This is a genomic window from Pseudoalteromonas sp. KG3, from assembly GCF_030436385.1.
GTDB lineage: Bacteria > Pseudomonadota > Gammaproteobacteria > Enterobacterales > Alteromonadaceae > Pseudoalteromonas > Pseudoalteromonas prydzensis.
Map to the genome: position 1 here is coordinate 1 of NZ_CP098525.1, position 57,671 is coordinate 57,671.

Genomic DNA, 57,671 nt, shown 5'->3' on the forward strand with positions numbered 1-57,671 from the left:
ATATAAAATAAATGTTTAGGTGTGGTTTAGCCGACGGTTACTTATTGTGCACGTTAAATAATGTTATAGAATGGATCGTGCATCTATTAATTGAATTAACAACACAAAAAATCGAACTAAGCTTTATGCTGTAAAGTAACAGGTAGAATCATACCTACCCATTACTATTGAAAACGAAGTTTATTTTTAAAAATGGTTGCTTACTTTATCTCTAAATGCTTTACCAAATTTAGAATGATCATTGAGCTCATGGCGAACTCTACCGGCAACAATACAAGGGGAGATACTAAGGCTACTCGCAAATTTACGTACTGAACTAGTATCTTGCATTTCTAAAGAGTTGAAATAACCTGATGGAATTAAGCTTGCCTGAGCCAATGCATCGGCTTCTTGTTCAACTTTATCTCCACCTTCTGCATCTAAATTATCCAAGTACCAAGTCTCGGTTCCATCTAAATGCAACGCGATATGAGCTAATTCATGCATCAAAGAAAACCAAAAGTTATCTAACTTATCGTGGCGTAGTGTAAGTGCAACAACAGGGTTCCCGCTTGCACAAATACATACAGCACCGTCCAAATACGTTTTTGGTAAATGACCCTCAATAACTAAATGAATACCATGGCGGTTTAAAAACTCTTTAGCTAATTTAGGACCCTGATCAGACCATGACAATTGCGCTAATTTTTTCATCCAATTAGCATCAACAGTCCCTTTTACATATTTTACTGGGAGCTGCTCTAATTGCGCTTTTTGTAAAACCCTAACTTGCCAAGCCCATAAAGCATAGCTATCAATCTCTTTGTCATTTGAGCGTAAATGAGCTGTGGTTCTTAATAATGCTGGTTTCAAATAAAATCCATTGGGTACAGACGTTAAAAACTGATTAAGCTTCTCAATTGAATACTCTTTCAATTCATTTATTGAGCCTTTAAATCCTTCAAAATATCCACGAGATCGCATTTCAGTTATAGGAAAGGCATCCCAATTAATCTCTTTTGAGATAGCACTTTTAGCGCAAGGCTCTTTAATCAACACATCAGCAGATATTCCTAAGCCCGCGCTTAACTTACGAATCATATTCAAGCTTAAGCTTCGTGTGCCATTTAGCACTTCAGTTACTTTTGAAGCAGAACCAAAATAAGGCACTAAATCTTTTTTAATCAAGCCCTGTTGCTCCATACGAAATTTTATTGCTTCAATTGGATCAGGGGAGTCAATAGGAAATGCTTCTTCCTCGTACTTTTCAATTAAAAATGCCAGTAAATCCAGCTCATCACTTTCTGCTGAATCTGGAGCGGGATCAAAATCCATTAATGTCATGACACGCGCTAAAGCTTGCTCATGATCTTGAGACGATTTAATTAACTTAATGTGGCCCATAATACCTCCTTAAAAGCGTTGCTTGTCATACTCCGAATGGGTTCCAACCCATTCAATCACAGCAATACCATTTTGATATCTCACTTTCACAACTAACCTATAATGGTTACCTTTTACATTAAAGATCACCCTATTATCAGCTAAGAAATCTGCGCTTCGATATCGGTTCTTTATATCTTGGGGTGTTTTCCAGTCAGCTTCATTGGCTTCTGAAAACCAAGCTTCAAGTGCTTTTTTTGCATTAGCATGCTTTTGACTAAACTCTGTAAGTTTGTCTCTTCCTAAGACCTTCATCCTGCCTCAAAGTTCCCACGAAGGGAATTATAGTTATTATTACCAAAAAGGGAAGTTAATTATCATAATGGATTCTAATCTGCTGACGCTACGGTCCAAATACGTTTAAGTGGTAGCTCAGCTTTAATGTCCTCTTCTAGCTTGTCGTAGAACATAAATAATTGTTCTAATAAATCATGCTGAGTCCATAATCGAACTCGAAAAAAGCTTGATGCTAACTCTTTTTGAACGTTACCTTTAAACCCGCCCCAAGCCACAAATAACCCTTGGGTAGCATTAAACTTTGTCATCGCCCCCATTAGTTTATCAACGGTTGGGCGATCAACTAAACCGTCTCCAGATTTAACTTCAACACAAATTCGCTGAGCTCCAAACCCCATAGGCCCGTCACCAGCTAAAATATCAGCACCACCATCCGCACCTTCAGGGCTCTGCCAGCAGGTATAACCTTGAGCTGTTAAAATAGCAGAAACCAAACGTGTTAAGTTATGACCTCTAAATTTAGCCTCAATCAATTTAATAATTTGGCTATGACCCAGCTCTTCTAAATCGATTTCAACCTCTTCATCATTAGCATCTTGGTTAGACGAATAATTAACAGTTTGATTTATAATTTGCCTTTGAGTTTCAGCCTTCCAACCATTCGCTTCCATAGCGTTAATACGTTCTTCAGCATTATTACGCTGAATTCGACATATAGTCATAAACGCACCAAAACTGTAAAGTAAATCTTGAGAAAAGTTTCCTCTGGGGATTGGATCCGGTAACCACTCAACGCTACGCCAGTGAAAGAAAGGGTCGGTACCATTTTTATCAAAATTATAGTTTGATGTTATTTTTCCAATATAAATAACAGGCTGAATTTTTGAGGGCAAAATAACCCTGTCACCCATATTTATCGCATGGGCAAATGGCCAAACTTGGCTAGCATGATTCATTAACTTTTTCGGCTTAGCATCAGGATCATTAATAGACAGCGCATCTATTAGCTCTTGGCGTTCTCTCATTTTAGTAAGATCGCTGTTTAATCCATCCCACGTCACATAAACACGGTTTTCATTAATAAACTTTTGTTCAAACTGTCCTTGAGAGCCAGCTCTTATTAACCAGATTGACATAATTTTCCTTAAGGCATTAAATCTAATTGCGGCAGTATACAGGCCAAATACGGTCTCTTTGTATGGGGTAAAACAGTGTGTACTATAGCTGCGCTAAAACCTGATTTTCGATTACAGCCTTCAATTATCAACTGCTTTGCGTCTTCTATCCCTTTCAAGTCCTCATCGTCTAAATCATCTAAACTTAATCTACTAGTATGTCTCAAAAAGTTTAAAGCCGTCCTAGCATTTTTAATTGCCTTCCTTCGCGCTGAAACAATAGATTTTTCATCGAGGTTCAATATTTGTTTTGAAAGTTTCACACGCTGATAAGCTGTAGAGTCCTGCTGCTCGGAATAAATTGATGCCGTTTTACCTGTTTCAACTTCAAATGTAATAAGTTGAACATCATCCAGCGAACACGGATCTAAAATAGTTCGATAATTATAATCACAAGCAGTATCACCCCATGCTCTTTGTGATTCATCAATTAAAGGAAAGTAGTCAACTTTTCCTCCATCTTCGCGGCTTCTATTAGCATAGATACAAGAATAACGATAATTATCAATATCAAATGCCTTCCACCAATACCCGGGGTGTTGACCTGTAGCCGAGCATAGAATAGTCCCATCCTCGAGCTTTACTCTTCCCTTTGGCCAATAATGGTCTACATCAAAATCGGTTCCTATTTGCGGAGTTTCGGTGTACCAACATTTAGCACCAAACTCTTGTACAAATGTTCTTTTTAAAGATGACCATTTATTGCCGATCCCCTCAATTGTTACTTTAGGATCCGCTGAAGCTGCTATTTTTCGTGACCATTGAATAGCTTTTTTGTCCCACGTTTTGGTTTTACATTTCGAAAAATTGCGTTTATCAATGTGTCTCATCGTCTGATACCTTTAAATCTTTTAATAAGTTTTTGATAAGTTTTTTTCTAGCCTCAACACTGGCGACTTCTTCTCCAAATTTTAAGTACTTACTTCTAGCGATTAAAAATTGCCGATAGTCTTCATCAGGATGAATGTAACCATAACCGAGCTCTTCTAACTCTTGGTTTAATTCTTCTAACCTATCAGAGTCCTTATCCTCAACTAATAACTCACGGCGCTCACGAATCAATTGCTGAGTACCGTGGTCTAAGGTCGTTAAAAGGCCAAACATATCACTAGTTAATATCCCATTCACGGTCATTCCTTTAGGTGATAACTTAGGCTGACTAACCGATATCTCTTGGGAATGCTCTGAGCGAGTAACAACCTGAATTTGCTCTTGGTCAAGCTCATAGATTGATAGGGGGTGATGTGTTGTCATTACAATGTGGCTGACAAATCCATCGGGTACAAACATCTCTAATATTTGATGATATTTTGCTGCCCAATATGGATTTAAGTGAGTATCAGGCTCATCTAAAAGAAACAAAGCATCTCGTTTAGCAGTAAACTGAAGTAACCCAAATACAGTTAAAAGTTGCTGTTCACCTTCACTAAGTTCTGTAAAACTAATATCTTCAGCACGGCCTTCCAATGTTACTCTAATTTCTAACCTATCTAACATGCCTGACAAGTAGGTGGCCTCTAGTACTTTGAAAAAATCTTCTGGCCGCATATTTCGTGCTAATGACTCCAAAGATTTTAAATCTGGCAGATGGTAGGCCACCACATCATGGTATTTTTTCTTTTGGGCATGTAAATCCAGCGTTTCTTCCTGCTGAGTAACAGGACCTATGCCATTGGTTTTTAATAATTCAACAAAATCACGAATACCGCCTTGAATACCCCAAAAATCATTCACATCATTTGACTCTGCATCCGTTGGCTTTTTCAAAAAGAAAGTGGCCGATTCAAATTTGGAAATTGATAGTTCGCGGCTTAAAAATTTCTTAGCTTTCGGAAAACCACGGGCAGAGAAAAAGGCTAACAATGAAAATTGGCTATGAAATCCCTTAGCATAAAAAAAGGGGCGAATGTTAGAACGAATACTTTCATCTTTATGACGCACACTTTGGTAGAACTCTTTGCGTTTGTTAAAGAGCAACTTTTCTAAACGATCACTGGGCCCTGAATAATAAGCAAAAATATTCCGTGGTAAATATTTCGAAATACCTTCTTTATTGCGCTTTACTTTAACAATATCGATACTTTGCTTTTTATCTAACTCTTTACCACTTGACGTAGTGCAATATTCAATCTGGTAAATAGACTGTCTGTCTGGGTTGGCATCCACTGACATCCAAGTTTCAAGACTTTCATCGCCTAATTTATAATCCAACTCATAGGAAAAAGGCGGCTTAGAGCCATCATCTAAATGCAAAAAAATTTTTACTAAAGCCTCAAGAATATTAGATTTCCCCGTGCCATTTTGCCCGATAATAACAGTGCGGCTAGTACCGGATGAAAATCTTATTTCAACGCCTTTTAGATTTTTAAAGTCCGAACGAATATTAAGGCGAAGTAACTTCATCGATTGATCTCCAAATACTGCTGACCATCTTTATCTATTTCTTTAATAACCTGCTGCTCTAGTAGCTGACTGATCTCTTTTAGCACCTCGCGTAAATCCATCAACTCTTTGAGTTCATCAAAGATTGCTTGTGGTTTTGCAATCCCTTTTTTATTGAGCACATCTACCACTGGATTTTCTAACAATATTTTCGGCTGGATCTCTTTTTTGGGTTTCGCTTTACGGGTACCTTTTTCCTTTTCTTTGTTCGCGTTTTTATTTGCCTCGCGCTCGGCTTTGATTTTTTCAAGCAAGGCCTCTGCGCTGTTGTCGCCAATGATTAAATCTGGATTTTGCGCGCGCCAGTCGGCAGTGAGTTCGCCGCGAAAGGCTTTGGCTAATATAGATTGGGTGAGATTGTTAACGCGCTCTAATGCCGCATTGGCTTTTTGTTCGATATTGTCAGCAAAAACGAATAGATCTTCGACGCGGCGGACTATTTCTGTTTGTTTATCATAACTTGGAACCCATATATCGAATTTTCGTAAATCTGATAAATTAATTCGTTTTTGTGCCGTTCCTATCTGTTTATCTACAAATGCAGTTTGAAAAAAAGGAGACAACAGCTGCAATTGAATATACTCAGGAACTATGCCTTTTTTTATCTTAATAACAGCCAAAGCGCGATTCACATTAGCCCCAGCAAGGTGCTCTGGAATTATTGCCGGTCGACCAATAGTTGCCATAACTGAAAGAACAATATCACCCTGTTGTACTTCAGTCCGATTATATTGTTTAGCGAGTGACTTTGATATTTTAAATATTTCAGAATCGTTAAACTTTCCCCACTCTCCAACATCCATTATTCGTATCATGGGTACTCCATCTGGATCCAAATCGCCAGGTTTTAATACACCATAAGATAATTGTTTTTTATCTTTCAATATTTCTTCAAATTTAATTATTCCGCTACCTACTGAGTCACCTTCAAATGACTCAGTCAACTTACCACTCACGGCCGCAGCGAGGACGGATTGGCGGAAGGTTTTTAGAATTTTCGGGATGTGATCAAGGCGGGCTTTGGTGGTTTCCACCTGTGCCAGCAAAGTGTCGAGTTTATCGGCGATGACTTTTTGTTCGGCTAAAGGGGGAAAAGGTATATTTAACTTTCTTAAGGTAGCAGCCTTTATTCCACTGACTGTTGTGCCAGTTGCATTTAATGTTAAAAGCTTCTGAAATATGGGGTTTCTTAGTGCGTAGTGCAAGAAACTACCTGTTTCAGGTTCATAGCATTGTAAGCAAATAGCGCGCTGTGCTAACGCAAATTTTTCATCTATATCTATAACTGCGACGTTTCCCATCGGCGCTTCTGTTGTTATTACTACATCACCGACGTTCGGGATACCTCTTGTCATCCAATCTTCGTAATCGGACTCTGCAATATACTCGCGAGGCTCTCTATTAATGTAACCATCACGAATATTTTTTGCAGTTATTAGAGGTATTCCATTTGGCGTTTTTTTAGGTGTACGGCCACGATAATCAATAAATTTTGCGAGCATTTCGACTGAGCATTCACCCCACCCCTCGGGAAAATTGGCTTCTTTCATCAGTTCGCCCCTTCCAACACCGCCAACAATTCATCCAGCTCACTTAACGCGGCAGTGAGTTCGTCTTTCGCTTCGCGTGCCAATACATCCGGTTCGGGTAAATCAGCCGCATCCACGCTGTCTTTGTCTTTTAGCCAGCTAATATCGAGCGAGTCGCCTTTAGTATTGGCTATCCAGTCGCGGCTAAAGCAGCGCCAGCGGCTGTGTAATAACTTATCGTCAATATTTTCATTTTCCACGGCGGCTTGTTTGTCTACCGCGATTTGTTCGGCACCAAAGCTGTATTCACCTTGGGTGCGGGCTGCGAGTATTGTGGCAATATCTTGTTGTCGCGATAAATCACGACCTACAGGATCAAATACTTTTTCAAAAGCCCCAAGGTGTGGGTCTAAGCCAAAATCTTGTTGTGTAAAACCAATATCTGAATTACCAAACGGGGTGCGTTTGCCAAAACTGGGCATGTTAGTGCGCAGGTCGTAAACCCACACGTTTTCGGTGCAATTTTCTTGCTGGTGTTTGTCGGTGGTGCTGCCTTTTGTAAAGAACAACACATTGGTTTTAACGCCTTGAGCGTAAAAAATACCCGTTGGTAAACGTAAAATAGTATGCAGGTTGCATTTATCCATTAAGTCACGGCGTACCTCGGTACCCACGCCCGCTTCAAACAAGACGTTGTCGGGCAATACCACCGCGGCGCGGCCACCGGGTTTTAAGTTACGGTAAATATGCTGTAAAAACGCCAGTTGCTTGTTGCCTGTTTTATAGGTTAAATCGTCACGGGTATTGCTGGCCTCGCCGCCTTTGCTGGTACCAAACGGCGGGTTAGCCAAAATTATATCGGCGCCTTCTAATGCTTTGCCTGCATCACCTAAAGCGTTACCTAAATGTATTACGCCCTCGTCGTCGCCTTCCATGCCGTGTAACAAGCAGTTCATTAATGCTAAACGGCGCGTGTTAGGCACCAGCTCTACACCCACAAATGCCTTATTTTTTTGAAATTCAGATTGCTTGCTGTTTAAGTCAAAGTAATCATCGCTTTGCTCACGCATATATTGATCAGCCGCCACCAAAAAGCCAGCGGTCCCCGCAGCAGGATCTTGTATTACTTCGCCAACTTGCGGCTTGATGCAACGTACCATGGAGTTAATTAACGCGCGCGGGGTAAAGTATTGCCCTGCACCCGATTTAGTCTCACTGGCATTTTTTTCTAATAAGCCTTCGTATAAATCGCCTAGGCCGTCTTTAGCGGCACTAAACCAATCAATTTGATCCAGCGTTTTAATCATTTGCTCTAAATGGCGCGGCTCACGTAAGCGCGTTTGCGCATCGGCATAAATGGCGCTGATTAATGGATCTTCGTGTACTTGTACTTCTTTTGTTTGGCCTGGATTTTCAGGGTCAGCCTCTAGGCGTTTACCGGTTGAGAGGGCAAATAAAATGGCCTTGTAATCATTTAATAAATTGATGCCTGATTTGTCGCTGATATCCTGCCAGCGACAGCCGATTGGCAACGGGTGTTTTTTTAACGTACCGGCTTCGGTGTTTTCGTGCACCATTTTAATAAACAACAGCAGTACCAGTTCGGTAACGTAGTCACTGTAGTTAATACCGTCGTCACGTAATACGTCACACAGGTTCCAAAGTTTTTGTACAATGTCGTTATTCGTCATGAAAGGTCTCGTTAAATAATCTGCCAAAACGGGTCTTGCTGCCAATCATTTGGCAAACCCATTCGGGCTAATGGTGTATTCGGGAATTCATTAAAAAGCTCGGCTAAGCGTTGCTTCCAACTCGCGTGTGGCGCGCAATAAATCATGAAGTGTTGCAATATTGGCAAAATAACGGCCGCACGAGTATGCAAATTTACATTGCCGTTTCGTAAGTAATCTGGCCATGCAACTCGTCTACTTTTAGGCACGGCTGGTTTTATGCCTAGCTCTCGATTCCATAATCGACTGTGGTGGGCACAAATATTTCTCACCGCAGTTAGGGTGTGTAACCAAGATTCCAGTAACGGCGCCTCTAGCCCTAGCCCTCTGGCAATAGCTTTTTTATCGCTGTCCTTACTTAAATTTTTGTATAAATGAGATAAAGTGCCTAAAGTAATTTCTTCCACCATGGCCCAATTAGGCATGAGTTGAGGTGTTGAATAAGTTAGCGCGTAGTGCCGCGCATAGCTTTCTTGTTGGCGCTTTTGTTTTAGTTTTGCTTTGCGCGTTGAGTCAGTTTTCAGTTTATCTATGCGCTGGCATTCTCTATGGTAATCGCGCAGTTCATTGTCTTGCTTGCGACGGATCTCGTCTAGTAGGCGGTTATGCTGATCATTATTTTTAAAATGCTTAGCATCTAAATACCAATGGCTTTCATAGGTAGTGCCCATATGATTGCTTATGTGGCCACGAACCGCAACTTCAGCTCGTTCAATGGCATCTATCACCAATAAACGCAAACGACGGTCAAAGTCATATAGCTCTGCTAACTGACGAAACCCCGTACCCGCGATAAAGTTATGCTGTGCATTGACCTGAAACGGCCGCATATAGGGTGTAAGGCGAAAGAAACTGACTGATTGTAAAAATGCCAAAGCTCGGGGTCGATCAAGGATGCTCAACCCACGCTGTTGCAACAGAGTAAGCTGTTGCTCTGGAGTAATTGCTGGTTTATTAAATGCCATCATTGCCTTATCTCATTTTCGTGCAGGCAGATTGCAGACATAAAAAACCCGCACGATTTGAGCGTGGCTACAAGAACCATAGGCTTGGCGGGTATATTGCGGGAGATTATAGGTAGTAAAGCTAACTTAATCAAGCAGAACATGTGCAGCGTATAAGTGTAATAACAGCTCATTTCTATACATATATGCTGATATATATATAGTTTTTCATCTTTTTTATACATATTACCGCTCACCTTTTGCTAACCTAGTTTAGGCCATATGGCTTCGCTAAGTTCTTCTAATACGCTATCAAGTTGATTATTCAATACTTTATCAAATTGCTTTGCGCCGCCATGCTCGCCAAAGCGGTTATTAACAAAGTTACGGTCAATAATTACTTCATGTACGAGTTGTTTAGCTAATCGGTCTAACCACTTTCGTTGGTTAGGGTTCCACTGGTGACTTTGGTAAATGCGCGCCATAGCCTGCGCAACTCTTTGCTCAAACGGAACCAGTGCTTCGCCGAGTGCCGCACGACGAATATGCCCAACAATGCTCGCTGCAATATCTTGATTAGTTTGGTTACGCACTGCACTTTGCAGTTTAGGCTCGGTGTAACCTGCACCATCAAGCAGCAACTTAATATCTTTGAGCTGCGCGCGATTTAAATCGCGTGGCTTGTTAACAACCGCTGCAAGCGCTGCATTTTGATTTAATTGCTCTTTGATAAACTGATTAAAACTATCAAGGTAATCTTCTGGTTTTTGATGCGAACCATAACTTTGATTACGATCGCGAATTTCATCAAAATGCTCTGAAATAACAGGTTGTTGTTCGCTGCCTAGCAAGCTATTTACCTCTGCTAATTGACTTAATAAACCACTATGCTGGTTTATAAACGCTGCCGCTTGTTTTGGCCCTAGCTGGTTTAAATGGGTGTGTAAGCTTTTTGGTTCTACGCCCCATGACTCTTGTAACTCATCTAACTTTTGCTTAAGGGCTGGTTTACTTTCTGATTTTTTCTGTGCTTTACGTAATACCCGCATTACCTTTTGGCTTAGTTGACTCAGCACGACGTCAGCATGGCTTTGTTCGGGTGTATCGCCTGGGGCATTAAGCGCTCGTTCGAGTAGATCTGGATTGGTAATTTCATCCACTAATTGATCAAGTGTGATGTTAGGGTCTTTTACCAGGGGCTTCATGGTATTAACGTCTTGCAACGCTGCGTAAATATCAACAGGGTCATAAATACGGAATACGGTTTTACCAATGTCGTCACAGCGGCGTGTTGCACGGCCAATCATTTGCTCATATAAAATGCGCGATTTTACTCGGCGCATAAACACTAAGTTACAAATTTTAGGCACATCAATACCGGTCGTTAATAAGTCGACGGTAATGGCAATATTGGGGTATCGCTCGTTTTTAAACTGGCGGATTTTTTGGTCCACTTTATCTGAGTCGCCTTTGATAACCTCAACAGCGGCTTGATTGTATTCTCCGTTGTAAAGGTCTTTGAAGGCCCCATCAAGTAAGCGTTTGACCATATCTGCATGTAATCCATTTTTAGATGGGGCACAAAAGATTAATGTTTTTTCATCTCCAAACGGGTCTAGTTCTTGAACAAGTTGCTCACAAATAACTCGGTTAAAGTTTTCACTAATGACCTTTCTGTTAAAGGCATCTATTTCAAAATTCAACTCATCCTCAAGATCAGCTGATTCTATTTCACCTGTTTGCATGTTGATGGATTGAATTGTTTCGCCTTTATCAAAATGGATTCCATTCTGTGTCAATAAGGTTTCATAACGAATAGGAGGTTCGTGATCGATTAACCAGTCGTCAGCTACTGCTTCTCTGTATGAATAGGTATAAACAGGTTTGCCAAAAATATCGCTAGTGTGTTTTGCCGGTGTCGCCGTAAGTGCAATTTTTACTGCATCGAAATAATCTAATACTCGGCGATAGCTAGATAAGTATTGGCTGGTATCGCGAGTAGCCAGTTCACCCTCTGTCATTTCTTGATCGAGCGTATAACCTCGGTGGGCTTCATCAATTATTATGCAATCAAATTGGTCTAGCGGTGGCGGGTTATCACTCATAAAAATACGCTTAACCATGGCTTGCACAGTTGCAACTTGTACGCGGGTTTCAGCCTCCGCTGCCATGTCTCCTAGCTCTGCCACGTTGTATATTTTTGATAATGTGTGGTTTTGTTCAAGCGGCGCCTCGTTAAAAGCATCTATTGCCTGTTGTCCCAAAGCGGTACGATCAACTAAAAATAAAATTCGTTTGAAACGTTCGGCTTTTAAAAAACGATACATTAAGCCAATGATTGTACGGGTCTTTCCGGTCCCCGTTGCCATTGCTAGCAGGGCATGACGAATATTTTGGGCTAAGGTGTTTTCAACAGCGGTAATTGCTTTTTGTTGATAATCACGAACTTTTAAGTAGCCGAAAGGCTCATCTTTTAGTTTCTGTTGTGCGGCGTCTTTGCTGCGCTTAAGTAGATCAAGCAACCCCTCAGGGGTATGAAACTTTGGCAAAGCGCGTTTAATATTCGCAGGCTCGCGTACATCACGAAACCACGTTCCCGATTGCTCAGCTAGTTGAGGTACATAAGGGCGACCGTTGCAAGAATAAACAAACGGTACTTTGTAGTGGCTATCCTCTTCATCTGGCCATGCTATGGTCAACCCTTGTAGCTCCCAAGCAGGTATTAAAGGGGGCTGAACATTCAAGCCTTTAGTGTATCGCTCTGCTTGTGAAATTTTACCGGCAACATTGGTGTTTTCTTTTTTAGCTTCAACCACAGCAATAGGTGAAAGGCCGACAAAAAGTACGTAGTCAGCACGCCCTTTTTTTCCTTGATATTCAGTTGGCCACTCGGCAATGGCGATGTTTTTTCCTTTTTCTGGGCGAGTACCATTTTTATAGGTAAGTACTTCAGTATCAACCTCCCAGCCAGCTTCTTGTAACTGTTGGTCAATTAAAATACGTGTTAACGCTTCATCCAGAACAATATGCTGAGTTGCAGCTTTTGAACTTGTGCTTAGCTTTTGCTTATATGAGGTGTTTGATTCGTCATCCAGGTTTGAAAGCTTAGTTTGTAACTCCGCTATCTTTTTTTCGTAGCTGTGTTTTTGATCGGCAAGCGCTCTTTCATGTTCTTTTGCTTGCTCAGCTAACTCTTTGGACTCTTGGTCCATCTCAAAAGCTAGCGATTCATATTCTGTTTTTTCTTTATTTATTAGTTCGTTGAGTTGCTGGCTGGAGTCAAGATCGAGGTTTGCTTTTTGCAGGTCGACTTTTAAGTTATCTATTTCGCTTTGTAGACTGCGTAATTGTTCACTGGGATCGTGAGGGGGAATAAAAGCACCCGGTTTAAATGACGTACCCTGCTTACCAAATGACTGATGAAACCAGATTGCTAACTTACGTGCGACAACTAAGCCATTGATGGCTTCTTTATGTTTTGTTCTAAATTTGTGAGTCGCTTTATTTCCTTCAACTCTTAGCGTATGAAAAAGGTCTTTAACAACTTGATCTAATTGCAACTCTCTGCTGATTCTGTGTATTAATTCAAGCTGCGTCGTATTGTCATCGAAGTTAACTCTCACTAATACAGCAATATGTTGCGCAATCGCCTCTCCTAGCTGTCTCAATTTAATTAACGTGGTATTAGGGTCACTGGCAAACGCTTTTTCAGCCGCACCTGCTAGTTCGACAAAAAGATCGTCGTGCTCACAAAGAAAGTAAAAATTACCCGTTTTATTATCCACAGCTAACTCCATTTAAGGCTTTGTTTTAACTTATTGAGTATCTATTTTTTCAACTTATATTTTTCTTGTTGAATACCCTTAAGTTTATTACTAGCAGCCATAATACCAATATAAGTTAAAAATTATACATTCTTAAGCAAAAAGATATACATACAAAAAACGGCCACTTCTTGTGACCGTTTTAGTTGCATACTTTAAAGCGAGTAGCATACTTTTTAGATTCGAAGTTTAGCGATAGCTGCGCATATTAAACGCGCATGCATATACATTGGTTAATGATTAAACATATTTCTTTCGTTATTTTGGACTTTTCAAGTTAGTGTTAAACACTAATCTGAGAATTTTTAGTTATTGAACTCTAGTCGTTTTATTGCGCTAATAATGACTTAACATAATTAATAATGTCATGATCTTGACCATTTTCAAATAAACATGTTTGGAAACGTTCACCTGATATAGCTGTTTTAACAAGCTCTTGATCCAGATTTTTTAATGAGTCGACGTAACTACGATTGACTAACGCAGATTTTACTTGAGTTAAAATCGATGCATTTTGTACTTGAGGTTCTCTGCGTTCAACAGGATAACCAGCACCACGTTCACCTGTAAGTGCTTTTTCAAAAATATAACGAGCGTTCAATTCAGCCCCCCAACCAAAACCTTTAGCAAAAGGTAATGCTAAAGCGTTACCGTTGTTAACTTGATTAAATAAAAATGCGTCAGAAGGATCAATACAATAACCACAGAACACGCCATCATGGGCATTTGATGACATCATTGCACCTTGGCCTGTACCACAACCAGTAAACACAAAATCAACTGCTTTTGCGTTAAGTAAAATACCAGCCATAATACCTAAATGAATGTAAGTTAAGTGGTGATCGTTTTCGCTATCCATACCAACGTTAAAAACACTGTGTTTTAACGGTAAAGCAACACTTTCAAGTTCATTCAAAATTATTGGGTTCTTAGCCGCTTGGCTGTTTTCCATCATTAATGCTATTTTCATGACTATTTTTAAACCTTTGTGATTGAATTTGATTTAAGTGTATCATTAGTTCTAGTAGAAATTAACATGTAATATGCTAAGAATAGCTTATTACTGTGTTGGTTTTGTTTTAATTGGTGTTTTGAAGATTTCTGTATTCTTTACATAATTGATCTTTTGTTTAAAGCAGGAGGTAGCTTTAAGTAACGTTTTGCTTATGGGCGAAATAGTTATTCGGGCTTTGTTTTCAATGAGAAGACCAGTTTACTATGCTTGTGTTATCTCTATAATTTTTTTCAGCTTTAGTAGAACGATAACCTTTTTTATTAGGTTTAAATAAAATGACTTTTCGTTGGTTTATAAATCTAGATTATCAGCAATCACAGCGATACATTAAAAGTTATCAACATATCCACATACACTATAAATTCTATTATTAATATAAAGAACTATAAATAGTATTAGATCTATAGGCCTTGTAACATACTGATTTAAAATAACTTAAAGGCCGCTTTAGATCACATTTATGGCGTTGTTGATCACAAAACTCGTGTTTTGGATCATTTTACTGGTCAAGTTGATCACAATATTGGTGTTATTGATCAGCAAATTGGTATTAAGGTAACACCTTTATGGTGTGCCTTAGTATTCGATATCTTTAGTTAATTGCATTATTGACGCTAATTCGTCTTTAACGCCCTGCTCTTCTTCATATTCTTCAAATTCGGGCTCTGATTTTTGAAATGCTTGTAGTGCTTTTTCAACTCTATCAGCTTCTTCATCTTGGCCTAAATACCTATATGCCAGCATTAACTGTGTTAACTCAGCTGGTGAAAGCTTTTGTTTGCTGGTCACTTGTTTAGAAATAAGCTCTTTGACTATTTTTAATGCATCATGAGTATTAAGCTCTTCTACGGTGCCTTTGTCTACCCAGCGAACTAAAAACTTAATTTCTGATATTTTTTTACCTTGAGTTCTTAATTCATACCCTACTTCGTTGTTTTCACTATTTAAAAATAAAAACTCTTTTCTGGCTATAGGGTGATTACTTAGCTTTTCAATACTGTCTCTAATACAACGTTTCATAAATACGCCGTTATTAGCGAACGAAGCTTTGTTTTTCTTTAATTTGCCTTTTTCATCTAGCAGTCCAAACAGCCCTTTAAGCTCTTCAATTTTAATGAAATGCATCTCGTAGCCATCTTTCTTAAAGCGGCTTAGAATCTCATACAGGCGCTTTGCATACTCTTGTTTAATATCAAGGTAGGTTTTTGTTGTGATCAACGCAAAGCCTTGTCGGTATTCGATATACTCACTTTCCAGCATATCGTTTGGAACCATGGTCAGTAGCCCTTTTTTATACCTAATACGTTTAAATAAGGGTTTGTAATCAAAGTCTTCATCGCCATCTTCATTCTCTACTTTAATACCTATCTTATAGCTAGAAAGGCGCTCAGCAGCCGGTGATAGAATCGAACCAACATGTTTTGAATCGATATTTAGCCATTCAGATAACTGGCTTGCGGTAAAAGTATATTGTGGTGTTGTATTTACCCAGTCGCCGCTTTTCATTTGAGCCATCATTAACGCAAACAAATCAGCTTCACGTTGTGATAGATCTTTACGACTAAACACGAGTTTATGGCCTTGTTTGATATGTTTAGGCAGGTTATTTCGTGAAATTGGCTTATTACTTAACTGTTTGGTCATCTGACTATCACCACAAATCTGTATTCATAATTATTGAGTGTACACAATACTGGTTTTTTTCACCAGAAATATGTAAACATAAAATCTATAAATACATTTTTATGGTGTTTTTTATGTTGTAAACACACAAAAGTGGTGAACTACACCATAAATATGTAATGAAAGAAACTTTTCACCATAAATGTGTTATTACATTGATCTCTGAAAGCCATGCTAGTGCTATCTTGCCTTAGCTTTTATACACCCAGGATAATAGGTTTTTGTTATTTTATTGATTTTAATATGTTTTTATTTCAAAGCCTACAGCGGCAATAATCTGATATTTATTTTTATGTTTACATAAAAATGGTGTTCTACACCAGTTTTGTGTAAACGTAATTTATCAGCATTACTCTATCCTGCTGTTTTTAGGTTTGAAAATGAAGTTATCTGTCATTTTTATATACCTATAAATACATATTTATGGTGTGGTAGACCAGAATAATGTCATCTTGAGGGTTGTGATTACATAATTGTGGTGTACTTGGACGCTTGAAGTGATGTATTACGCTCATCTCTCGCTAATTAGCAGTTAAAGCTGACATTAAATAACACTATTCTGGCTTCTAAGTGTTTTAGGCTACATAAATCTGGTGTTAAACCTTAAGTTATACTGGGCATATTAGCGTTTGATAACACCTTTCTGGTGATTTAACTTTTGAGATAACTGGATTCTGGTGTGAGAACCAGTTTTGTGTAATTCAAAAACCCATATTGAATAAACTTTAAGCTACAAGTAACATAATACTGGCTAAATACTTATTCAGATATCTTAAAAGTGGTGATTTTCATTGGGCCGAAGCGTAGAACAGAACATTAAGAGTTACTCTATTCTGGTGCTTGATAACATCATTCTGGTATTTTAACTCGTAAATAACTTTAAACTGGTGTTTAACACCAGCTTTGGGTATGTTCAAAAGTAAAAATACATAATTCTTGTGTATGTTTAAGGTAATTGAGATCTAAAACTCCAAATTAACTATTTTAGTGGGTTGCATGAGTTAGAGCTTATTTAAAGATAACAGTATTCTGGTGTATTACACCAGAATACTGTTATCTTTATGGTATGGAGAAGTCGTTATGTGGCATTTTTAGAATTACATGTAACGCAGTGCTACAGACAAGTATTTTTAATATAAAGATATTCAAAGTTATAATGAGTTAAGTTATTCCACAATGTGGAAAACTAACTTATAGAATGGCATGTTTGGTCGCCCTTCTCTATTTAAAAATCATTATTGATATTACGGCGTTTAAAATAAGATTAATGAATTATCAAATAGAATTGTGGAACTGCATGATTAAATGCAATTCCACAATGTGGAAAAAACAACTTCATAAAGAAATAAGGCTATAAAAGCTGTGATGAGTACTAATAATGGGAAGTTAATTAACTGGAAAAGTGGCTAGTCAGAGTAAGCTTTCCCATAAGGCTTATAAACCACCCTACTCTACCTTATCTAATAAGGTTTCTTCTGTTGGTGATGCATAAAACCAAGTATTTATATTTGGGGAGTAAATTTGTGAAAGTGTTGCTAAAAAAATTACTGCATTGAATCGTTTAGATGAAGGTCTTCTTTGAGCTAAAAGCGGAAACTGGCTAGCGCAGCTTTGGCAGTCCGATTTAGACAAAACGGAAGTTTGGACTAGTAATTAACCCTAATTTTTATATAGATAAACTTTTCAAAAAGTGATCAGTTACTCACTAACTTTTATTTTCAAGAGAAGGCTAAACCTAGAACATGTTTCTTGAAATACTTCACTGTACTAAAGTTTTTCTTTCTAACTGTAACATTTCTGAGAATGGAGTATTACGAACTGTTTGATGTTGGCTCCTAATGCACTATTAATATTTCTCTCGGTTGCTTATACATTGCCAAATAGGCTCTTCATCTTCCCACCAGACTAAACTTACAAACTGGTCTTTATGGTAGTGGAAAGCATGTTCATATACCGTCGCATCATCTGCCCAACCTTCGCGGCACCATACACTGCCGTCAACCTCTCCGGGGCCAGAACTTATACCATTGGCAATCAAATCATAGATTTTTGAACCTTCAGGCACTCGATCTCTTGGGTAAAAGCATCCGGGCAATTGACTGTTTTTATCAAATAGATACCTGCTGCCGTCTTTTCGGTAGATGACAAAGAATCCCATGTGGTGATCACTTTTGGTAACGCGGCGTAGGGTCATCATTAAGCTAGTGTCGAAGGTGGTTTTAACGGAACTCATCAAATCTAGATCAAAACGACTTCCTGTCAGGCTTTCCTTTAACAAATAAGAAGGAATCAATAGCTCAGAAGCATAATTATTCGCCACATTTTCGCGATTACGTGACGCTCCACTGGGATTTTCCATATCTTTGTGGGTACACAAGTTGCCTACTTTCCCGCGGTCTCTAAACCAATGCCCTAGCTCATGACCGACAGAAAACCGTTTTCTAGGAGTCTCGCTTAAAGAGTTGACGGTAATTGTCGCTCTATCACCAGCACCAATTATCATTGCTTCACAGCCATTGAGCGGCTTTTCTAGGACAATAGCTTGCTGTTCAAATGCTATTGCTTCTATATCTATTTCTTTTGCTTCGGATATAGCAAATTCGTCAATATATAACGATTCGACAAAATCCTTAATCGCCTTTATCGTCAACGTCGATTACTCCCATAGCTATTAGATTTGCAATTATTTGATTTGCATCTTCATCCGTAAATTCTTTACCTTCTCTATGTGCGATAGTGAGGTTCTCTGGTAGCTTTTGCTGTAAGAGTAAATCAATCAAGATTGCTTTTGCGTCTTTCCCTTTTTTTGCTAAAAACCCTGCAACATCTACGGTATCGTGCTTCTTCTTTTCCGCTTCTAGTTGTGCTCGGGCATCTTTCAATCTGTTCTTTTTTAGTTGTTGTTTGTGCTTTTTCACACGGTCTAAAAATCGAGATTGAGTTGTTTGAATTTCATTCGCACTAATATTGTATTCCGCCATAAGCTCATTAACGGGAGCAGTGGCAATTTTCTCGATCATGATGTCGTCAAGTAAATTGTTCATCTCTTTGTTAGCCATCATCCAGCCTCCTTAAAGTATTTTTTTCCATTCCTTACAATGCGCCTACGTGTTGTGTCATAGGCTTTTTCGTCACCAGCAAAAACTGATTCTACGATTTCCGATTTATTTTGGCCTTCTTGCGTGGCAGTCAAAAAACGCATAGCGATATCATCCTGACTGAAGTTATTTACTAAAACACTCCACCGTGGATCAGTAGCGCCATCATCCTCGATGCTTTGGACATTGCTTGCTTCTTCATACTCATCAATTGACTCGGCGTGTTTAAAAATCTTTTCTTGATTCCGTTCAGCCATTCCGTTGCAGATACTCCTAATCACATTACAAATGGTAATAGTGAGGGGGATATCTTTTGGTACATGCCGATCATCGTCAAGAATTCGCAACAATGCTTCGTTGAATACTTCTTCAGCTTCAATTGCGAATCCAGATTTCCCTACTATGCGTTTCGACCAGATTATTGTTCTTGTAAGCACTTCATCAGTGTTTGACTCCAGCGCCTGTATGATCTCATCGACCGTGTAGTAGTCGTAGTCTTTCATTTGCTACTCCTTTAGACGGAAAAAAAATAATTTCTGGACATTGTCCAGTTTTTAAACCGAGTTCCGCCTTATTGGGTATGGGGCAAAACTGCGCGTTTGGATGTTACCGAATTAAACAAGACAAAAGTAATTTTTTCAACAATGTCCAGTTTCTGACCAACACTCGGCCTTAGGTAATAAGGCCGAATTGAATAATTAGATATTACTGAATTAATAAGGATAAATATATATGCCAAACGCGAAGACGCATATGTTTATTGGTGCTGGAGTAAGCTTGACTACCGCATTACTAGATAACAACAAGCATCCAGCTAGTCACAATGTTGTAGTTGCTCCTGCTGTAGGAGCGTTTATGGGAAAATTACCATACATTTTAGAGCCTGCATTGCATCCCAATCATCGGCAGTTTTTTCACAGAATGACTGTGTTAACGCTGCTATATGCTGGTCTATTGAAAGCGTATCGTTGGTCGCTTGAAGAGCCTTTTGAAAAGTTTATGAGGGGAATGATGTTAATTTGCGGGGGGGCTTACCTTAGGCACTTAATTTGTGATGCATCAACGCCAAAGGCCCTGCCTTTAGTTGGAAAATTTTAATGGAGGTGGTCCATGAGCGCACTATTTAGCAATGCCCGTGCTCTAAGCGAGCAGAATAAGTCCATGTTGGTGGAGATGTTGGACACGGTCTTCGACAATCTCGACTTGACTAAAACCCAACGAGAGCGCATTGAGACGGCTTACAAAGCTGTCGGTAATTACTTGGCGAGTTGTGACCACCCATTGCTGGAAGGGGCGCAGATATATCCTCAGGGGTCTATGCGGCTCCGGACCACGAATAAGCCTTTAGCCCAAGAAGAGTTTGATGTTGATCTCATCCTGTTTTTACCCAATGCAGCTTATGCAACACGAGAGCAGATCGTTAGAGTGGTCAAGCAGCATCTATTAGACAACGAGGTATATAAAAGCTTGGTAGAAGATCTACCCAGAGGACTTCGTATCAACTATACCGGTGACTACCACTTAGATATCACGCCTGCCAAAGCGTATGACCTGCAGGGGTTACATGGGCATCCTTTATGGGTTGTTGATAAGCATACTAGCTTTAAAGAGTCAAATCCTGAAGGAATGGCTCAGGGGTTTGATAAAGCCTGTTCCATGCTACCCGTCATACGCAAAGCACACGTATTTATGGAAGCATTGACCAACAGATCGGTAACGGAATTGCCTGACCAGTCGAAAAAGAAACCGCTCAACCGAATTACTCAAATTTTAAAACGCCATCGCGATGTTTGGTCTCAACAGGACGGCCATACTCACGCTGATTTCCGGCCCATCTCTGTGGTCATCACGATGCTCGCCAGTCTGGCTTATGTCGAGGTTGTAAAGTCCGGAAAGGAGTACGACAACGAGTTTGATTTGATCTTGGACGTAATCGAGCTAATGCCGCACCACATTGAGACCAATTTTGATGAAATATTTATCACAAACCCGACGATGAAACCAGAAAACTACGCTGAGAAGTGGAACCGAGTTGAAAGGCAAGAGGGGCAAAAATACCGAAACGCCTTTTATGCTTGGCATCGTGCAGCCGTTGATACTTTCGAGCACTTGGCGAATGCAAACAATCAAGGGGTGGACAATGTATTCACTGCTCTGTCATGGGCATTTGGTGAACGGCCTGTCATTGCCGCAAAAGACCGGATAATTGAAGTCGTCAATACGAATAGGAGCGAAGGAAACTTAAGTGTTGTCCTTGGGACAGGCGCTATAACGACAGCCGTCGCTGGAAAGGCGAGCGCCGCTTCACGTGTCGTCACCTCTGTGGTTCCAGTAAAAGGAAACCGTTTCTATGGCGACTGATAGAGCGTTCTTGATGCGTTTGGAAAATCCTGTAATTGGGATACGCGACCAATATCTGACTTTAAAGCAATATTGTCCGGGAACCGTTGAGATTTTAGACAATGATAAGACGGTACAGTGGGAAGGAACGCTACAACCGACTCCGGTTTCAAGAGAATATCAAGTAATCATTAGATATACCCTCAATCACCCTCCTGTGTGCGTTGTTAAGTCACCCGATCTAACCATTTTGGCAAAAGACCAGAAAATACCTCACATCTACCAAAATCAAACGGATATCAGAGGGACACATCTTTGTCTCTACTTACCGGTCGTCAAACAAAAAAATAAAGTCAGCGAATGGCAGTCCACCATGTTCTTGGCAAGCACTATCTTGCCTTGGGCGTCGATGTGGCTGCTTTACTTTGAGTTTTGGCTTTCCAGCGGTAAGTGGGACGGTGGTGGTGTTGAACATTATGAGAATGGTGGGAGCGAAAGATGAAAAAAGCTATCAGTTATTTTATTAAAAAAGCCGCAGATTGGTTGTTTAGAAGGCGTTCGCCTGCACTGATTGTTTTCAGGGCGGGAGCAGCTCTCTTGACCGTGACTTTATTTGGGAGTTGGGCAGTATCGTTCTCTTACTCAGATGCTGCGAGAACTCTGATGTTTGGCTATCAATCATCTAACACGTCACAACTAATTCTTAATATTGGTTTTGTTGCCGGGATTTTGCTGACGTTTTTAGGGGCGGCGTGGGAGTACCAGCGTTATCGGGATGAAAAGAAACTAAACGACAAAAAGAAGACCATCATTATTGAGCAAAGAGGGTTGGTCGATACGTCAGATTATCCGTTAAGTGAGTTTATTAAAAATAGTTGTGCATGGAAGGTCGAGTCAATAGTCCAAGATATACGTGAACGGGTTATCGAGAACGTGATCAGTAGACCTGATTTGGCGTTAGCCAAGGTTGATAACATGAAAATAAGCCTTGCTGAAAAAATAGCGCAGTCAGCAGCCTCTGATATCTCAATTGCATATGGTGGTGTTTTTCCAGTCCCCTTCGCGTTTTACACAGGCTATCTGCTGGATGATGAAAGCAAAATCAGATTGTATGACTGGGACCGAGATATCGGCGGCTGGCGTGTTTTAGACGAAGTTGATGATGGTGAAGAATTTACAGTTGAACAACCATCCGCAAGTGGTAAATCAGTTGTACTTGCGGTGTCAGTGTCCTATTCCGTTGATAGACCGTCTATCGCCACCGTTTTCGCTGGCCTACCAGTCTACTATTTATCGTTGCCAACACTCGACAGAAACAACCACTGGTCGAGAGAAAAGCAAAATAGGTTAAGTGGTGAGTTCTTAGAATATTGTAAAAAGCTGCTAGGTCTGGGCGTAGAGCATATACATCTTGTGCTTGCCTCGCAAAATAGTGTTGCCTTCAGATTTGGCCAGTCTTATGACAAGCGCAATCTGCCAAGCGTTTCAGTGTATCAGTATGAGCGACATCAAACGGTGAGATATCCGTGGTGCGTTCAAATACCGCATGAAGATGGAAAGAATGTTGAAGTTGTTCAAACCCAATTCAAGCATGTTGCTTGATGTTAAAGCGAAAAGCAGGAGTCAATTATGACTAATAAAAAACAAAGCTCATCCACGTTGGCATCATTGGCTTCGTCTGTTTTGACGGACAGTGGTTCCTCACAAATCCAGAAAACATTAGCTGGTTCCGTTCTAAGTCAGACTGGCTCTTCGCATCAGATTGGAGCTGAAATGGAAGGTGTTGCCTCTGCTGTCATACAAAGTGATAAGTACAATGACACGACTAAGTCTTTGTTATCCCAGTCAAATAAAAAACGGTAGTGAATTAGGACTGCGTGAGCCGTCCCATTTTTAATCGTTTACTAAAAAATCGTCAAACATTGCGCTCTCATGGAAGTGTGAAACGTTGTTAATTATTGAAAGGAGAGTCGCGTGAATTTCCACGAAGCTAAATCGAAAGTATGGTCTTACAAAATTATTGGGTTTGTCATTGCGCTGCCAGCGATAACATCTACCGTTATCTCAATGCTCAAAATGTTGTATTTCCGTTTGGAAGATGGCACCGCTATGGGGGCCACTATTGCGAGGCCGTTTAAACAGCTAGTCTCAGTAGTGTATGAGAATACGCAAGCACTGACCTTGTTTTGGCAATACTCTCCAACACCTTCATTGGATGAACTGTTGAGCAGGCAGAATGTTTACTTTTTAAGTATTTATGTTTTGGTTTTTGTAGGTCTAGCGTTTTTTACTTCCGGTGGGAAGTTAAATCGTCGGCTGAGAAAGATTAATCAAAAAATTGAAGATCAACTTATCGCAGAGTCAATAAGAGGAGATATAGGTCGAAATCGTCAGCAAATCGAAGAGTCTATAGAAGTACCGCCCTCAACTATATTTTCACAATTTCATCAGTTGTATCTCGCGCCAATTTTTGTGGCGGTTGTTGGCGGCGTATTCTTAAAACTAGCGGGTCTATGACCCATAAGTGGAAACATATAAACAAAATTAGATGTCTTAAGTTGTGTTATGTCATTAAAATGAAATCAACAAGGATGGCCTTGAAGCAGATTGTAAATTTTTAGTATTTCATAAGTGCTGATAGATTATAGCCGGTATGGTGGGGTTATGATCAATCTAGTGTTGCCAAAGTTGCTTTGAAAGACTGATAAAAATAGATTAACAAGTTTGGACAACTAGTTTCTTAAGGCGGTGTTGCCTATTTATACTATGTGTAACGATCTCCTCCATGTGCTATTTCTTTTTATCAAGGGGAGTTAGCTGCCTATTTTTTGACTGTTCAGTAAAACAGAAAAACTGAAGTTAAAGATTAAAAGCTAAACTCCACTTTCGTGTAATTAGATTATTTATCAAATTTTTTGCGGTGTTACGCTGTAAGTTCTAAGCAGTAGTCCAGAAATCTAGTTACCGAAGGTCTATTTGGCACAAATGCACCGACTAGCTGTGCGTTGATACTATTCCTGATTTGAGTTTCCACATTGTGGAATATCCATATTCGCTTTAAATTCTTTCGAATAGTTTACATTCTACTTTTCCACAATGTGGAAATCTGATTACTATTAAAAAGCTTTTATCAGAAAACCTTGCGGCTTCTATAAACCCTATAGATGCTGGGGATGGTAACCTTATGCAAACGGTTCAAGAATAATCTATACGTATTCATAACAGCAGATTGCCTAGTTCACTTAATAATAAGATGATTGTTTGACTCAAATATATAAAGACCTAACTCATATGCTTTTAGATAACTGTTTAACTTTAACACCGCAGCCTCGCTAAGAGCTAAACGTAAAATACGTATGACTCCCCTTAAACGTTTCGATTTAAATTTATCTAAACGGTCACTTACTATTTTTCAAATGATATGTCAGCTATCGCCTTAGCAAATCTAGCCGATACAAAAAAATCTGTATGGAATAAGTTTAAGGCTAGTTAAATTCCACATTGTGGAATAAACACATCCTCATATTTTATTCTGCAAAAATAGAATCCTTTTTTCCACATTACTAGAAGCAGATAGTTACCCCGTCAGTTTTGAAGAGAAGCGGGCTGTTTAGTACATTATCTATGTAAAAATGCGAAACTCTCTTTGAACATCAAAGCAATTAGAAAAGAGTAATTTCAGAGGCGTACTTATTAAAGTAGGGGAGGGGGCAGGTTTGTTACTTTAATTTACGCTCAGCTGAGATTAATTTAGATATATAGATATGCTCAGGAAATATATTTATCTATCTCGTTAAGCTTTAACTGTTTGCCTTTGAAGCATAACTTTTATCTATTAAGTGATTTTTAGGTACAATCCAGTTAGGTCAATTTCACTCAGGCAGGTTGTGATTGATGGCTAAATCTTATGTTTTTATCAAGCTAGCTCTTATTTATTAGTAATACATAGGTTGATTATGACATTAAGTGATAACTTGGTGATTGAAAATGATTTAAATTGCTTGACTATGTTGGTTGTGGATGTAGTATTAGATGCAATGAATTTAAAAGTGATTTAAAAATAATTAACAGCTGGAGTTAAACAGAATATGCCACGCAAACTAGACGAATATAAACACGTAAATTATAGCTGGGATGACTCTGTTGCAGATGAGTTAACCCCAATTGAAAGTTTGGTCTATCGCTCGAATATTTTAGGAGCAGACCAGCGTATTACTAATACAGGTGGTGGTAACACTTCTGCAAAATTGATTGAAACTGATCCATTAACTGGTGAAGCAGTTGAAGTACTTTGGGTCAAAGGCTCAGGTGGTGACTTAAGAACGGCTAAAAAAGAAAATTTTTCTTCTTTATACCAAGGTAAATTGAACGCACTTGATGCTACTTACCAAGCACGTGAAGATAAAGGTTATAAACAAGCTGGTGAAGATGCAATGATTGGTATGTACAAGCATTGTAATTTCTGTTTAAACCCACGGGCATCATCAATTGATACACCTTTACATTCAATGATTGCTGATAAGCACGTAGATCACTTACATCCAAACGCAGTTATCTCGATTGCATCATGTAAAGATCAAGAAGCTTTAACAGAGAAAGTTTGGGGTGGAAAGATGGCATATGTGCCATGGATGCGTCCTGGTTGGGAAGCCGCTAAAGTATGTGAAGAAGCTTACGCTGAAAAACCTGATAGTATTGGTATCTTATTAGGTCAACATGGTCATACCAACTGGGAGTCAGAAAGTAAAAGCTGTTACGAAACATCATTATGGGTAATCGAAACTGCAGCTCGATATATTGAAGAACATGATAAAGGTGAAATGACCTTTGGCGGTGCAAAGGTAGAAAGCTTATCTGAGGAAGCGCGTTCTGAGTTACTTGCTAAATTCTTACCTGTTGCACGTGGTGTTTTATCTAACAAAGTTAAGTTTATAGCAACAGTACAATCTGACGATACTGCTTTACGTTTTGTTAATAGTGTTGATGCGCCGCGTTTGGCTAAACTAGGTACGTCATGTCCTGACCATTTCCTAAGAACTAAAATTCAACCATTATATGTTGATTACAATCCAAAAACTGATGATTTTGATGCGCTAGTTGAAAAGTTAAATTCAGGTATTGAGCAATATCGTGTTGAGTATGCCCAATACTACAATAGTTGTAAGCGCGACGATTCACCAGCAATGCGTGACCCAAGCCCAACGGTTATCTTAATACCAGGTGTTGGTATTATTGGTTGGGGTAAAAATAAATCAGAATCGCGTGTTACTACTGAGTTCTACAATTGTGCTATTGAAGTTATGCGTGGTGCAGAAGCTATTAGTGAGTACACAGCACTTCCTCAACAAGAAGCATTTGATATCGAGTATTGGGCTTTAGAAGAGGCTAAGTTGCAACGTATGCCAAAAGAAGCACCACTAGCGCGTGATGTAGTGGTTGTAATAGGCGCAGGTGATGGTATAGGTAAAGAAACAGCATTTCGCGTAGCAAAAGAAGGCGCGCATGTTGTTTGCGCCGATTTACGTGTAGAAGCTGCACAGAAAACTGCTGATGAACTAACCGCAATATATGGCCAAGGTATTGGTGTTGCTGGCACTGGTATTTCAAGCTGTGGGCCAGCTATAGCTCAAAGTGTTGATATTACTGATCGTGAAAGCGTTAATAAAATGTTTAAAGAAGTGACATTAGCATATGGCGGTATTGATAAAGTAATTGTAACAGCAGGGGTGTTTTTAGCACCTGGCCAAGCTGGTATGACTAATGACCAACAATTTGATGCTAGCTTCGCGGTTAATGTTAAAGGTGGTTATATTGTAGGGACGGAAGCTAACGAAATCTGGAAAGCGCAAGGTTTTAAAGGTGCACTTGTTCTAACAACGAGTGTTAATGCTGCAGTGTCAAAGAAAGGTTCACTAGCATATGACACATCAAAAGCGGCCGCTAATCACTTGGTTCGTGAATTAGCAGTTGAACTATCTCCACTTGTTAATGTGAATGGTTTAGCGCCTGCAACTGTTGTTAAAGGCAGTACCATGTTTCCACGTGACCGTGTAGTAGCATCTTTAACTAAATATAATGTTGAATTTACTGAGCAAGACTCAGATGATGAACTTCGCGATAAGCTAGCTAATTTTTATGCTCAGAGGACACTTACTAAACAACCTATCACTCCAGAAGATCAAGCTGAAGCCGCCTATCTTTTAGTTTCAGGTCAATTAAGTAAAACTACTGGTCAGATCATTAGTGTTGATGGTGGTCTTCACGAAGCTTTCTTACGCTAAGATAATAATAAATAGGATTAATGAATATGACACAACGTATTGATAAAGCGCTAATAACAGACGAAAATGCTAAGTTATTGAGCGATTTAAATGAAGACTATCAAGCATTAGGCAATAAACTTGCGCGTAATGATATCAATATCGAAGAAATTACAGAGAAAGCTCAAGCTTTCCAAATTGCAGTTCCATCTTGGGGCACTGGAACGGGCGGAACACGTTTTGCTCGTTTCCCTGGTGAAGGTGAGCCGCGAAATATCTTTGAAAAATTAGAAGATAGTGCGGTTATTAATGATTTATCTCAGTGTACAGAGCGTGTTTCACCTCATTTCCCTTGGGATAAAGTAGATGACTTTACTGAGTTAAAGCAATTTTCTGATGATTTAAACCTAAGCTGGGATTCGATTAACTCGAATACATTCCAAGATCAACCAGGTCAAGAGCATAGCTTTAAATATGGTAGCTTAAGCAATACAAGCGCTGCTTCTCGTGAGCTAGCAATTGCGCATAACCTTGATTGTATTGAGTGGGGTAAAGCGCTAGGTTCTAAAACATTAACTGTTTGGGTTGGTGATGGCTCTAACCATCCAGGGCAACAACACTTCCAAAGTGCTTTTGAGCGTTACTTAGAAAGCATGAAAACAATTTATGCGGGTCTTCCAAGCGATTGGGAACTCCATATTGAACACAAAATGTTCGAGCCTGCATTTTACTCAACCATAATTCAAGACTGGGGTAGTAATATCCTTGCTGCTATGGAGCTTGGTCCTCAAGCTAAGTCATTAGTTGATTTAGGCCACCATGCACCAAACGTGAATATTGAAATGATTGTGTCTCGACTAATTCAATTTAAAAAATTGGGCGGTTTCCATTTCAATGATAGTAAATATGGTGATGATGATCTCGATAGCGGTAGCTTACATCCCTATCAGCAGTTCTTAATTTTCAATGAACTAGTTGATGCGCAATACCGTAATCAAGAAGGTTTTAACCCTAACTACATGCTAGACCAATCACATAATGTGACTGATCCGATTGAAAGCTTAATGAACTCTGCAGCAAGTGTTCAGCGCTCTTTCGTATCAGCTTTATTGGTTGATCGTGAAAAGTTATCAGAATACCAACAAAACAATGATGCATTGATGGCAAGTAACACACTGAAAAATGCATTTAATACTGATGTTAGCCCTATCTTAGCGATGGCTCGCTTACGTAAGGGCGGTGCAATTGACCCAATTGCGACTTATCGTAAAGCTAACTATCGTTCAGCAGTAGCTGCTAAACGCCCATCAAGCGGCGGTAATGGTTCAGGTATCGTTTAAAAGATACTTAATCGAAAATACACATGCAGAGGTATTAAATCGCCTTTGCATGTGTATTTGCATAAAAACACACACAAAAATAATGAACGTCGATTAATTTGTCACAAGAAAAACAAAAATTGGCGCAGTGGAAGCCTTATGCGTAGTGCAGAAGAATTTGAAACTCAACCCGTTTCTCCCAATAAGTTACAATCAGCAAATACATTTGCAGGTAGCTATGCTGGTGAGCATGTTGCGGGTACTGAGTTTGTAATAGGTGCTTTATTTGTATCATGGGGCGTAGGGGCCAGTGATATTTTATTCGGTTTATTACTGGGTAACTTATTAGCGGTTTTAACTTGGAGCTTGATCACAGCGCCGATAGCCACGGATACTCGGCTAACTCTTTATGCCTACCTTGAAAAAATTGCAGGTCCGGGCACTATAAAACTTTACAGTGTAATAAACGGTATATTATTTTGCGTGCTTGCTGGCGCAATGATAACAGTATCAGCATCAGCTGTTCGTATTCTTTTTGATATTCCTCCTCAAGTAGATTGGTACCCAACAGATTTAAGATTTGTGCTTGTAGCATCAGGTGTAGGCGCGGTGGTTGTTTATATGGCCGTGAAGGGGTTTGAAAAATTAGCTGCATTTTCTGAGGTCTGTGCACCTTGGATGATTTTAATGTTTATTGTTGGTGCTTTAGTTTTATTGCCAACAATTGTTTCAGCTACCAATGGTGTTAATTCAATTAGTAGCTTTGCAGACTTTTTAAATATTGCTAGTCAATCAATTTGGGTTGATACAGATAGTGAAGTAGGCTTTTGGCATGTAGCCGCTTTTGCTTGGGTTGCTAACTTAGCAATGCATGGCGGGATGGGGGATATGACTCTATTACGTTTTGCTCGTTATTCTCGTTATGGTTATTTCTCGGCACTAGGTATGTTTATTGGCCACTATTTAGCGTGGATTTGTGCAGGTATTATGGGCGCAGGCGCAGCTATTTTACTTAATACGACTATTGTGGTGTTAGACCCAGGTTCAGTTGCTTTTCAAGCACTAGGAACTTGCGGGATTATTGCTGTTATTATTGCCGGTTGGACAACCTCTAATCCAACTATATACCGCGCAGGTCTAGCATTTAGTTCATTAAATCATAAATGGGGGCGTACTAAGGTAACTGTTGTCGTTGGTATTGTTACGACAATTATTGCATGTTTCCCGTTTGTATTTTCTCAATTGTTAGGGTTTGTTGGGATCATGGGCCTGATGATGGCTCCTGTAGGTGCTGTTATTGTAGCTGAGCACTGGCTTTTTCCACGTATTGGTTTCACTCGTTATTGGTCAAAATACAAGGGTAATACTACAAATTACGCAGCCATTATCACGTGGTTAAGCTCTCTAGCGGTGAGTTACTTACTTGAAACGTCAGATACCTTGCACCTATTCTTCATCTTAATTCCAATTTGGATTTTTGCGACGTTGTTGTATTGCGGATTAGCTTATGCAATGGGGGCAAAGAAAACATATTCTGATCAAGCCGTTGCAGAAAGTGCAGAGGCTGAACGTAAGTCGATTGAAGCAGCTTATCTGAAAAAGTTCGAAAGTAATAAAGGATCACAGCAAAAAGAATCTTTACCAATGATGACTAGGGCTGCTTTTATGGTGTCATATTTGGCTCTATTCGTATGTGTATGCTTAGGTATATTTTCTTATGCTAATCAGGATATTGAACTGGTAAGAAGATGGTTAATTGTGCCTACACTGATCTACTTTGTGACTGCCACATTTGCCTATTTGCAAAAAAGTAAAGTGGCTCAAATTGAGCCGTCAGCAGATGGTTTAGATCAAGAGTTGACTACGTATAAGTAAAACGTAAGTCACCTTTATTACAAAAATTACTAAAAAGCTACTCAGACTAAATTAATGATGATCTGTGTAGCTTTTTTAATACTTAAAATTAATTTTCATAGTTAACTAATAGGAGTTTTAATGACTGATTTACGTGACCTAGTACCACCTGGTGTTGTTAACGCGAGCCAGATGAAGGTGTTATTCGATTATGCGAGAGAGAATAACTTTGCTTATCCTGCGGTCAATGTTGTTAGCACTAACTCAATTAATGCGGCACTTGAATCAGCAAAAGAATGCAACTCTCCTATTATTATTCAGCTTTCATATAGCGGATCGGCCTTTTTCGTTGGTAAAGGGGTTGGATTATCAGGACATGAACCATCTATTGCTGGGGCAATCGCTGCCGCTCATTATGTACATGGTGTCGCTAAGTTTTATGGAATACCAGTCATTTTGCACACGGATCACGCTGCTAAAAAGCTTCTTCCGTGGATTGATGGCTTATTAGACGAAGGCGAGTCATATTATAACGCCACAGGAAAGCCTTTATTTAGCTCGCACATGTTAGATTTATCAGAAGAGAGCTTAGAAGAGAACACTGCAACGTGTAAAGAATACTTAGCTCGTATGATTAAGTTAGATATGGGCATTGAAATAGAGTTGGGTTGCACAGGTGGTGAAGAAGATGGCGTTGATAATTCTGGCATAGATAGCTCGCTACTTTATACACAGCCTGAAGATGTTGCTTATGCTTATGAACATCTGATTAAAGTGAGTGATGCATTCACGATTGCCGCATCGTTTGGTAATGTGCATGGGGTATATAAACCTGGAAATGTAAAACTAACGCCACTTATTCTTAAAAATTCACAGGCATATGTTCAAGATAAGTTTAAGCTTGCACATAATAGTTTAAATTTTGTTTTTCATGGTGGATCAGGCTCTTCAGCAGCAGAAATTAAAGAAGCTATTAGTTACGGCGTAATAAAAATGAACATAGATACCGATACTCAGTGGGCTTGCTGGCAGGGCGTACATAAGTATTATCAAGACAATATTGATTACCTGCAATCACAAATTGGATCCCCAAGTGATCCTGATTCACCAAATAAAAAATATTATGACCCTCGAGTATGGCTGCGCCAAATAGAACTATCTATGGCAAAAAGACTACGCCTAACTTTTGAAGAACTTAATTGTATCAATAGATACTGATTTCAGGTCAATTGCGAAAGTAACTTAGATACAAACAGCGTTTATATCTAAGTTTTCTGCATATATTTATGAGCCATCAACATACTCTCCCGCCTGCGATAAACATAGCATTAGAGGTACCTTGCTCTAAATCCTTACACCTTTAACCCGTTTTTGCGAAATGGTGTAGATAAATAATTAATGTTCTTTGGATTTTCTATTGCCCTAATTAAAGTTGCAGCTTGGTATAAAAGTAAGATTCCAGCGACACAGCTTATTAGCTAGGCGATTTGGATAAACAAAATCAGCATTTTATTTTGGCGCAGTTCCCTTAAAGTGTTGCTACACTGTAATTACATACAGTATTTATGGTGGCGCTATCTATGAACAACTCTAAATTTAATTCAATTATTAGCGAATTAGGTCAGTTAACAGATAAGCAATCAAGGGAATTGGAAATTGCACTTCAAGCACAAGACCCCATTGCAACGATACTTCGCCAAATTGAATCTCGACTAATTGAGCATCCTGAATGCCCACATTGTTACAGCAACACAATTAATCGCCATGGAAAAATTAATAAAACTCAACGCTATCGCTGTAAAAATTGTCTAAAAACATTCGTTGCAACAACAAAGACTCCATTAGCACGACTACGGTTGAAAGAGCGCTGGGGGGACTATTTTAATTGTATGCTGCAAGGTAAACCATTACGTGGTTCAGCCCATGAATGTGGCATAAATTTAAAGACATCATTTAGGTGGCGACACCGTTTTTTAACGTTACCTTTTCAGCAAAAAGCCGCAAAATTAGAAGGAATTATAGAAGCGGATGAAACTTTTTTTGCTTACTCTGAAAAAGGAAGCCGAGAGTTAAAACGCCCACCAAAAAAACGCGGGGATAAAGCAGGCAAGCGAGGGCGTTCAAGTGAGGATTGGGTTCCAGTAGTGACATTAAGGGATCGGGGAAAACAGACTTATGAAGCAGTAATGCCTCATGTTACAGCAAAAAAATTGAGTGAAGAATTAAAGAGGAAACTAGAAAAAGACAGTGTACTTTGTACTGATGGGTTCAAAGTTTATATTAAATTCAGTGAAGACAATGAGTTAACTCATAAGCGACTTAACATTTTACATGGAGTTAGGGTGATAGAGAAAGTATTTCATATTCAAAATGTTAATGCGTACCACAGTAGGCTAAAAATGTGGATGCAGCGATTTCATGGGGTTGCCACGAAATACTTAGAAAATTACCTAGGCTGGTTTAGATTTATGGACGATCCAAAAAACTGTAATACAATCAGCTTATTTAAAGCCCAGCAACAGTTAAATGGAACATAGCCTTTATTTTACTTGCATCTGGATGTTGAGGGTTGATAATAAAGTTATATTCTTCAGGGCATAGGCTTGACGGTACTTGGAGTACAGCAGAGTCTCCGCTCATTAAAAAGTCACTCCCTATTGACTGAGTATCAGCAGCATAAGGGTAAGTATTCCAGCCCGAAGGTAACTCCCCCTCAACCAATCGCATTATCTTTAAAGTATCTGGAATTTGGATAAGAACGACACTTTCGTTTTCTTTAAGTATTTATTGAGAGTCACTAACTAATGCTCAAGTATGGCCAATGAACGCGTGAAAGCAGTGTACACAATAGGCGCACCTGAATAATGCCACCGGCCATCTGAAACCATACCGCTCAATCCTGAAAGACAATTACTGGGATTGCTATATTGTTTCTGGTCTGTACGATACACAACCATTACGCTGTAAACCCATACTGCAGCGTATTAATTCGCGCCCACGGATACTGGTCATAATTGTTCGCGGAGGTTGATTATCAAATTGAACATTGGGCGTGTCTAACCATGTATTCCAGTTATCGATATTACCGAAATATGCAGCCCTAAAGCTTGATAACCTAGCGAGTTCAAGCGCATTCTCACTGATCTGCTTACTTAAGGGTGGACTACCCAGGTTTCACTAGACAGTTTTTAACTCAGAATAATACGCTTTTTCAAACTTAGCAGGTGAAGCACCGCCTGTGTGAATGGCGCTTTTTTGGATTGTAAAACATTTCTATAAAATTAAATATCTCAGATTTCGCATCTTCACGTGTCGAGTATATCTTGTGTTTAATTATTTGGTTTTAAATTGTTTGGCCCAAAAGTGTTTGTATGTGTCTTTTTGGTCACTTTTTGCTTTTTAAGTAGCTTTATATAATAACTCCATTGAATAAACACCATTCACTTAGGGGCACAACTATGAAAATTACTCAAATTCGCAATGCAACACAAATCATTGAATATGCCGGAAAGAAATTTCTTATTGATCCATGTTTAGCACCAAAAAATACTTACCCAGGATTCGAGGGAACAGCTAATTCCCATTTGCGTAATCCATTGGTTGAATTACCAATGCCAATAGAGCAAGTGATTGACGTTGATGCGGTATTGTTAACACACACTCACCCTGATCACTGGGATGAGGCAGCTGTAAATGCAATCCCAAAAGATAAGCTGATTTTTGTTCAACACCAGTATGATGAACAAATATTACGGTCTCAAGGTTTTACTAATTTACAAATATTCTCAGAAGACAATGATTTTTATGGTATTTCGTTTACCCGAACTGTTTGCCAACATGGACCTGAGGCCGCATTTGAGCATGAACAAATGGCAGAAATACTGGGTGAAGTAACAGGCGTTATTTTTTCTCATGCTGATGAAGAACCCCTTTATTTGGTGGGAGATACTATATGGACACAAGCTGTCGAAGATACTATGCGCAAAGAGCAACCTGGTGTGGTTATCCTTAATACCCGGTGGGCACATGTATTAGGTTTTGGCCCAATTATAATGGGTAAAGAAGATGTCCTTAAAACACATCAAGTTTTGCCTAATGCAAAAATAGTGACTACGCATATGGGGGCAGTTAATCACGCATTAGTGACCACTCAACAGATGCGAGACTATGTTAAATCAATTGGTATAAGCGAATCAGTTTTTGTACCTGAAGATGGCGAAACCGTCTGTATTTAGAGTTATCGGGAGTTATTATGAAAATATTAAACAATGCTGATTTAGTAACACGTTTTTATCAATTAATAGAAGATAACAACTATGCAGCCTTAAAAGAAATATGCCACGAGGATTTCAGGTTTTACTCGCAACTAGATACCCCGTTAGATATTGATGGGTTTCTAGCGCAAGAGAAAGGTAACATGGATGGTTTTCCTGGTTTTACCTTTCGAATTCATGAAATGTTTGTTCAGAATGATAAAGTCGCATGCTATTTGATTTTTGAAGGTGTTAATAGTGCGGCTATGCATGGTGTAGCACCGACAAATAACTCTGTTCGTTTTTCTCTTATGGCGATGTTAACGATAAAGGATGGCAAAGTGATAGAAAAGCGTGTTCATTTGAACGACGCTGATATTCAAAAACAATTGGATCGTTAATTGTACATCACCACGTGGTCTTATGATTGCGTGGTTTTAATACTGAGAATACTGAGTTAGATGAAGCTAAAGCCAAGCGTTTTTCTCACGATTCTTACGTCCAAGTCTAAGTATAAAAACTTCATTTGTTATACGGTTTTATTTCTCTTATTGGGGGATAAATTTAGCAAGTAACAGTTTGTGAGTAATAGAATAAAGCCGCTTTACTTAAAGCAAAACGGCTTATGACAGAACAAAGAGCTTATATTAAAAGCTAGTTTTAATTAACCTTACAGTGCGTACTTAACCCTGATAATGCAAGGTCACTCAAAGCTTTAGTTGGCGCTGCGCAACCTTGGCTGATGATATGAACACCCATAGTGTGCGCTTGCGGTGACAATGCTGTATGAGTAATACAATGTTGGGTCATCATGCCTGTTAAGTGGATATCTGTAATACCACTTTCCTTTAAAAGCTGCTCTAAGTTAGTTTCAAAAAAGCTATCTGGATGTTTTTTCACAACAAGTGGAGAATCTCCTAATGCTGCTACTATATCAGGATGGATTTTAGAGCCTTCGCTATCTGGGCGGAAAAATGGGGCATCTGCGCTGGCAATATGCTGCACACCTACAACTAACCAGCCATCTGAGCGTGCTTTTTGAATGGCTTGCACCGCAGCGTTACAAGCTTCTTGTGCTCCTTCTAGTGGAAAGGCACCATCAGTAAAATAGTCATTTTGTATATCAATAACAATTAATGCATTTTTCATTTTTAATCCTTATATAGGTTGTTGAATAAATTTAATTTAATTGTGTTAAGAGTTGGCAGTAAAGTTTGGTATTAACTTATACTTAAACTGCAAAGTGAAGCTCTTTAATAAATTGTTTAGATGAGTCATTATGATCATTATTTGCACTTACAAACATTGACCCAAATGACAAATATAGAAATGATTGGGCCAATTGCTGATCCGCATTAATAAGGTAAAATTAGGCCTATGCATATCCCTAGCGTCGCTATACTCCTCTATCCAAGCTTTAGTCTTTTTCATATTGCGGTCCCGCAAACCGTTTTCTCATTGATGCCCGAAGGAAAGCCACTTTTCGATGTAAAGTTATTCTCAACTGATGGCGGTTCACAACAAGCAGAAAACTGTATGGTAGTGCAAGCAGATGGGGGTATAGAGCTACTAGAGTCAGCTGATATTGTGATAATTCCGGGCTGGCATGACTTAGACTGTGAGCCAGCACCTCATTTAGAGCAAGCGCTTATCAAGGCTTATGAACGAGGGGCAAAAGTCGTAGGGCTATGTTATGGTGCGTATGTGCTCGCCTATAGTGGCTTACTAAATCAAAAAGAAGCTGCTACTCATTGGATGGCAGAAGAAGACTTTAACCATCGCTTTACACAGGTAAAACTCAATACCAATGCACTGTATGTTGAAAGCGAACGCGTTGTAACCTCAGCAGGCACGGCTGCCGCTTTAGACTGTTGCTTGTATATTGTAAGGTCACAATACGGCACTAAAATAGCAAACCAAATGGCGCGTATTTTAGTTGTTCCGCCTCATAGGGAAGGCGGTCAAGCACAATTTATTGCCCAGCCTATCCCTAAATCGACGCAAAATGCAGAAATAAATCGTCTACTCGATGATTTACGAGGAAACATTGCCAAAGACTACTCAATTACAGAACTGGCCGAAAAGCTGTGTATGAGCCGTCGAACCTTCACCCGACATTTTAATAAAGCAACCGGTATGTCATTTAGAAAATGGCTTATTAATGAGCGTCTAGCACACAGCCTTGAACTTCTTGAAAATAGCAGTGTTCCTGTAGAAAGGGTTGCTGAAATGATCGGCTTTCAAACCCCCACGTCATTTCGACAACATTTTAATCACCGTTTTCACGTGACTCCTAGCGCTTGGCGAAAAACGTTTGGCCAACGGTAATAGATTGCAAGCCAGAATGAGATAAGTAGTGGAATCAACTTTGCGGTAAAATAAATACTAGTAACTGCAAATGTTAACTCCTTGGTTAATTGAATATAACTTATTAAACTGTGTATATGCTGAACTTTAGATACGACTGCCATGCCTGATGCTCATTTTTTTACCCTCACTTCTGAGGCGATTGCAGCGCTAAACTCTCCTCGATTTAGTTCAAAACTCATACAGTTAGTCCAAGCATGCTTAGACTTTGATTATGCGATAATACTTGGCTGCAAAGAAGGTAGGCGCCCCGTTTACCTGTATGATTCAATTGATGAAGAACGTGAATTACTGTTTCAGCGATATCTAACCAATGATTATCAACATGACCCATTTATGCGGTATTTAAATACTCATAAGCAACAAGGTATTTTTACACTCAAAGAAGTTATACACGAAGACTTAGACTATTACTCATACTGTCAACGATTTTACCAGCAGACAGGATGGAAAGATGAACTATGCATATTTATCGAAATAGAGCCAACGCTTTGGGTAAGCATTAGCATAGGTTTTATAAATGAGACAAATTTTATCAGTAAAAAAGGAATATCTGCGCTTAACTCTTCTTTTTGTATCATCGAATCTTTATGTCGGCAGCACTGGAAAAAGGCCGACTTTCATTTGGCTGAACCAGTCAAAGGCCATAAAAGCAGCATTGAATTACATAGCTCGGTTCAAGATGCATTAGCTACTTTTGGCCGAGATATACTCACTAAAAGAGAGCAACAAATAACCATATTAATTGCACAAGGTTATGATAGTAAAGAAATAGCATTGAAGCTCGCGATCAGCGAAGGCACTGTTAAAAATCACCGAAAACGCATTTACCAGCAGTTTAATATTGCATCGTTAAGCGAGTTTTTCCAATTATTTTATAACCACCTCGTTACCCCGATAAAGTAAAAAACTATCCCTATTGGGATATAGCAAACAAGCGCTTTGGTTATTAGTCTGGCTAAAACTTTTTAGATGGATAAACATCATGTTATTAGATGATTTACAGGCCAGAGGGCTCATTGCCCAAGCAAGTAATTTAGAGCAATTACAACAAATTTTACAACAACCGCAAGTACTTTACTGCGGATTTGATCCTACCGCTGATAGCTTGCATATCGGCCATTTGGTTCCACTACTGATGCTTAAGCGCTTTCAAGATGCTGGTCATCAGGCTATTGCCTTGATTGGTGGTGCCACAGGCCTGATTGGTGATCCCAGCTTTAAAGCCACTGAGCGCAGCTTAAACACAGAGCAGACCGTGAGTTTATGGGTTAAAAAACTTACCCAACAAATACAGCAATTGATGCATAGCGAGGATAAACCCTTGCTGATTGCGAATAATGCTGACTGGATGAGCAACATCAATATCATTGATTTTTTCCGCGATGTGGGAAAACACTTTTCAATCAATTCGATGATCAACCGCGAGTCAGTAAAACAACGACTGAATCGCCCAGAACAAGGAATATCTTTCACCGAGTTTAGTTACGGGTTATTACAGTCATTTGATTTTGCGCAGCTTAACAGGCAGTACAATTGCCGATTGCAAATAGGAGGTAATGATCAGTGGGGAAATATTATCAGTGGTATTGATCTTACAAGAAGACAAAATAACGCAAGCGTGTACGGCTTAACTTTGCCATTGATCACTAAATCAGATGGCAAAAAGTTTGGTAAAACTGAAACAGGTACTGTTTGGCTCGACCCAACAAAAACCTCCCCGTTCACTTTTTACCAATTTTGGCTTAGCGTTGACGATGCTGATGTTTACAATTTTCTACGTTACTACACTTTTTTGAGCTGCGATGAAATTGATAACATAAAAGCCTGCGATGACCTTAGCCAAACAAAGCCTGAGGCACAAAAGATCTTAGCGCAACAAGTAACGCTTTTTGTGCACGGAAAAGAAGCACTAGCAAGTGCTGAACGTATCACAGATGCATTATTTAGCGGCTGTGTACAAATGCTAAGTTTAACTGAATTAAAGCAACTCGAGTTGGATGGCATACCCTGCATTTACTCGGATCAAAGCAATCTTGTTGAGTTATTAATCGAAGCTAAATTCGCCAACTCTAAACGAATAGCCAGAGAATTCATTAGTAATAATGCGATAAGCGTCAATGGTGAAAAAGTGAACGAAGCCGAACGTACTGTTATGCAATTACCGCTATTTGATCAGTACTGGTTAATTCAAAAAGGTAAAAAGCACGTTTGTTTGATTAAAAAATTAAGCTGATACTCATGATAAATGCCCCTCTCGGGGCATATTAAATTGAATTATTCTGCAAGTATTAAAACTGGTATCTCATCTCCAATACAACATTGCGCCCGCGTAGTGGCGACTGTTCCTTCACGAAAGAGGCGTGAACATACGCAAGTTCGTCGGTTAGATTAGAGCCACGTAAGTACACTTCCAACTCTCTCCAACCCTGAATATCCATCCTATAAGAAATGGTGGCATTGAGCATGCCATAACCATCGGTTGGTGTCTCGTAGACCGCGACCTTATCCTGTTCGAATGTTTGTAAATACTCTATGTCAGCAGTTAGCTGCCCACTCACCCAGTTGAATCGTGCACCGAGGCTCCCTGGTGGAATACGCGGTAGGTTGTCAGTGGTATAGTCTGGATCGTAGCAGTCGAAAACTTCAGATTTTAGTTCAGTATCAATATAGTCGCCAAATACAGTGACACGCGCTTCAGGCGTAATTTGATACATTGATGCCGGTGAAAACAACGTCTGCTGAGGTGTACACCTGATAGTTATGCGGTATCCCCGTCTCATAGGCGGTACCGATATTGCTGCGGAAGATATAATCCTCTACATCTTGATAGAACACGCCGATTTCAAACTCGAGCGGTCCGCCCCCTTACGAAAGGTTAGATTAGTTGACTTAGCAGTTTCCATGACATCCGGTCTGTTGGGAAGCCTGAGAGATCCAGAACGATCATATGCTGCAAAACCGACCTCGTAGCTGTTAATAGCAAGGTTGTTTCCAAACGCACATAGTTCACGTACACCAGCTGCTCGCAGGTTTCGCGACAGCGAGAGCGAATAGTTGCTATCAAGGTCCCATGTTGCACCAAATGAAGCTGAAAAAGGCTTTGTTTCAGATTTTGGATATTTTGAGGTATGTCGCTGAACGTACAATTGCTCCATAATGGGAATTTCGTGTGGCTGAAGTGGCTCATCAGATGGGATCACGTAATCAATCCATCTATCGAATTTCCACAGGTCTGGTGTTAGCTTACGCCAGTCTTTACGGGCCGCGAGTTCTATATCAACGGTACAGAATGACTGGCTTTCGCTGAGAAAAATGCCAATATTCTTAGTAAGGAAATCTATGCTGTCATTGCGCAGATGGGCTCAAACAAGATTGAGTCCGCTGAACCTGCCGTCGGTATATTGAACCCCCAGAATACCGGTAAAGCCTAGCAGTGGCTTGTGCGTTAGCTCGAAGCGACCGTCCCAAGTCTGGTTTTATCTTATGTCAATAAATGGTTGCAAGTTATTTGTAAGTGACTGATATGTATCTCCAGTTCTTGCCACACTTGCAGTGATAAAACGGTTGTTTTGAATGTTAGTGCAGCTAAATTTATCACTAAATTCAAAGTAAAATAGCAACCATTAGAATAAGAAAGGAATCCTGGCTCAGTAGAAACTTATTACTCTCCAAGAGAGGAGGCTGTGATAACAGTACCGGTTGAGTTATTGGTTTGATATAGGAAACAGTGTTTTTTATTATTGTTGATATACAACTAATTTTAAGTGAAGTAAATTGAATCAAGTCCACAATAATTAAATATTTTATTGGAAGAAAATGATTATTTCAGCCTCTACAGATTATCGCAAAGCTGCTAAAGCTAAATTACCGCCATTCCTATTTCACTATATTGATGGGGGGTCTTACAAAGAACATACGTTAAATAGGAATGTACAAGACTTGTCCGAAGTTGCTTTAAGGCAACGTATTTTAAAGGACATGTCAGAGTTAGATTTGAGTACGGAGCTATTTGGTGAAAAGTTAGACCTACCTTTAATTTTAGCACCTGTAGGCTTAACTGGTATGTATGCAAGGCGAGGGGAAGTACAAGCTGCTAAAGCAGCTGAAAATAAAGGGATACCTTTTACTATGTCTACCGTATCAGTGTGCCCAATTGAAGAAGTAACCCCCAACATTGATCGCGCTATGTGGTTCCAGTTATATGTGTTAAGAGATAGGGGATTCATGAAAAATGCGCTTGAAAGGGCCAAAGCCGCAGGTGTAAAAACGCTGGTATTCACGGTTGATATGCCAGTTCCCGGGGCTCGATACAGAGATATGCATTCGGGGATGAGTGGTCCATTTGCTGCTTCAAGAAGAATTTTACAGGCTATGACGCATCCTCGTTGGGCTCTAGATGTAGGTTTACTTGGCAAACCTCATGATCTCGGCAATATATCTGCATATCGTAATGAGAAAACCTCATTAGTTGATTACATTGGCTGGCTTGGAAGTAACTTCGATCCATCAATTAGTTGGAAGGATCTAGAGTGGATAAGAGATTTTTGGGATGGTCCAATGATAATCAAAGGCATTTTAGACGAAGAAGATGCTAAAGATGCTGTACGATTCGGAGCTGATGGTATTGTCGTTTCAAATCATGGTGGTCGACAACTCGATGGCGTCCTTTCTTCTGTAAAAGCATTACCTAAAATAGCTGATGCAGTAAAAGGGGATATTAAAATTTTGGTCGATTCAGGTATTCGAAATGGTCTTGATGTAGTCAGAATGCTGGCTTTAGGTGCAGACGCAGCAATGTTAGGGCGCTCGTATATATACGCCTTAGCTACAAATGGGCAAAAAGGTGTCGAGCATTTACTTGATTTGTATACCAATGAAATGAAAGTCGCAATGACTTTGACCGGTGCAAAATCAATTAATGACTTAGGCTCGCATTCTTTGGTTTCATATTAAGTGAGTTTATTTACTTAACTTTATTGAAAGTAAAGTTAATGAGTTGGCGGATTAGTGGGGGTGATATTCGGTATTTGGTCGACACTCAGGCTGAAATATATCAAATACTTTACCCTATAGAGCAAAAGTGGCTTGTAGGGCATCACGAGCTAAACTCACGCTGATAAATTATAGTTTCACAGGGCAATAATGTCCTATGGTTCAGTAACTCTATATGCCACTAAAATTCGGACCCCTTATGTTTCAGTTAATATGCTGATAACCGATTGAGGCTGAAATAGAAGTCATATACGTTACTGGCAATGCCAGTAACGTAGGGAGTAGGGAGTTTTATTACTCGATTTAACACCTGTAGTTCTAATAGTGTAAAGCCTATTGCATTAACCCTTACAATTCAAATGGTTAGTTTGTTTCCGGTGTCGAAAGTTGAATGGTAAAGTACATTTTTAAATGTGTTACTGGCAAAGCCAGTAACGTAGGGAGTAGGCTATAATCACACACAATAATTTATTAAAAATTATTAATTACTTCAAACAGTACCTGCCAATTTCTGATATGGCCTATTAAGTTATTTTCTAGTTCCTTCAACCAAGGAGATAACCATGAAAAAAAATCGCAACCAAAGCTGTGGCAATGTTGTAATGGTCTAGTGAAAAGGGAGAGGTTTATAGCGAAAAATGAGCTAACTCCGTGTTAAATACTAAGTGTGACTTTCGGGGTTGAAGTTGTGACACAGAGTATTAATTTATGCTCTCAAAGCTTTATTTTGTAATTCATATTGATTTAATTAAAGATGTGTTCAAGTGAGCGATATGCTTGTTTTATACTTTTAATAAGTAATGTGATCTTTTCAGGTTTATGCCGAGTGTAAGGGTAAATAGCAAACACGCCTAATGAGCGAGTTTTATATTGGTGTAATACTTGTATAAGCGAACCATCTTGAAGCTCTTCATATACGCTGCATTTCGGAACGTAAATTAAACCTATATCGTTAAGGGCCGCTTTTTTTAGTGAAAGCGCATTATTAGAAGACATACTCCCTTTGACGAGCACGGATTTTTGTTGTTCGTTCTTACTGAAGCGCCATTCATTACTACCGTTTGCTTGTAGATCATAACAAAGGCAGTTGTGCACCTTAAGATCATCTATTTCTTCAAGTTGCTGTGCAGCCTCCAAATACTTAGGAGAGCAGCAAACTATCCAACTTGATTGTAATAGTGGTACTGCAATTAGAGATGAATCTGCGAGATCTGCTGTTCTTATAGCTAAATCAACACCTTCTTCGACTAAATCAATGAGTTTGTTCTCAAGCCTTAACTCAATCGTAATTTTAGGATAACTTTTACAAAAATTAGCAACTAAATCAGCTAAGAGTAATTCCCCTGAAATAGTGGGAACAGACATAACAATATGGCCTGAGACTTCTTGAGCAAGTTCATTAATGGCAGTAAAGGCATCATTTGCTTGTTGATTAATTCCCTTCGCATGCTTGTATAAAAGTTTCCCCGCATCTGTGAGACTTAGCTTTCTTGTCGTTCTATAGAGTAGTTGGGTGTTTAATTCTTGCTCTAATGCAGACACTTTCTTACTTATAACTGTTTTTGATAAACCAATTTTTAATGCTGCCTTACTGAATGAGTTCTCCTCAACGACAGCAGCAAAAATAGCAAGTTCAGAAGCACCTATCATGAATCAGCCTTAATTATGTCTTATTTAGAAATAGTTTGTTTATTTATTGTCAATATACACATAAATAAGTGCGGAGTATATTGTTTTGCTTGTTACTAACTCGCAAGTGTTTCAGTTAATGTGCAGGAAAAACAGGCGAACAGTGACGTTCAAAGAGCATGATAAAAACGTAGGAAAGTAAATTGCAAAGATTAATACCGGTACTAAAAAAAGATAATGTTGAGCTAGAATTAATTATGTTGATCCGAACAATTCTTGCTGCATCAAAAGAGATATCATTTAGAGTTAGTCAGGGTGCTTTAGCCGGTGTTCTGGGTTCTACATTAGATGAAAATATCCAAGGTGAGGTTCAGAAAAAGCTGGATGTTATCGCAAATCAATTACTCAAAGATATGTTATTGGATGATGATTCTGTTCGCGCGATTGCTTCAGAAGAAGAAGATTTTGTTGTTGCTGGTACACCAAAGGCCCCCTATATTGTTGCATTTGATCCATTAGATGGCTCATCTAATGTTGATATTAATGGGCAAATAGGCACTATTTTTACGATCTATAAAGCAAAAGATGATGTTCCAGATGATAGCGAACTGCAGTTTGCTCAAAAAGGTGATCAACAATTGTGTGCCGGTTATGTTCTCTATGGCGCTTCAACTTTGCTTGTTATGACTACGGGCGGTCCAACACGTTGTTACACTCTAGACTCAACTCATGGTGGATATTTGTTAACAGAAAACAACTTCGAAATACCGGTAAGAACCAAAGAATTCTCCGTTAATATTGCTAACTATCGCTACTGGCCTGAAAAGATCCAATGTTATTTTGATGAACTATTATATCAAAGTGATGCATTTTCTGGCTCATCTATGAGATGGAATGCAGCTATGGTCGGTGATATTCACCGTATCATTAGCCGTGGTGGGTTATTCTTGTATCCACAAGATACTAGGGATGGGAATAGTAATGGCAAAATTAGGCTTCTTTATGAGGCAAATCCGCTTGCTTTTTTAGTTGAAAATAGTGGTGGTCTAGCATCCAGTTTGGGTAAGGCTATCTTAGAAATTCAGCCAACGTCTTTACATCAAAGAGTGCCGGTTGCCATTGGCTCAAAAGAACAGGTTGAATATTATAATAAGGTTACCCGGTAATTATTAATTAATAGCTCCATAATGCGATTGCTAAACCACCTCCAAGCCTTAATTTTGAATTACAGGATAGAAGACGCTTCTTTCTAGTCTTTTTAGAGCGGAAGTACGATTTTGTAAGTTTTTGGTTGATAATGAGTGGTTGTGATTGTTTTTGTGCTGATATAGTATGAAAGGCTTGAAAGTAGTAATGATTTGTAAATCATATTTAGACTGGAGCGTGTAGGTTTTGCGTACTCATATATTTGATATTGATGGTACTTTAACTAAAAGTGGCAATGATTTATGGTTCTTGACTATGCAAGAACTATGTGACCCGACGGCTTTTAAAACTCTGGTTTTGGAGTGGGAAGCAAAAAGTAAAACGTATGAAAACTCATATACACTTCTTGTTGGCACTCTTAATTTACTCCGAAATATTAAAAATGCCGAAGAGAAAATTTTCAACACAGCTAAAAAGCTAACCCTTGGTTTGATAGATAATGACCTCGTACCAAAACAAGCACTTATTGCACTTAGACAAAGTATACATGCTTGCGATTTGATTGTCTTAAGCACAGCTAATTATTTTGAAGCAGCAAAAGGTTTTACGGCAGCATTATTGGAGCGGAATTTGATTAGCCAGTTTGAATATAATAAGCTCGTTATTCTTGCAACGAATACAGATTGGGACAAATATTCCGTAGAGTGTTTTAATATGGGGGATGTGAAAATCCACACATATTATAGGTATTTACAACAAGAAGGCTACCCTGTGAAAGTACCCGATAAAGCTTTTGTAGATGACCCTTACTTTAATGATGCCTCTTTAGCAAACGAGGCGCTTGAAGTGGTTGTAGTAGATAATTCTAAGAATAAAGAATACTTTAGGAATACGGGTTTTGAGCGTGTCTTCTGGTATTAATTTTGGAGTACTCGCTAGTCGTTATAATAGAGTACTCCATCATTACTATTGAAGTTATTAATTATTAATCAATGGCGTCAACAACTAAGACTTCAATATTTTGACTTTCAAATTTCTTTATTAATGAAGGATCCGCATTTGAGTCGGTTATTAAAATATCTACTTCAGATAAGGGACAAAAAATGAAGTTACTATGTTGACCTAATTTTGTACTGTCAGCAAGAATAACTAGTTTTTCAGTTTGTTTTTTTAACTTTTGCTCTGAGCGAATAAGTAGTGGATCTGACTCCATCACACCAAATTCACCAAGGCCAGGTGTTCCCATAAACATCATAGAGCCGCGATAGTTTTCTGTCGTATCGCTTTCATAAGAGCTCAAAATTATCCCTTGCTCTCGGTATATTTCACCGCCAGGAAGTGAAACCTGATTATCACTATTCTCAGTTATATAATTTGCTAGTACAAAAGAGTTTGTAAGTATATTTAGCTGAAGTTTAGAAAGGTACTCACCCATCATATATGTCGAGCTACCACCATTGATGATTATAGAATCACCATCAGAGCACAAATCTACAGCCCTACGAGCAATTAGCTTTTTGGTTTTTTCTCTTTTTGTTTTATCAATACTAAACGAAGTGCTTGAAATTTGTTTTTTTGTTTTCTCTTCATTTATAACTTCAGCACCTCCTCTAATCTTAGTAATTTCACCTCGTTTAGACATTTTTGTTATATCGCGTCGAATAGTAGCCTCGGAAGCATTGAGCTGTTGAGTCAAACTTCGAACGCTAGCAAATTGACTGTGTTCTAAAATTTCTATGATTAGTTGTTGTCTGTGCTTTTCGAGCATTGGTAGTGCTTGCCCATCATTCTCAGTTTTCCCAAGGGATTTATTCATAATTACCGATAGATCAACCATTAGTTAATTTAAACTTAATTATACACAACTTGATTGTAAAAGACATTTTTTGACAGTAACTGTTCTTTTTTATGTTTTAATTTCTAGGGGCAGTTTAATAATTATACATTGAGCCTATTTATTACAGGTATTTACTACCATTGCTTTTTTATTGTTGATAAATGTTGTTTACAAAATGTTTCATATTTGACAAATATGAAATTTTCAGTCAGTATCGCTCAAGGTAATCATTTTAAATCATTGGTCTGTAGCTAAAATCATCCACATGTACATGTCTCCAATGTAAAGAGGAGACGCTAAATAGCAATGATTTTATAAAACGACTTATGTCAATTAAATCCAAAGGTGAATCTTGAAAGTAGCAGTATTAGGTGAATGCATGGTTGAGTTGAGTCGGCAAGCTGCTGAACAATTTAAATTAGGCTTTGGTGGAGATACGTTAAATACCGCTATTTATCTGTGCCGGTGTAATGGAAAAGCAGATTATTTTACGGTATTAGGTAATGATTCTTACAGCCAGACTATGTTAGAAGCATGGCAAGATGAAGGTGTTGGTACTGAGCATGTTAGAATTAAAGATGGTCATTTACCCGGCTTATACATCATTAACAATGATGAAAGCGGAGAACGCTATTTTAATTATTGGCGACAAAATTCACCTGTCCGCTCAATGCTTACAGATTTCCCTGAAGTATTAAGTGAGATACAGGAATATGAGGTTATTTTCCTCAGTGGTATTACATTATCGCTTTTCCCTCAAGATGATCTAATTGCTTTATTTAATTGCTTAAGACAATACCGCAGAAAGGGTGGTCAAGTCGTCTTTGATAATAATTATCGCAAACGTAACTGGATGAATTTAAGCACTGCTATGGATGTGTTTACTGAGATGATGTCATTAACAGATGTTGCGCTTATTAGCTTCGATGATGAAAAATCTATATATGGTGCTCATTCATTAGAAGAATGTATTGACCGTTGGGCTGATGCAGGGGTTGGGGAGATTGTCGTTAAGGATGGCCATCATGGTTGCCATGTATACAAAGATAATCAGCGTTTATTTTTTCCATTAAGATCTGTTTTAACTCCCGTCGATACAACTGCTGCAGGTGATTCGTTCAATGGTGCATATTTAGCCGCTAAATTACGGGGTAAAAAGATTGAAGATTGTATTGATACTGGGCAGCAATGTGCAAGTACTGTAATTATGCACAAAGGCGCGATTATAGATAGAGATATAGTTCTAATAGGTGGAAGCCTATGACGTATACCAATACTTTTTCTGAATTATTTTTTTGATAATTTATCTTGTTTAATTTTTATTCATGTAGCAACGAAGATAAAACAAATACATCAATTCGTTTTGCACATCTTCTGATATAGCTTTTTAATCGTAGGCATCAGCATCGATAAAGTTTTAATTAGTGACATATTAAAACCCATTTTACCGTTACATACGGCAATGGTAGTTTTCTTGTCTTGATCACCTTCACTTCGATTAGTGAATTTTTATCTCAACTTTTAGGTTTAATCTAAGAAGGCCTTTTATTTAAACCGTTTAATAGGAATTTAGTAATGAATACATATTTACAGCAACAGTTTGGTTTAGAGGGTAAAGTTGCAGTTGTTACCGGAGCTAGTCGTGGTTTAGGTCAGGCAATGGCAATTGCACTGGGTGAAGCTGGCGCAACAGTTGTTGCGGTTGGCTCAAAGGTTGAGAATGTTGGAAGTACTATCTCTTTATTAAAAGAGAAAGGTGTGAGCTGCTTAGCTCTTGGTTGTGATCAGGGTGATGGCGACCAAATCAAGCAAGCAATTGCAGATACAATCAGTGAGTTCGGCCGCATTGATATTTTAGTTAATAACGCCGGCACGATTAAGCGTTCACCAGCACATGAGTTTTCAGATGATGATTGGAATGAAGTGATCAACACAAATTTAAATGGTGTGTTTAAATTCTGCCGTGAAGCGGGTAAACACATGCTTAAACAAGGTTCTGGGAAAGTCATCAATATCGCATCATTACTGAGCTTTTCAGGTGGTATTACAGTGCCAGCTTATGCTGCGAGTAAAGGTGGCGTAGCCCAGTTAACAAAAGCATTAGCAAATGAATGGGCATCTAGCAATATTCAGGTGAATGCAATCGCACCAGGTTACTTCGAAACAGATAATACTTATAACCTTCGTCAAGATAAAGAACGTCATGAAAGTATCACGGCTCGCATCCCAAGTGGTGTTTGGGGTAAACCTGAAGATCTAGCCGGTGCGGTAGTCTTTTTATCAAGTAATGCAGCAAACTATGTAAATGGCCATGTCATGTTAGTTGATGGCGGCTGGATGGCTCGCTAAGCCATTATTATTTTAATTTTTAAAATGTATAAACAAATTATGCAAAGGGGCAATTATGGACTTTATGTTCTCAGCGGATATTAGAAGCTACAAGACAATGCGTAATGATGAATTACGTGATGCCTTTGTGACTGCACCATTATTTGAAGCCGGTAAAATTAACTTAACGTATACCGATGTCGACCGTGCAGTGATTGGTGGTATTACACCTGCGGGTGAGTCGATAGTATTGCCGACTCATAAAGAGCTGGCCGCGGACTATTTTTGTCAACGCCGTGAAGCAGGAGTGATAAATATTGGTGGTGAAGGGGTTATTAGCGTTGATGGTACAGCGTACCCGATGAATAACCGCGACAGCTTATACATTGCTAAAGAAAGCCAAGAGGTGGTGTTTTCATCAAATGATGAAGCGAACCCAGCAAAGTTTTATTTAGCGTCGTACCCAGCGCACCGTGTCACAAAGACCGTGCACGTGCCAAAAAGCAAAGCGAAGCTCATTGAGCTTGGGTCGCAAGAAACATCGAATGAGCGCACGATTTTCCAATCAATTCGCCCAGGTATTGTTGATAGCTGTCAGCTAGTGATGGGTATCACAGAGCTTAAAAAAGGTAGTGTGTGGAATACCAAACCACCGCACACGCACTTTCGACGTACCGAAGTGTACATGTACTTTGACTTACCGAAAGGTGAGAAAGTATTTCATTTAATGGGTGAGCCAACGGAAGTGCGTACATTGCCAATAGAAAGTGAAGTGGCGATAGCGTCACCGAGTTGGTCAATCCACAGCGGTGTGGGCACCTCTAACTATACGTTCATTTGGGCGATGGGTGGGGAAAACCAAGAGTTTGATGATATGGACCACATTGAGGTGAGTGCATTACGTTAATTTGATGATGCATCTTAATTAAGCGTTCGCCTGCCACGTACTGGCGACCGCCGGTACGTTATATCTCCAACCAGTTTTTATAAAGCCATCACTTAGCTTTGTCTGTTAGGGGTTACCCTACGTTGCCCACTCAGTGGGTATTTAAATATTATCCGACATATTTAGTCGGAGGAATTGTTGCACCTTAAATTTAGGAATGAGGAAAATTTATGGCCAAAATAGTGTGTTTAAAAGAGGCCGCTAGCCGAGAGCGGCGGTGTGGGTTATTGCCCGCGAATGTCAAAGCGTATGTGCTGTTAGGGGCAGACGTGATTGTTGAGTCAGGTTTTGGCGACGGTATTTTTATCAGCGATAAAGAATATGAAGACGCCGGCGCCACGGTGCTTAAAGACCGCGCTGAGATTTTAGTGCAAGCGGATGTGATTTTATCAGTAGATAAATTGCCTGTGGAGGATATTCCTCATGCGAAAGGTAAAACGATTATCAGCTTTTTAGACCCGTTTAATAGCCATGATTATGTGGACTTACTGTGCCAACATCAGGTCACCAGCTTTAGCATGGAAATGATACCGCGTAGCACGCGCTGTCAAAAAATGGATGCACTGAGCTCACAAGCCAGCTTGGCAGGGTATGTGATGGTGACAAAAGCCATCGCGGAATTACCGAGCATTCTGCCGATGATGATGACAGCGGCGGGCACCATTAAGCCTGCGAGAGTATTTATTATCGGCGCGGGGGTGGCCGGACTCCAAGCCATTGCGACGGCAAAACGTTTAGGTGCGGCAGTGACAGCATTTGATACTCGCTCAGTGGTTGCAGAGCAAGTACGCTCGTTAGGCGCCAAGTTCTTAGACATTGATTTAGGTGAAACCGGTCAAACTGCCCAAGGGTATGCGCAAGCACTTAGCCCAGAGCAAATGGCAAAACAACAGGCGGCGCAAGCGCAGTGTATTGCACAATCAGACATTGTTATCACGACAGCACAATTGTTTGGCCGTAAACCGCCGGTGTTAATTAATCACGACACCATTAAGCTTATGAAAGCAGGCTCAGTGATTGTTGATATGGCAGCCGAAAGTGGTGGCAATGTAGCTGGCTCTGTTGCGGGTGACACCACGGTGATTGACGGGGTTAAAGTTATTGGAACTGGGAACTGGTCAAATGAAGTGGCGCTCAATGCCTCACAAATGTATGCCAATAACCTGTTTAACTTAGTCAGTGAGTTTTGGCAGAAAGACAGCAACCAGTTTGCGATTGACCTTGAAGATGACATTCAAAAGAGTGCGGTAATTACGCATCAAGGTCATATCACAAACCAAGCTATCAGTGAACTACGAGCGCAACAACACGACCACGCAATGGAGCGAGCATCATGACCGGTATTTATCTTTTATTTATATTAATGCTCTCTATCTTTGTGGGCTTTGAGCTTATTCGTAAAGTCCCTGCGACGCTACACACACCGCTTATGTCGGGTGCCAATGCGATATCGGGTATTACAGTGATTGGTGCATTGAGTTTAGCCGGTGGTGAGTCACACGAACTAGCGACATGGTTGGGGGCAGCTGCGGTAATGTTAGCAACAGTCAATGTGGTGGGCGGTTACCTTGTGACTGACCGCATGCTTGCCATGTTTAAAAAGCGCTAGGAGAAAGTGATGAGCGATTTTTCAATATTAATTAACACCGTGTATGTGCTGTGCGCTTTGCTGTTTATTTTTGGCTTAAAACTCTTAAGCCATCCATCTACAGCTCGAAAAGGTAATCTGTTATCAGGGCTTGCTATGTTAATTGCGGTGGTGGTGACCTTATTAGACAGGCAGATTATCTCGTATGAGTTTATTTTAGGGGCGATTGTGCTTGGCTCTGCCGTGGGTGTGTTTGCGGCGAAGAAAGTCGAGATGACGTCTATGCCTGAGCTTGTGTCATTGTTTAATGGTGTGGGTGGTTTAGCGAGTTTAGCGGTGGCGTATGCGGCGATAGTCAATGACGCGTCTGCCGGCGTGTTTGTCCTGATCGTGAGCTTTATAGCATTGCTTATTGGTGCAGTGACGTTCTCAGGCAGTATTGTTGCGTGGGCGAAGTTAAGTGAGCGCATTGTGGGTCGACCGATTGTTTTTAAAGGTCAGGCCATTGCAAACGTTGTGCTTATTCTTGCGATAGCGGCATCTGGTTATTTATTGGTGACACAACCAGCGATGGCAACATGGCACTATGTGGCGATTGGGCTGGCACTGTTAATGGGCGTGATGTTAGTACTGCCAATTGGTGGCGCGGATATGCCGGTGGTCATTTCTTTACTGAATAGCTACTCAGGGTTAGCGGCATGTGCGGCGGGGTTTGCACTGGAGAACAACTTACTGATTGTGGCCGGCGCGTTGGTGGGCGCCAGTGGTATTATTTTAACAAATATCATGTGTAAAGCGATGAACCGCTCATTGGTGAATGTCTTGACGTCAGGCTTTCAAAAAGTGCACACAAATGAGATGAAGATCGAAGGGGAAATTAAACCACTGAGTCCAGATGATGCATTTTATGTGTTAGAAGCAGCGCAATCAGTACTGGTAATTCCTGGTTACGGTATGGCGGTCGCGCAAGCTCAGCATACGATGAAAGAGCTGCAAGCGTTATTGGAAAACAATGGTGCAGAGGTGGCGTATGCTATTCACCCTGTTGCAGGACGGATGCCGGGACACATGAACGTATTGCTTGCAGAGGCGGATGTGTCGTATGAGCAGTTGTTTGAGATGGACGAGATTAACCCACGGATAGAAGGGTTTGATGTTGCGATAGTCATTGGTGCGAATGACGTGGTGAATCCGGCGGCCCGAGAGATGGTGGGCAGCCCGATTTATGGTATGCCGGTGATTAACGCAGACTTAGCGAAGAATGTATTTGTACTAAAACGAGGCATGGCGACAGGGTTTGCGGGGGTGGATAATCCGCTGTTCTTTAAGCCAAACTGCCGCATGATATTTGGTGATGCAAAAGAGACGTTAAATAGTCTTGTACGCCAATTTGCTGATTAATTTTAGCTGATTTAAACCAGCATTATAAAAGTTTGAGCGTCTCTGTGGAGGCGCTTTTTTATCATAAAATTTGTGACTAAACCCCGAATAATTAGCACTGTGATTTTAATGATTATCTACAGATTTAATTATTTGTGAGATGTTCATCACATATCTATTACCCCAACATTGTGCAGTTTTCATTTCTCTCTTAATCTCAATTCGAATTCGATTACAAAAGAGCAAGTATGTGCAAAGGGGTCTCTCGCTTTCAATTATCCTCTTTTGTGATTTTATAACTCAGTATTTTAATGGGGTGAAAAATGATTGAAAAGAAACGAACAAAGTCGATAAAAATTAGAGTCAATGAATGTGAGCTAGAGCAATTGAATAATAAAAAAGCAAAAGCTGGTTTCTCAATGTTAGCTGATTATATGAGAACGGTTTCTTTAGATTTAGTTGTGCCAGCTAAGAATGTTTACCCAAGTGTCGATCCTACTTTGCATAGGCTACTTTCAGGTATTGGAAATAGCGTTAACCAAATAGCTCGTAAAGTTAACAACTCTCAATTGAAAGCTGCTGATTCATTTAAAATTATATGCATTCTTTCATCTATCGATAGCAACTTAAAGAAAATACGTATGAGTTGGAGCGCTAAATAATGGTAATTATTTTTTTTAACAGAGGGAAAGGAAGCGGTCATGGGCCTGCTGATTATTTAATGGGTAAAGATAGAAATAGAAAAGGTGCTCAAGTCATACGTGGTGATTTAAATGCCACGGTCGAAAATATAAACGGGCTAAATTTCGCAAGAAATTATACAAGTGGATGTCTTTCATTCTCGGAAAGAGATATATCAAGTCATCAGAAAGAAAAGTTAATGGATCAATTTGAATTAACTATTTTTGCTGGTTTAGATATAGATCAATACGATATTACTTGGATTCAGCATCAAGACAAGAATCGTTTAGAGCTTAATTTTTTAATACCTAATGTCGACTTACTATCAGGTAAGCAATATCAACCATATTACCATCGAGGCGAATGGGAGATGTTGAACGCTTTACAGACAATCTGGAATGATACACATGGTTTTTCTGACCCTAACGAACCCCACAGACGAAGAGCATTGACACTTCCAAAGGATTTACCAAGAGAAAAAATTCAAGTTTTAAAAAGTATTACAAATGGATTACTAGCCATGGCTAGTAATGGTTTATTAGAAAATCGTCTGGATGTTATTCAGACACTTAGTGAAGCTGGTTTTGAGGTAACCAATGAAACTAGAGTGTCAATATCAGTAAAAGATCCACAAGGTGGAAAAAATATAAAGTTAAAAGGAGCTTTGTATGAGCGAAATTTTAAAAATGTCGAAGGACTTCGAGAAAAAATCGAAGCAGCAAGTAATGAGTACTCAGCAAGCCGTGAAGAAAGAGTTCACCAAGCTAAACAAGTTTATTGGCACGGAAATAAAAAAAAGCGCGCACGAAACGAGAAACGCTATGCAAGAGTTAAATCATCATCACATGGCACAATACAAGAAACTAAAAATAGCAGTATTGATAATGTTATTAGCAGTCTCTTTCTTCGTGGGAATGGTCTTTCAGTCGAATCTAAACTTGATCAACGTCGAGCAAATATTGAATTAAAACTAATGCAGGAGTTAGAAAAAAATGACGGAATTAGAGCAACAATTAACGCAATCAATCGAGCGAATGCAAGAAGACAACGAGCTAATACGACAAGACTTCGAGGCAAGGTTGCTAGCAGTTCAAAGCGATTACGATGGGCGCTTCGAAGATGTTTGTTTAATGATAAACAACATCGCAAACAGTATCTTCGAGAAGTACAAAAAGCGAATACCTACTACGCTAGTGGAACAAGAAAGCGAGAAAATATGCTTAGAATGTAAACACGGTAAATACACTAAATACACTAACAGTGATGAAAAAGAGCAATGGAAGTTTTCTTGTATAATGGATCATCGACAAAAGGGGAGTGTTGTAGAATGTACACACTATGAACATACAGCAATAGACCTGTTGTGATTCAATGAAACCGGACACTAATTTAGTGTGGTATTATTACCACTCAAAAGAGGGTGTTTAGATAAAATACCCTTTAATGAGCCTGTAACGGATTCTGTGTAACTGCCCGTTTTACATTTTAAATATGCTTGCTGAGTCGTTCCTCAAATTCAATGATAAAACGACTCATTGCATTTCGCCAGTCACGAATTGGCATCGTCCATTTTTTCGATGCCTCTTTTATTGCCAAATAAATCATTTTTCTCGCAGAGTCGTCATTTGGAAATATCTTACGCTTTTTAATCGCTCGGCGAATAACGCTGTTGAGTGACTCAATGGCATTCGTTGTATAAATGGCTTTTCGTATTGCATCCGGATAATTAAATAACGTGTTTAAATTGTCCCAATTCGCACGCCATGACTTTGCTATTTGAGGATATTGATTGTCCCATTTCTCTGCAAATCGCTCCAACTCCAGCAACGCCTCCTCTTCTGTCGACGAGCGGTAAATCAGCTTCAAATCAGCCGTCACGGCTTTATAATCTTTCCATGAGACATATTTCAATGAGTTGCGAACCATATGCACTATACACAATTGAACATGAGTTTGCGGGTAAGCAGTATTAATTGCATCAGGAAATCCCTTCAGGCCATCTACGCACGCGATTAAGATATCTTCAACGCCCCGTTGGCTTAATTCGGTGAGCACGCTCAACCAAAACTTAGCCCCTTCATTTTCTGAAATCCACATGCCAAGCAATTCTTTATGGCCGTCAATATTAATACCTAAAGCAAGGTAAATAGACTTTTTGATAACGCGCTTATCTTGGCGTATTTTTACAACCAGGCAATCCAAATAAACAATAGGATAAATCGCATCCAGGGGGCGAGATTGCCATTCAGTGACCTGCTCCATAACAGCACTGGTAACACGTGACACCAATGTGGGAGAGATATCAGCGCCATACCACTCATGAAAAGCATTCACGATATCGCGTGTGCTCATTCCTTGGGCATACAGCCATAAAATTTTATTATCCATTGAGGTGAATCGAGATTGATGCTTTTTAACAAGCTGCGGCTCAAAAGAGCCTTCACGGTCGCGGGGCGTATCAAGCTCAAACTCACCGTCTTCTGTCTTGATACGCTTACTTGTTTTACCGTTTCGGCTATTACTGCTCGTGGATTTACTGTGTTTTTGATAGCCTAAATGTTCATCCATTTCTGCATTAAGTGCGGCTTCAACGGTTATCTTTTTTAACATCTGACTAAATTGATTTAAATCGTCAGGTGTTTTAATGCTTTTAGCTGCTTCTTTTGCAAACGCTTCAAGTTCTTCTTTATTCATGTTCATCGCCTAATCCTTAAACTCTTGATAGAGTAAATTATGATAGGCATTTACACAAAATTAGTTACATCCTCCCTTTAATTTTTATGGTGACATAGAATCTTGAGCGCCCTCCTTACTAACTGTTCGATGATTTCATATTTATATTCAGATTAGCTAATGAAGGAAAAATATCGTTTGTATCGCAGTCTAGTAAGATCATTATTTTGTATATCCTTTCACATGATATTGCTATAGCTCCAGACTCTATCCTACTAATATAGCTCTGCTCCACATGCAAATGATGAGCAAGTTCTGCTTGGCTCCAACCTTTAGTGACACGTGCTATTTTTATATTTTTACCAATGAGTTTTATAACTGACGGCATCAATAGTATCCACATCTGAAAAAGATAATGGTCACATATTGCTAGTAGTTGTCATATGTATTATAGTGCATATTTAATGTGCTATAATACATTTTAAAGGGTTGTTATGGAATTATATATAGATTCATCATTTGATATTGTCATTAGTCAGGGCCTCGTCGATAATTTTACAGCGAGAGAGATAAGTATTGGTTTATGTTGTCTAATTAAATCAGAACACTACGATCTCACAGACATACAAAAGAGAGCATCAGAATATCTTGAAAAGTTGACTGATAATGGTTTGCTGGAATCTATATCTGAAAATAATCAGCCTAATGTTTATAAAAAAACAAATGAATTTCATAAACGTGCTGAATCTCTGGAATCAGCTGATATATTGAAGGCTCTATTTATTAGAGACTGTCAGTTACGGCGAGCGATTTGTGATTGTCAAATGTCAGAATATAGATCAGTAATGAGGCTGCACACTAAATATTTTAGCGATACAGATGACTTTCAAGAGGTATGTACTCTTCTAGAAGAACGGTATAACTCTATCAATGATGAAATTGAAATTATCGAGCAGCTTTTAAGTATTTATTATAA

51 protein-coding genes and 1 pseudogene (1 of these 52 running past the window's edge) are annotated in these 57,671 nt (G+C 39.3%); 29 read left to right on the top strand and 23 right to left on the bottom strand.

Annotated elements, in window-relative coordinates:
• Nucleotides 1-186: 186 nt before the first annotated feature.
• The 14 genes from NDQ71_RS23520 to NDQ71_RS23585 all read right to left on the bottom strand — a co-directional run bounded on the left by NDQ71_RS23520 (nucleotide 187) and on the right by NDQ71_RS23585 (nucleotide 19,602).
• Nucleotides 187-1,383, bottom strand: a complete 1,197-nt coding sequence (locus tag NDQ71_RS23520) for an ImmA/IrrE family metallo-endopeptidase (RefSeq protein WP_192541877.1) — start codon at nucleotides 1,381-1,383, stop codon at nucleotides 187-189.
• Between the two features lie 9 nt (nucleotides 1,384-1,392).
• Nucleotides 1,393-1,677 carry a type II toxin-antitoxin system HigB family toxin gene (locus NDQ71_RS23525; RefSeq protein WP_138739927.1) on the bottom strand — a complete coding sequence of 95 codons (285 nt, stop codon included), beginning with the start codon at nucleotides 1,675-1,677 and terminating at the stop codon, nucleotides 1,393-1,395.
• 74 nt (nucleotides 1,678-1,751) lie between these two features.
• Nucleotides 1,752-2,795, bottom strand: a complete 1,044-nt coding sequence (locus NDQ71_RS23530; RefSeq protein ID WP_192541876.1) for a restriction endonuclease — start codon at nucleotides 2,793-2,795, stop codon at nucleotides 1,752-1,754.
• A gap of 8 nt (nucleotides 2,796-2,803) precedes the next feature.
• Nucleotides 2,804-3,664: a hypothetical protein gene (locus NDQ71_RS23535; RefSeq protein ID WP_192541875.1), complete on the bottom strand. Its 861-nt coding sequence runs from the start codon at nucleotides 3,662-3,664 to the stop codon at nucleotides 2,804-2,806.
• On the bottom strand, nucleotides 3,651-5,237 hold the full coding sequence (locus tag NDQ71_RS23540; RefSeq protein ID WP_192541874.1) for an AAA family ATPase: 1,587 nt from the start codon (nucleotides 5,235-5,237) through the stop codon (nucleotides 3,651-3,653). Before NDQ71_RS23540 ends, NDQ71_RS23535 begins: the two co-directional genes overlap by 14 nt.
• Nucleotides 5,234-6,826 carry a restriction endonuclease subunit S gene (locus NDQ71_RS23545; RefSeq protein WP_225736623.1) on the bottom strand — a complete coding sequence of 531 codons (1,593 nt, stop codon included), beginning with the start codon at nucleotides 6,824-6,826 and terminating at the stop codon, nucleotides 5,234-5,236. Before NDQ71_RS23545 ends, NDQ71_RS23540 begins: the two co-directional genes overlap by 4 nt.
• Entirely contained in the window at nucleotides 6,826-8,496 is a 1,671-nt protein-coding gene (locus tag NDQ71_RS23550; RefSeq protein ID WP_192541873.1) for an N-6 DNA methylase, read from the bottom strand. Before NDQ71_RS23550 ends, NDQ71_RS23545 begins: the two co-directional genes overlap by 1 nt.
• 11 nt (nucleotides 8,497-8,507) lie before the next feature.
• Nucleotides 8,508-9,503 (bottom strand): Abi family protein, encoded by a 996-nt coding sequence (locus NDQ71_RS23555; protein ID WP_243531797.1) that lies wholly within the window; start codon nucleotides 9,501-9,503, stop codon nucleotides 8,508-8,510.
• Between the two features lie 239 nt (nucleotides 9,504-9,742).
• A complete protein-coding gene (gene hsdR, locus NDQ71_RS23560) occupies nucleotides 9,743-13,276 on the bottom strand; it encodes a type I restriction-modification system endonuclease (RefSeq protein WP_301563134.1) in 3,534 nt (1,177 codons plus the stop codon).
• Nucleotides 13,277-13,631: 355 nt separating this feature from the next.
• Entirely contained in the window at nucleotides 13,632-14,273 is a 642-nt protein-coding gene (locus NDQ71_RS23565; RefSeq protein WP_192541870.1) for an RpiB/LacA/LacB family sugar-phosphate isomerase, read from the bottom strand.
• 621 nt (nucleotides 14,274-14,894) lie between these two features.
• Entirely contained in the window at nucleotides 14,895-15,962 is a 1,068-nt protein-coding gene (locus tag NDQ71_RS23570; RefSeq protein ID WP_192541869.1) for a replication initiation protein, read from the bottom strand.
• 1,885 nt (nucleotides 15,963-17,847) lie between these two features.
• A complete protein-coding gene (locus tag NDQ71_RS23575; RefSeq protein ID WP_192541868.1) occupies nucleotides 17,848-18,651 on the bottom strand; it encodes an ImmA/IrrE family metallo-endopeptidase in 804 nt (267 codons plus the stop codon).
• On the bottom strand, nucleotides 18,632-19,063 hold the full coding sequence (locus tag NDQ71_RS23580; RefSeq protein ID WP_192541867.1) for a hypothetical protein: 432 nt from the start codon (nucleotides 19,061-19,063) through the stop codon (nucleotides 18,632-18,634). Before NDQ71_RS23580 ends, NDQ71_RS23575 begins: the two co-directional genes overlap by 20 nt.
• The gene (locus tag NDQ71_RS23585) at nucleotides 19,060-19,602 is read right to left on the bottom strand and encodes a hypothetical protein (protein WP_192541866.1); all 543 of its coding nucleotides are present in this window, start codon (nucleotides 19,600-19,602) and stop codon (nucleotides 19,060-19,062) included. The genes NDQ71_RS23580 and NDQ71_RS23585 overlap by 4 nt, the downstream gene beginning before the upstream one ends.
• Nucleotides 19,603-19,831: 229 nt before the next feature.
• Here NDQ71_RS23585 and NDQ71_RS23590 point away from each other — a divergent pair, with 229 nt between their 5' ends.
• The 11 genes from NDQ71_RS23590 to NDQ71_RS23640 all read left to right on the top strand — a co-directional run bounded on the left by NDQ71_RS23590 (nucleotide 19,832) and on the right by NDQ71_RS23640 (nucleotide 33,409).
• Complete coding sequence (locus NDQ71_RS23590) at nucleotides 19,832-20,197, top strand: metal-dependent hydrolase (protein ID WP_192541865.1); 366 nt, start codon at nucleotides 19,832-19,834, stop codon at nucleotides 20,195-20,197.
• 12 nt (nucleotides 20,198-20,209) lie between these two features.
• Nucleotides 20,210-21,460 carry a nucleotidyltransferase gene (locus NDQ71_RS23595; RefSeq protein ID WP_192541864.1) on the top strand — a complete coding sequence of 417 codons (1,251 nt, stop codon included), beginning with the start codon at nucleotides 20,210-20,212 and terminating at the stop codon, nucleotides 21,458-21,460.
• Nucleotides 21,450-21,941, top strand: coding sequence for a hypothetical protein (locus NDQ71_RS23600; RefSeq protein ID WP_301563135.1), 492 nt, complete (start codon nucleotides 21,450-21,452; stop codon nucleotides 21,939-21,941). The genes NDQ71_RS23595 and NDQ71_RS23600 overlap by 11 nt, the downstream gene beginning before the upstream one ends.
• Complete coding sequence (locus NDQ71_RS23605; protein ID WP_192541862.1) at nucleotides 21,938-23,041, top strand: SAVED domain-containing protein; 1,104 nt, start codon at nucleotides 21,938-21,940, stop codon at nucleotides 23,039-23,041. Before NDQ71_RS23600 ends, NDQ71_RS23605 begins: the two co-directional genes overlap by 4 nt.
• 24 nt (nucleotides 23,042-23,065) lie before the next feature.
• On the top strand, nucleotides 23,066-23,302 hold the full coding sequence (locus NDQ71_RS23610; protein WP_192541882.1) for a hypothetical protein: 237 nt from the start codon (nucleotides 23,066-23,068) through the stop codon (nucleotides 23,300-23,302).
• Nucleotides 23,303-23,413: 111 nt separating this feature from the next.
• Nucleotides 23,414-23,956: a YniB family protein gene (locus NDQ71_RS23615; protein WP_192541861.1), complete on the top strand. Its 543-nt coding sequence runs from the start codon at nucleotides 23,414-23,416 to the stop codon at nucleotides 23,954-23,956.
• 1,571 nt (nucleotides 23,957-25,527) lie between these two features.
• A complete protein-coding gene (locus NDQ71_RS23620; RefSeq protein ID WP_301563136.1) occupies nucleotides 25,528-27,720 on the top strand; it encodes a bifunctional rhamnulose-1-phosphate aldolase/short-chain dehydrogenase in 2,193 nt (730 codons plus the stop codon).
• A gap of 26 nt (nucleotides 27,721-27,746) precedes the next feature.
• Nucleotides 27,747-29,039, top strand: a complete 1,293-nt coding sequence (rhaI, locus tag NDQ71_RS23625) for an L-rhamnose catabolism isomerase (RefSeq protein WP_192541859.1) — start codon at nucleotides 27,747-27,749, stop codon at nucleotides 29,037-29,039.
• A 138-nt stretch (nucleotides 29,040-29,177) separates the two neighbouring features.
• Entirely contained in the window at nucleotides 29,178-30,893 is a 1,716-nt protein-coding gene (locus tag NDQ71_RS23630) for a nucleoside transporter (protein WP_192541858.1), read from the top strand.
• A gap of 120 nt (nucleotides 30,894-31,013) precedes the next feature.
• Nucleotides 31,014-32,090 (top strand): class II fructose-bisphosphate aldolase, encoded by a 1,077-nt coding sequence (gene fbaA, locus NDQ71_RS23635; protein WP_301563137.1) that lies wholly within the window; start codon nucleotides 31,014-31,016, stop codon nucleotides 32,088-32,090.
• Nucleotides 32,091-32,452: 362 nt separating this feature from the next.
• Complete coding sequence (locus tag NDQ71_RS23640) at nucleotides 32,453-33,409, top strand: IS1595 family transposase (RefSeq protein ID WP_192541856.1); 957 nt, start codon at nucleotides 32,453-32,455, stop codon at nucleotides 33,407-33,409.
• Here NDQ71_RS23640 and NDQ71_RS24475 read toward each other — a convergent pair.
• The 3 genes from NDQ71_RS24475 to NDQ71_RS23645 form a co-directional block, all read right to left on the bottom strand.
• Nucleotides 33,378-33,599, bottom strand: coding sequence for an RES family NAD+ phosphorylase (locus tag NDQ71_RS24475; RefSeq protein WP_225736621.1), 222 nt, complete (start codon nucleotides 33,597-33,599; stop codon nucleotides 33,378-33,380). The genes NDQ71_RS23640 and NDQ71_RS24475 overlap by 32 nt on opposite strands.
• 74 nt (nucleotides 33,600-33,673) lie before the next feature.
• Nucleotides 33,674-33,829, bottom strand: a complete 156-nt coding sequence (locus NDQ71_RS24480; protein WP_367318027.1) for an RES domain-containing protein — start codon at nucleotides 33,827-33,829, stop codon at nucleotides 33,674-33,676.
• Nucleotides 33,795-34,043 (bottom strand): MbcA/ParS/Xre antitoxin family protein, encoded by a 249-nt coding sequence (locus tag NDQ71_RS23645; RefSeq protein WP_192541881.1) that lies wholly within the window; start codon nucleotides 34,041-34,043, stop codon nucleotides 33,795-33,797. Before NDQ71_RS23645 ends, NDQ71_RS24480 begins: the two co-directional genes overlap by 35 nt.
• A gap of 287 nt (nucleotides 34,044-34,330) precedes the next feature.
• Here NDQ71_RS23645 and NDQ71_RS23650 point away from each other — a divergent pair, with 287 nt between their 5' ends.
• Nucleotides 34,331-35,107, top strand: a complete 777-nt coding sequence (locus NDQ71_RS23650; RefSeq protein ID WP_301563138.1) for an MBL fold metallo-hydrolase — start codon at nucleotides 34,331-34,333, stop codon at nucleotides 35,105-35,107.
• 17 nt (nucleotides 35,108-35,124) lie between these two features.
• Nucleotides 35,125-35,526 (top strand): ester cyclase, encoded by a 402-nt coding sequence (locus tag NDQ71_RS23655; protein WP_301563139.1) that lies wholly within the window; start codon nucleotides 35,125-35,127, stop codon nucleotides 35,524-35,526.
• Nucleotides 35,527-35,785: 259 nt separating this feature from the next.
• Here the strand turns inward: NDQ71_RS23655 and NDQ71_RS23660 are convergent, their stop codons facing one another.
• Nucleotides 35,786-36,274 carry an isochorismatase family protein gene (locus tag NDQ71_RS23660; RefSeq protein ID WP_192541853.1) on the bottom strand — a complete coding sequence of 163 codons (489 nt, stop codon included), beginning with the start codon at nucleotides 36,272-36,274 and terminating at the stop codon, nucleotides 35,786-35,788.
• 228 nt (nucleotides 36,275-36,502) lie between these two features.
• Between NDQ71_RS23660 and NDQ71_RS23665 the strand changes: the two genes are divergently transcribed.
• The 3 genes from NDQ71_RS23665 (at nucleotide 36,503) to tyrS (ending at nucleotide 39,728) form a co-directional block, all read left to right on the top strand.
• Nucleotides 36,503-37,453: a GlxA family transcriptional regulator gene (locus NDQ71_RS23665; protein WP_192541852.1), complete on the top strand. Its 951-nt coding sequence runs from the start codon at nucleotides 36,503-36,505 to the stop codon at nucleotides 37,451-37,453.
• Between the two features lie 141 nt (nucleotides 37,454-37,594).
• Entirely contained in the window at nucleotides 37,595-38,398 is an 804-nt protein-coding gene (locus NDQ71_RS23670) for a response regulator transcription factor (RefSeq protein ID WP_192541851.1), read from the top strand.
• Nucleotides 38,399-38,474: 76 nt separating this feature from the next.
• Nucleotides 38,475-39,728, top strand: coding sequence for a tyrosine--tRNA ligase (gene tyrS / locus NDQ71_RS23675; protein ID WP_301563163.1), 1,254 nt, complete (start codon nucleotides 38,475-38,477; stop codon nucleotides 39,726-39,728).
• A 55-nt stretch (nucleotides 39,729-39,783) separates the two neighbouring features.
• On the opposite strand, the gene NDQ71_RS23680 is transcribed toward tyrS, so the two are convergent.
• Nucleotides 39,784-40,209, bottom strand: a complete 426-nt coding sequence (locus NDQ71_RS23680) for a TonB-dependent receptor (protein WP_301563140.1) — start codon at nucleotides 40,207-40,209, stop codon at nucleotides 39,784-39,786.
• A gap of 1,102 nt (nucleotides 40,210-41,311) precedes the next feature.
• On the opposite strand from NDQ71_RS23680, the gene lldD reads away from it, so the two are divergent.
• Entirely contained in the window at nucleotides 41,312-42,448 is a 1,137-nt protein-coding gene (gene lldD, locus NDQ71_RS23685; protein WP_192541849.1) for an FMN-dependent L-lactate dehydrogenase LldD, read from the top strand.
• Nucleotides 42,449-43,231: 783 nt separating this feature from the next.
• On the opposite strand, the gene NDQ71_RS23690 is transcribed toward lldD, so the two are convergent.
• The gene (locus NDQ71_RS23690) at nucleotides 43,232-44,137 is read right to left on the bottom strand and encodes a LysR family transcriptional regulator (RefSeq protein ID WP_301563141.1); all 906 of its coding nucleotides are present in this window, start codon (nucleotides 44,135-44,137) and stop codon (nucleotides 43,232-43,234) included.
• Between the two features lie 182 nt (nucleotides 44,138-44,319).
• Between NDQ71_RS23690 and NDQ71_RS23695 the strand changes: the two genes are divergently transcribed.
• A complete protein-coding gene (locus NDQ71_RS23695; protein WP_301563142.1) occupies nucleotides 44,320-45,282 on the top strand; it encodes a class 1 fructose-bisphosphatase in 963 nt (320 codons plus the stop codon).
• A 226-nt stretch (nucleotides 45,283-45,508) separates the two neighbouring features.
• Nucleotides 45,509-46,183, top strand: a complete 675-nt coding sequence (locus NDQ71_RS23700) for a hypothetical protein (protein WP_301563143.1) — start codon at nucleotides 45,509-45,511, stop codon at nucleotides 46,181-46,183.
• 64 nt (nucleotides 46,184-46,247) lie between these two features.
• Here the strand turns inward: NDQ71_RS23700 and NDQ71_RS23705 are convergent, their stop codons facing one another.
• Nucleotides 46,248-47,078, bottom strand: a complete 831-nt coding sequence (locus NDQ71_RS23705) for a DeoR/GlpR family DNA-binding transcription regulator (RefSeq protein ID WP_225736619.1) — start codon at nucleotides 47,076-47,078, stop codon at nucleotides 46,248-46,250.
• A 373-nt stretch (nucleotides 47,079-47,451) separates the two neighbouring features.
• On the opposite strand from NDQ71_RS23705, the gene NDQ71_RS23710 reads away from it, so the two are divergent.
• The 9 genes and pseudogenes from NDQ71_RS23710 to NDQ71_RS24490 all read left to right on the top strand — a co-directional run bounded on the left by NDQ71_RS23710 (nucleotide 47,452) and on the right by NDQ71_RS24490 (nucleotide 54,990).
• The gene (locus NDQ71_RS23710; RefSeq protein WP_192541845.1) at nucleotides 47,452-48,363 is read left to right on the top strand and encodes a sugar kinase; all 912 of its coding nucleotides are present in this window, start codon (nucleotides 47,452-47,454) and stop codon (nucleotides 48,361-48,363) included.
• A 311-nt stretch (nucleotides 48,364-48,674) separates the two neighbouring features.
• The gene (locus NDQ71_RS23715) at nucleotides 48,675-49,448 is read left to right on the top strand and encodes a glucose 1-dehydrogenase (RefSeq protein ID WP_192541844.1); all 774 of its coding nucleotides are present in this window, start codon (nucleotides 48,675-48,677) and stop codon (nucleotides 49,446-49,448) included.
• A 55-nt stretch (nucleotides 49,449-49,503) separates the two neighbouring features.
• The gene (gene kduI, locus NDQ71_RS23720) at nucleotides 49,504-50,334 is read left to right on the top strand and encodes a 5-dehydro-4-deoxy-D-glucuronate isomerase (RefSeq protein WP_192541843.1); all 831 of its coding nucleotides are present in this window, start codon (nucleotides 49,504-49,506) and stop codon (nucleotides 50,332-50,334) included.
• A 209-nt stretch (nucleotides 50,335-50,543) separates the two neighbouring features.
• Nucleotides 50,544-51,710 (top strand): NAD(P) transhydrogenase subunit alpha, encoded by a 1,167-nt coding sequence (locus NDQ71_RS23725; RefSeq protein WP_192541842.1) that lies wholly within the window; start codon nucleotides 50,544-50,546, stop codon nucleotides 51,708-51,710.
• A complete protein-coding gene (locus NDQ71_RS23730) occupies nucleotides 51,707-51,982 on the top strand; it encodes an NAD(P) transhydrogenase subunit alpha (protein WP_192541841.1) in 276 nt (91 codons plus the stop codon). Before NDQ71_RS23725 ends, NDQ71_RS23730 begins: the two co-directional genes overlap by 4 nt.
• Before the next feature lie 9 nt (nucleotides 51,983-51,991).
• A complete protein-coding gene (locus tag NDQ71_RS23735) occupies nucleotides 51,992-53,362 on the top strand; it encodes an NAD(P)(+) transhydrogenase (Re/Si-specific) subunit beta (protein ID WP_192541840.1) in 1,371 nt (456 codons plus the stop codon).
• A 302-nt stretch (nucleotides 53,363-53,664) separates the two neighbouring features.
• Nucleotides 53,665-54,003: a plasmid mobilization relaxosome protein MobC gene (gene mobC / locus NDQ71_RS23740; RefSeq protein ID WP_192541839.1), complete on the top strand. Its 339-nt coding sequence runs from the start codon at nucleotides 53,665-53,667 to the stop codon at nucleotides 54,001-54,003.
• A gap of 218 nt (nucleotides 54,004-54,221) precedes the next feature.
• A pseudogene (locus NDQ71_RS24485) lies at nucleotides 54,222-54,647 on the top strand (relaxase/mobilization nuclease domain-containing protein); the annotation flags it as partial.
• Between the two features lie 100 nt (nucleotides 54,648-54,747).
• Entirely contained in the window at nucleotides 54,748-54,990 is a 243-nt protein-coding gene (locus NDQ71_RS24490; protein ID WP_367318028.1) for a hypothetical protein, read from the top strand.
• A 517-nt stretch (nucleotides 54,991-55,507) separates the two neighbouring features.
• On the opposite strand, the gene NDQ71_RS23750 is transcribed toward NDQ71_RS24490, so the two are convergent.
• Both NDQ71_RS23750 and NDQ71_RS23755 read right to left on the bottom strand, forming a co-directional pair.
• Complete coding sequence (locus NDQ71_RS23750) at nucleotides 55,508-56,716, bottom strand: IS256 family transposase (RefSeq protein WP_192543251.1); 1,209 nt, start codon at nucleotides 56,714-56,716, stop codon at nucleotides 55,508-55,510.
• A 118-nt stretch (nucleotides 56,717-56,834) separates the two neighbouring features.
• A complete protein-coding gene (locus tag NDQ71_RS23755) occupies nucleotides 56,835-57,098 on the bottom strand; it encodes a helix-turn-helix transcriptional regulator (RefSeq protein ID WP_318782679.1) in 264 nt (87 codons plus the stop codon).
• Nucleotides 57,099-57,189: 91 nt separating this feature from the next.
• On the opposite strand from NDQ71_RS23755, the gene NDQ71_RS23760 reads away from it, so the two are divergent.
• Nucleotides 57,190-57,671, top strand: the 5' portion of a protein-coding gene (locus NDQ71_RS23760) for a hypothetical protein (protein ID WP_192542941.1). The gene runs 25 nt beyond the window's last position; only the first 482 of its 507 coding nucleotides appear in the window; its start codon is at nucleotides 57,190-57,192; its stop codon lies off the right edge, out of view.

Bases quoted from the DNA above. Each gene is read 5' to 3' on its own strand.
- NDQ71_RS23520 (WP_192541877.1), bottom strand. From the start codon at position 1,383: ATGGGCCACATTAAGTTAATTAAATCGTCTCAAGATCATGAGCAAGCT.
- NDQ71_RS23525 (WP_138739927.1), bottom strand. From the start codon at position 1,677: ATGAAGGTCTTAGGAAGAGACAAACTTACAGAGTTTAGTCAAAAGCAT.
- NDQ71_RS23530 (WP_192541876.1), bottom strand. From the start codon at position 2,795: ATGTCAATCTGGTTAATAAGAGCTGGCTCTCAAGGACAGTTTGAACAA.
- NDQ71_RS23535 (WP_192541875.1), bottom strand. From the start codon at position 3,664: ATGAGACACATTGATAAACGCAATTTTTCGAAATGTAAAACCAAAACG.
- NDQ71_RS23540 (WP_192541874.1), bottom strand. From the start codon at position 5,237: ATGAAGTTACTTCGCCTTAATATTCGTTCGGACTTTAAAAATCTAAAA.
- NDQ71_RS23545 (WP_225736623.1), bottom strand. From the start codon at position 6,826: ATGAAAGAAGCCAATTTTCCCGAGGGGTGGGGTGAATGCTCAGTCGAA.
- NDQ71_RS23550 (WP_192541873.1), bottom strand. From the start codon at position 8,496: ATGACGAATAACGACATTGTACAAAAACTTTGGAACCTGTGTGACGTA.
- NDQ71_RS23555 (WP_243531797.1), bottom strand. From the start codon at position 9,503: ATGATGGCATTTAATAAACCAGCAATTACTCCAGAGCAACAGCTTACT.
- hsdR (WP_301563134.1), bottom strand. From the start codon at position 13,276: ATGGAGTTAGCTGTGGATAATAAAACGGGTAATTTTTACTTTCTTTGT.
- NDQ71_RS23565 (WP_192541870.1), bottom strand. From the start codon at position 14,273: ATGAAAATAGCATTAATGATGGAAAACAGCCAAGCGGCTAAGAACCCA.
- NDQ71_RS23570 (WP_192541869.1), bottom strand. From the start codon at position 15,962: ATGACCAAACAGTTAAGTAATAAGCCAATTTCACGAAATAACCTGCCT.
- NDQ71_RS23580 (WP_192541867.1), bottom strand. From the start codon at position 19,063: ATGATGGCTAACAAAGAGATGAACAATTTACTTGACGACATCATGATC.
- NDQ71_RS23585 (WP_192541866.1), bottom strand. From the start codon at position 19,602: ATGAAAGACTACGACTACTACACGGTCGATGAGATCATACAGGCGCTG.
- NDQ71_RS23590 (WP_192541865.1), top strand. From the start codon at position 19,832: ATGCCAAACGCGAAGACGCATATGTTTATTGGTGCTGGAGTAAGCTTG.
- NDQ71_RS23595 (WP_192541864.1), top strand. From the start codon at position 20,210: ATGAGCGCACTATTTAGCAATGCCCGTGCTCTAAGCGAGCAGAATAAG.
- NDQ71_RS23600 (WP_301563135.1), top strand. From the start codon at position 21,450: ATGGCGACTGATAGAGCGTTCTTGATGCGTTTGGAAAATCCTGTAATT.
- NDQ71_RS23605 (WP_192541862.1), top strand. From the start codon at position 21,938: ATGAAAAAAGCTATCAGTTATTTTATTAAAAAAGCCGCAGATTGGTTG.
- NDQ71_RS23620 (WP_301563136.1), top strand. From the start codon at position 25,528: ATGCCACGCAAACTAGACGAATATAAACACGTAAATTATAGCTGGGAT.
- rhaI (WP_192541859.1), top strand. From the start codon at position 27,747: ATGACACAACGTATTGATAAAGCGCTAATAACAGACGAAAATGCTAAG.
- NDQ71_RS23630 (WP_192541858.1), top strand. From the start codon at position 29,178: ATGCGTAGTGCAGAAGAATTTGAAACTCAACCCGTTTCTCCCAATAAG.
- fbaA (WP_301563137.1), top strand. From the start codon at position 31,014: ATGACTGATTTACGTGACCTAGTACCACCTGGTGTTGTTAACGCGAGC.
- NDQ71_RS23640 (WP_192541856.1), top strand. From the start codon at position 32,453: ATGAACAACTCTAAATTTAATTCAATTATTAGCGAATTAGGTCAGTTA.
- NDQ71_RS24475 (WP_225736621.1), bottom strand. From the start codon at position 33,599: ATGCGATTGGTTGAGGGGGAGTTACCTTCGGGCTGGAATACTTACCCT.
- NDQ71_RS24480 (WP_367318027.1), bottom strand. From the start codon at position 33,829: ATGGTTGTGTATCGTACAGACCAGAAACAATATAGCAATCCCAGTAAT.
- NDQ71_RS23650 (WP_301563138.1), top strand. From the start codon at position 34,331: ATGAAAATTACTCAAATTCGCAATGCAACACAAATCATTGAATATGCC.
- NDQ71_RS23655 (WP_301563139.1), top strand. From the start codon at position 35,125: ATGAAAATATTAAACAATGCTGATTTAGTAACACGTTTTTATCAATTA.
- NDQ71_RS23660 (WP_192541853.1), bottom strand. From the start codon at position 36,274: ATGAAAAATGCATTAATTGTTATTGATATACAAAATGACTATTTTACT.
- NDQ71_RS23665 (WP_192541852.1), top strand. From the start codon at position 36,503: ATGCATATCCCTAGCGTCGCTATACTCCTCTATCCAAGCTTTAGTCTT.
- NDQ71_RS23670 (WP_192541851.1), top strand. From the start codon at position 37,595: ATGCCTGATGCTCATTTTTTTACCCTCACTTCTGAGGCGATTGCAGCG.
- NDQ71_RS23680 (WP_301563140.1), bottom strand. From the start codon at position 40,209: ATGTATCAAATTACGCCTGAAGCGCGTGTCACTGTATTTGGCGACTAT.
- lldD (WP_192541849.1), top strand. From the start codon at position 41,312: ATGATTATTTCAGCCTCTACAGATTATCGCAAAGCTGCTAAAGCTAAA.
- NDQ71_RS23690 (WP_301563141.1), bottom strand. From the start codon at position 44,137: ATGATAGGTGCTTCTGAACTTGCTATTTTTGCTGCTGTCGTTGAGGAG.
- NDQ71_RS23705 (WP_225736619.1), bottom strand. From the start codon at position 47,078: ATGAATAAATCCCTTGGGAAAACTGAGAATGATGGGCAAGCACTACCA.
- NDQ71_RS23715 (WP_192541844.1), top strand. From the start codon at position 48,675: ATGAATACATATTTACAGCAACAGTTTGGTTTAGAGGGTAAAGTTGCA.
- kduI (WP_192541843.1), top strand. From the start codon at position 49,504: ATGGACTTTATGTTCTCAGCGGATATTAGAAGCTACAAGACAATGCGT.
- NDQ71_RS23725 (WP_192541842.1), top strand. From the start codon at position 50,544: ATGGCCAAAATAGTGTGTTTAAAAGAGGCCGCTAGCCGAGAGCGGCGG.
- NDQ71_RS23730 (WP_192541841.1), top strand. From the start codon at position 51,707: ATGACCGGTATTTATCTTTTATTTATATTAATGCTCTCTATCTTTGTG.
- NDQ71_RS23735 (WP_192541840.1), top strand. From the start codon at position 51,992: ATGAGCGATTTTTCAATATTAATTAACACCGTGTATGTGCTGTGCGCT.
- mobC (WP_192541839.1), top strand. From the start codon at position 53,665: ATGATTGAAAAGAAACGAACAAAGTCGATAAAAATTAGAGTCAATGAA.
- NDQ71_RS24490 (WP_367318028.1), top strand. From the start codon at position 54,748: ATGAGTACTCAGCAAGCCGTGAAGAAAGAGTTCACCAAGCTAAACAAG.
- NDQ71_RS23750 (WP_192543251.1), bottom strand. From the start codon at position 56,716: ATGAATAAAGAAGAACTTGAAGCGTTTGCAAAAGAAGCAGCTAAAAGC.
- NDQ71_RS23755 (WP_318782679.1), bottom strand. From the start codon at position 57,098: ATGTGGATACTATTGATGCCGTCAGTTATAAAACTCATTGGTAAAAAT.